At 72.4% G+C, this 56646-nt stretch carries 48 protein-coding genes (2 of these 48 only partly in view); 11 read left to right on the forward strand and 37 right to left on the reverse strand.

Annotation, left to right across the window (positions count from 1 at the left end; genetic code table 11):
* Nucleotides 1-370 carry the 5' end (the start) of a SpoIIE family protein phosphatase gene (locus QF037_RS10905; protein ID WP_307024041.1) on the reverse strand. It extends 1373 nt beyond the left edge of the window, so only the first 370 of its 1743 coding nucleotides appear in the window; its start codon is at nucleotides 368-370; the stop codon falls past the left edge of the window.
* Nucleotides 371-699: 329 nt separating this feature from the next.
* On the opposite strand from QF037_RS10905, the gene QF037_RS10910 reads away from it, so the two are divergent.
* Nucleotides 700-1236 carry a hypothetical protein gene (locus QF037_RS10910; protein WP_307024042.1) on the forward strand — a complete coding sequence of 179 codons (537 nt, stop codon included), beginning with the start codon at nucleotides 700-702 and terminating at the stop codon, nucleotides 1234-1236.
* Nucleotides 1237-1284: 48 nt separating this feature from the next.
* Here QF037_RS10910 and QF037_RS10915 read toward each other — a convergent pair whose 3' ends face one another.
* The 7 genes from QF037_RS10915 to QF037_RS10945 form a co-directional block, all read right to left on the reverse strand.
* Nucleotides 1285-1794 (reverse strand): O-acetyl-ADP-ribose deacetylase, encoded by a 510-nt coding sequence (locus QF037_RS10915; protein WP_307024044.1) that lies wholly within the window; start codon nucleotides 1792-1794, stop codon nucleotides 1285-1287.
* Complete coding sequence (locus QF037_RS10920; protein WP_307024046.1) at nucleotides 1791-3200, reverse strand: phytoene desaturase family protein; 1410 nt, start codon at nucleotides 3198-3200, stop codon at nucleotides 1791-1793. Before QF037_RS10920 ends, QF037_RS10915 begins: the two co-directional genes overlap by 4 nt.
* Nucleotides 3201-3366: 166 nt before the next feature.
* Nucleotides 3367-4212 carry an inositol monophosphatase family protein gene (locus QF037_RS10925; RefSeq protein ID WP_307024048.1) on the reverse strand — a complete coding sequence of 282 codons (846 nt, stop codon included), beginning with the start codon at nucleotides 4210-4212 and terminating at the stop codon, nucleotides 3367-3369.
* 115 nt (nucleotides 4213-4327) lie between these two features.
* On the reverse strand, nucleotides 4328-6154 hold the full coding sequence (locus QF037_RS10930) for a gamma-glutamyltransferase family protein (protein WP_307024049.1): 1827 nt from the start codon (nucleotides 6152-6154) through the stop codon (nucleotides 4328-4330).
* A gap of 52 nt (nucleotides 6155-6206) precedes the next feature.
* Nucleotides 6207-7034, reverse strand: coding sequence for a class I SAM-dependent methyltransferase (locus QF037_RS10935; protein ID WP_307024050.1), 828 nt, complete (start codon nucleotides 7032-7034; stop codon nucleotides 6207-6209).
* 42 nt (nucleotides 7035-7076) lie between these two features.
* Nucleotides 7077-7736: a response regulator gene (locus QF037_RS10940; protein ID WP_307024051.1), complete on the reverse strand. Its 660-nt coding sequence runs from the start codon at nucleotides 7734-7736 to the stop codon at nucleotides 7077-7079.
* Nucleotides 7733-8836 (reverse strand): sensor histidine kinase, encoded by a 1104-nt coding sequence (locus tag QF037_RS10945; protein WP_307024052.1) that lies wholly within the window; start codon nucleotides 8834-8836, stop codon nucleotides 7733-7735. Before QF037_RS10945 ends, QF037_RS10940 begins: the two co-directional genes overlap by 4 nt.
* 167 nt (nucleotides 8837-9003) lie before the next feature.
* Here QF037_RS10945 and QF037_RS10950 point away from each other — a divergent pair, with 167 nt between their 5' ends.
* Together QF037_RS10950 and QF037_RS10955 are read left to right on the forward strand one after the other, a co-directional pair.
* Nucleotides 9004-10008, forward strand: coding sequence for a carboxymuconolactone decarboxylase family protein (locus QF037_RS10950; protein ID WP_307024055.1), 1005 nt, complete (start codon nucleotides 9004-9006; stop codon nucleotides 10006-10008).
* Nucleotides 10009-10158: 150 nt separating this feature from the next.
* Entirely contained in the window at nucleotides 10159-10815 is a 657-nt protein-coding gene (locus QF037_RS10955) for a hypothetical protein (protein ID WP_307024057.1), read from the forward strand.
* Nucleotides 10816-10839: 24 nt separating this feature from the next.
* Here QF037_RS10955 and QF037_RS10960 read toward each other — a convergent pair whose 3' ends face one another.
* The 9 genes from QF037_RS10960 to QF037_RS11000 all read right to left on the reverse strand — a co-directional run bounded on the left by QF037_RS10960 (nucleotide 10840) and on the right by QF037_RS11000 (nucleotide 22099).
* On the reverse strand, nucleotides 10840-12396 hold the full coding sequence (locus QF037_RS10960; RefSeq protein ID WP_307024058.1) for an NCS1 family nucleobase:cation symporter-1: 1557 nt from the start codon (nucleotides 12394-12396) through the stop codon (nucleotides 10840-10842).
* A gap of 130 nt (nucleotides 12397-12526) precedes the next feature.
* Nucleotides 12527-13546 (reverse strand): TIGR03842 family LLM class F420-dependent oxidoreductase, encoded by a 1020-nt coding sequence (locus QF037_RS10965; RefSeq protein ID WP_307024062.1) that lies wholly within the window; start codon nucleotides 13544-13546, stop codon nucleotides 12527-12529.
* Between the two features lie 11 nt (nucleotides 13547-13557).
* Nucleotides 13558-14961 carry a dihydropyrimidinase gene (gene hydA, locus QF037_RS10970; RefSeq protein WP_307024063.1) on the reverse strand — a complete coding sequence of 468 codons (1404 nt, stop codon included), beginning with the start codon at nucleotides 14959-14961 and terminating at the stop codon, nucleotides 13558-13560.
* Nucleotides 14962-15282: 321 nt separating this feature from the next.
* Nucleotides 15283-16125: a nitrilase-related carbon-nitrogen hydrolase gene (locus tag QF037_RS10975; protein WP_307024065.1), complete on the reverse strand. Its 843-nt coding sequence runs from the start codon at nucleotides 16123-16125 to the stop codon at nucleotides 15283-15285.
* A gap of 155 nt (nucleotides 16126-16280) precedes the next feature.
* Nucleotides 16281-17822: a PucR family transcriptional regulator gene (locus QF037_RS10980; protein ID WP_307024067.1), complete on the reverse strand. Its 1542-nt coding sequence runs from the start codon at nucleotides 17820-17822 to the stop codon at nucleotides 16281-16283.
* A gap of 38 nt (nucleotides 17823-17860) precedes the next feature.
* A complete protein-coding gene (locus QF037_RS10985; RefSeq protein WP_307024069.1) occupies nucleotides 17861-19150 on the reverse strand; it encodes an aspartate aminotransferase family protein in 1290 nt (429 codons plus the stop codon).
* Nucleotides 19147-19989, reverse strand: coding sequence for a nitrilase-related carbon-nitrogen hydrolase (locus tag QF037_RS10990; RefSeq protein WP_307024071.1), 843 nt, complete (start codon nucleotides 19987-19989; stop codon nucleotides 19147-19149). Before QF037_RS10990 ends, QF037_RS10985 begins: the two co-directional genes overlap by 4 nt.
* A 159-nt stretch (nucleotides 19990-20148) precedes the next feature.
* The gene (locus tag QF037_RS10995; protein WP_307024073.1) at nucleotides 20149-21708 is read right to left on the reverse strand and encodes a hypothetical protein; all 1560 of its coding nucleotides are present in this window, start codon (nucleotides 21706-21708) and stop codon (nucleotides 20149-20151) included.
* Between the two features lie 139 nt (nucleotides 21709-21847).
* A complete protein-coding gene (locus tag QF037_RS11000) occupies nucleotides 21848-22099 on the reverse strand; it encodes a helix-turn-helix domain-containing protein (RefSeq protein ID WP_307024075.1) in 252 nt (83 codons plus the stop codon).
* Between the two features lie 32 nt (nucleotides 22100-22131).
* Here QF037_RS11000 and map point away from each other — a divergent pair, with 32 nt between their 5' ends.
* The 3 genes from map to QF037_RS11015 all read left to right on the forward strand — a co-directional run bounded on the left by map (nucleotide 22132) and on the right by QF037_RS11015 (nucleotide 26224).
* The gene (map, locus tag QF037_RS11005; RefSeq protein WP_307024076.1) at nucleotides 22132-22905 is read left to right on the forward strand and encodes a type I methionyl aminopeptidase; all 774 of its coding nucleotides are present in this window, start codon (nucleotides 22132-22134) and stop codon (nucleotides 22903-22905) included.
* 152 nt (nucleotides 22906-23057) lie between these two features.
* The gene (locus tag QF037_RS11010) at nucleotides 23058-23594 is read left to right on the forward strand and encodes a GNAT family N-acetyltransferase (protein WP_307024077.1); all 537 of its coding nucleotides are present in this window, start codon (nucleotides 23058-23060) and stop codon (nucleotides 23592-23594) included.
* An 86-nt stretch (nucleotides 23595-23680) separates the two neighbouring features.
* Complete coding sequence (locus tag QF037_RS11015) at nucleotides 23681-26224, forward strand: ATP-dependent Clp protease ATP-binding subunit (RefSeq protein WP_307037117.1); 2544 nt, start codon at nucleotides 23681-23683, stop codon at nucleotides 26222-26224.
* On the opposite strand, the gene ggt is transcribed toward QF037_RS11015, so the two are convergent.
* Nucleotides 26225-28042, reverse strand: a complete 1818-nt coding sequence (ggt, locus tag QF037_RS11020; protein ID WP_307024079.1) for a gamma-glutamyltransferase — start codon at nucleotides 28040-28042, stop codon at nucleotides 26225-26227.
* Nucleotides 28043-28186: 144 nt separating this feature from the next.
* On the opposite strand from ggt, the gene QF037_RS11025 reads away from it, so the two are divergent.
* Nucleotides 28187-28945, forward strand: coding sequence for a hypothetical protein (locus QF037_RS11025; RefSeq protein WP_307024080.1), 759 nt, complete (start codon nucleotides 28187-28189; stop codon nucleotides 28943-28945).
* Nucleotides 28946-29061: 116 nt separating this feature from the next.
* Nucleotides 29062-30630, forward strand: a complete 1569-nt coding sequence (locus QF037_RS11030) for a CocE/NonD family hydrolase (protein WP_307024082.1) — start codon at nucleotides 29062-29064, stop codon at nucleotides 30628-30630.
* A 47-nt stretch (nucleotides 30631-30677) separates the two neighbouring features.
* Here QF037_RS11030 and QF037_RS11035 read toward each other — a convergent pair whose 3' ends face one another.
* The 3 genes from QF037_RS11035 to QF037_RS11045 form a co-directional block, all read right to left on the reverse strand.
* A complete protein-coding gene (locus QF037_RS11035; protein ID WP_307024084.1) occupies nucleotides 30678-30845 on the reverse strand; it encodes a hypothetical protein in 168 nt (55 codons plus the stop codon).
* 19 nt (nucleotides 30846-30864) lie between these two features.
* Entirely contained in the window at nucleotides 30865-31608 is a 744-nt protein-coding gene (locus QF037_RS11040; protein WP_307024087.1) for an amino acid ABC transporter ATP-binding protein, read from the reverse strand.
* 125 nt (nucleotides 31609-31733) lie between these two features.
* Nucleotides 31734-32141: a DUF6278 family protein gene (locus tag QF037_RS11045; RefSeq protein ID WP_307024089.1), complete on the reverse strand. Its 408-nt coding sequence runs from the start codon at nucleotides 32139-32141 to the stop codon at nucleotides 31734-31736.
* A gap of 191 nt (nucleotides 32142-32332) precedes the next feature.
* Between QF037_RS11045 and QF037_RS11050 the strand changes: the two genes are divergently transcribed.
* Nucleotides 32333-34087: an SGNH/GDSL hydrolase family protein gene (locus tag QF037_RS11050; RefSeq protein WP_307024091.1), complete on the forward strand. Its 1755-nt coding sequence runs from the start codon at nucleotides 32333-32335 to the stop codon at nucleotides 34085-34087.
* On the opposite strand, the gene QF037_RS11055 is transcribed toward QF037_RS11050, so the two are convergent.
* The 9 genes from QF037_RS11055 to QF037_RS11095 form a co-directional block, all read right to left on the reverse strand.
* Complete coding sequence (locus QF037_RS11055; RefSeq protein WP_307024093.1) at nucleotides 34088-34867, reverse strand: exodeoxyribonuclease III; 780 nt, start codon at nucleotides 34865-34867, stop codon at nucleotides 34088-34090. It abuts the gene before it with no gap.
* 30 nt (nucleotides 34868-34897) lie between these two features.
* Nucleotides 34898-35533, reverse strand: a complete 636-nt coding sequence (locus tag QF037_RS11060; RefSeq protein WP_307024094.1) for an MBL fold metallo-hydrolase — start codon at nucleotides 35531-35533, stop codon at nucleotides 34898-34900.
* 73 nt (nucleotides 35534-35606) lie between these two features.
* Nucleotides 35607-36905 (reverse strand): bifunctional 3-oxoadipate enol-lactonase/4-carboxymuconolactone decarboxylase PcaDC, encoded by a 1299-nt coding sequence (gene pcaDC / locus QF037_RS11065; protein WP_307024096.1) that lies wholly within the window; start codon nucleotides 36903-36905, stop codon nucleotides 35607-35609.
* A gap of 97 nt (nucleotides 36906-37002) precedes the next feature.
* Nucleotides 37003-37995, reverse strand: coding sequence for a hypothetical protein (locus QF037_RS11070; RefSeq protein ID WP_307024098.1), 993 nt, complete (start codon nucleotides 37993-37995; stop codon nucleotides 37003-37005).
* A gap of 129 nt (nucleotides 37996-38124) precedes the next feature.
* The gene (locus QF037_RS11075; RefSeq protein WP_307024101.1) at nucleotides 38125-40227 is read right to left on the reverse strand and encodes an SWIM zinc finger family protein; all 2103 of its coding nucleotides are present in this window, start codon (nucleotides 40225-40227) and stop codon (nucleotides 38125-38127) included.
* Nucleotides 40224-43040, reverse strand: coding sequence for a DEAD/DEAH box helicase (locus QF037_RS11080; RefSeq protein WP_307024102.1), 2817 nt, complete (start codon nucleotides 43038-43040; stop codon nucleotides 40224-40226). Before QF037_RS11080 ends, QF037_RS11075 begins: the two co-directional genes overlap by 4 nt.
* 111 nt (nucleotides 43041-43151) lie before the next feature.
* A complete protein-coding gene (locus QF037_RS11085; RefSeq protein WP_307037119.1) occupies nucleotides 43152-43733 on the reverse strand; it encodes a sugar kinase in 582 nt (193 codons plus the stop codon).
* Nucleotides 43734-43741: 8 nt separating this feature from the next.
* Complete coding sequence (locus QF037_RS11090) at nucleotides 43742-44890, reverse strand: ROK family glucokinase (protein ID WP_307024104.1); 1149 nt, start codon at nucleotides 44888-44890, stop codon at nucleotides 43742-43744.
* A gap of 167 nt (nucleotides 44891-45057) precedes the next feature.
* Entirely contained in the window at nucleotides 45058-45795 is a 738-nt protein-coding gene (locus QF037_RS11095; RefSeq protein WP_307037121.1) for a GntR family transcriptional regulator, read from the reverse strand.
* Nucleotides 45796-45925: 130 nt separating this feature from the next.
* Between QF037_RS11095 and QF037_RS11100 the strand changes: the two genes are divergently transcribed.
* Nucleotides 45926-46927 carry a Gfo/Idh/MocA family protein gene (locus QF037_RS11100; protein WP_307024105.1) on the forward strand — a complete coding sequence of 334 codons (1002 nt, stop codon included), beginning with the start codon at nucleotides 45926-45928 and terminating at the stop codon, nucleotides 46925-46927.
* A gap of 49 nt (nucleotides 46928-46976) precedes the next feature.
* Here the strand turns inward: QF037_RS11100 and QF037_RS11105 are convergent, their stop codons facing one another.
* From QF037_RS11105 to QF037_RS11115, 3 genes are all read right to left on the reverse strand, one after another.
* Nucleotides 46977-48161, reverse strand: coding sequence for a cytochrome P450 family protein (locus QF037_RS11105; protein WP_307024106.1), 1185 nt, complete (start codon nucleotides 48159-48161; stop codon nucleotides 46977-46979).
* A gap of 43 nt (nucleotides 48162-48204) precedes the next feature.
* Nucleotides 48205-48912, reverse strand: a complete 708-nt coding sequence (locus tag QF037_RS11110; RefSeq protein WP_307024108.1) for a response regulator transcription factor — start codon at nucleotides 48910-48912, stop codon at nucleotides 48205-48207.
* Nucleotides 48913-48985: 73 nt separating this feature from the next.
* A complete protein-coding gene (locus tag QF037_RS11115; RefSeq protein WP_307024112.1) occupies nucleotides 48986-49978 on the reverse strand; it encodes a hypothetical protein in 993 nt (330 codons plus the stop codon).
* 171 nt (nucleotides 49979-50149) lie between these two features.
* On the opposite strand from QF037_RS11115, the gene QF037_RS11120 reads away from it, so the two are divergent.
* Nucleotides 50150-52000: a caspase family protein gene (locus QF037_RS11120; protein ID WP_307024113.1), complete on the forward strand. Its 1851-nt coding sequence runs from the start codon at nucleotides 50150-50152 to the stop codon at nucleotides 51998-52000.
* Between the two features lie 5 nt (nucleotides 52001-52005).
* Here QF037_RS11120 and QF037_RS11125 read toward each other — a convergent pair whose 3' ends face one another.
* The 4 genes in view from QF037_RS11125 to QF037_RS11140 are tightly spaced (at most 3 nt apart) and all read right to left on the reverse strand, a layout consistent with a single transcriptional unit that may run on beyond the window.
* Complete coding sequence (locus QF037_RS11125; RefSeq protein WP_307024115.1) at nucleotides 52006-54882, reverse strand: CHAT domain-containing protein; 2877 nt, start codon at nucleotides 54880-54882, stop codon at nucleotides 52006-52008.
* Between the two features lies 1 nt (nucleotide 54883).
* Complete coding sequence (locus QF037_RS11130) at nucleotides 54884-55558, reverse strand: RES family NAD+ phosphorylase (protein ID WP_307024117.1); 675 nt, start codon at nucleotides 55556-55558, stop codon at nucleotides 54884-54886.
* Nucleotides 55559-55561: 3 nt separating this feature from the next.
* Entirely contained in the window at nucleotides 55562-56218 is a 657-nt protein-coding gene (locus QF037_RS11135) for a hypothetical protein (RefSeq protein ID WP_307024119.1), read from the reverse strand.
* On the reverse strand, nucleotides 56209-56646 hold the 3' end of the coding sequence (locus QF037_RS11140) for a macro domain-containing protein (RefSeq protein WP_307024120.1). 693 nt of this gene lie beyond the right edge of the window; the window shows 438 of its 1131 coding nt (coding positions 694-1131); its start codon lies beyond the right edge, outside the window — the gene reads right to left on this strand; it ends in the stop codon at nucleotides 56209-56211. The genes QF037_RS11135 and QF037_RS11140 overlap by 10 nt, the downstream gene beginning before the upstream one ends.

A 56646-nucleotide genomic window follows, 5' to 3' on the forward strand; every position in this document is an offset into this window, starting at 1 on the left:
ACGTGCTGTGCCACTCCCGCGGCGTGCGGGAGGTCCCGGCGCCCATGTGCCCGGCGATGAGGACATCGCGCGGTCGCCCGTCCCGCAGAACGGCCTGCGGCACTTCCTCCGGTCTCTCCACTCCCGGTATGACCTCGGCGAGCGTCCGTCCCAGCTGGTCCTCGGCCGGTACGCCGACGATCCGGGCCATGTGGGGGTTGACGTACACATAGCGCAGCCGGGTGTCGAGGACCGCCACGGCCGCCGCTCCGCCCTCCACGATCTCCCGCAGCACGCGGTATTCACGCCCCAGTTCCGCGGTCGCGCCCGCCAGCAGCGTCTCGACGTCCTCGGACAGCAGGGTCCGTGGGAGGGGGAAGTCCGACCCCACAGGAACCTCCCGTTCTCCAGGGCAGTGGGTTCCATGATCCGGCGGCGGTGGCCGGGGTGCACCCGGACACGCTCCGGTCGCCGCGCGGGGTGCCGTCGCCGCTGCCGCTCGCGGTGCGCGTGCCGGTGCGGGGCCGAGCCGCACCCTCTGACGGCGGAACGTGGGGCTGACACCCGTAAGGAGCCGCGTTCTTCGGGAAAGACCCTGGTCAGTGTCGCCGATGGGCGGCGCTGCGGCCGGTGCGGGCGGTGTGATCGGTTGCGGGGTGCCGGGGTCGTTCCCACCGTGGGCGCAAGAGCAGCGGCTTTCAGTGCTTCGAAAGGAACTCCATGCGCGCCCTGGTCTCCCGCGGCCTCCTCGTGCCGCCCCTGGTCTGTGCGGCACTGGTCTTCGGGCCGGTCGGCACTGCCGCCGCCGTCGGTGACGCGGGCCGAGCGGTGCCGGGCCTGAGCATCAGCGAGGCCGCCCCGCGCGTCGGCGCCGAGACGGGCACGGTCCTCGGCCACGACGGCGCACTGGCGCCCCTCCTCGACACGGTCGCGGTCCTCGGCGAGGCGGACGGCACCCGGCTCGACCCGGAGGCGGCGGCCGCGTACGCGGAGGAACTGCGGGCCTGGAACGTGACCGTCCAGGAGCGCCTGAAGACCCTGGACCGCGCCGCCGACCGGTCCGTGGCGGCCGATCCCGTGGGGGACCTGCCGGCCTCGCTCACGTCCGCGGTCCAGGGTCTGATCAGCGCGCTGACCTCGCTCGACCTCGGCGGAGTGCTGAGCGCGGTCACCGGTCTGCTGTCCCCGGTGCTGGGGCTGGTCACCGGGCTCCTCGGCGGCGGCCTGCCGGAGGTGCCGGCGCTGCCCGTGGCATAGTGACGGCTTCGCCTGCCGCGTGTGTTCGGTCGCGTGCGGTCGCCCGCGTCAGCCGACCTCTGCGGCGAACGCCGCGTACGCGTCCTCGTCGAACAGGACGAACCTGATCTCCTCGACGTCGGTCTCCGCGGCCCGGACCGCCGCCACCGCGATGCGGGCGGCGTCCCGCATCGGCCAGCGGTAGACGCCGGTGGAGATGGCGGGGAAAGCGACGGTGCGGGCGCCGAGTTCGTCGGCGACGCGCAGGGATTCGCGGTAGCAGGAGGCCAGCAGGCCGGAGCGGTCCTCGGACCGGCTGAACACGGGCCCCACGGTGTGGATCACCCAGCGGGCGTGCAGATTGCCCGCCGTGGTCGCGACCGCGCGGCCCGTCGCAAGGCCCTTGCCGTATTGGGAGGCCCGCAGCTTGCGGCAGTCCTCGAGGATCGCCGGGCCGCCGCGGCGGTGGATGGCGCCGTCGACGCCTCCGCCGCCGAGCAGCGAGGAGTTCGCCGCGTTGACGATGGCGTCGGCGCTCTCGCCGGTGATGTCGCCCTGGACGAGCGTGAGGGCGGTCATGTCTGTCGCAGCCTTCTCCACGCCGCCTTCGCCGCGTTGTGCCCGGACATGCCGTGCACGCCCGGGCCCGGCGGGGTGGCGGAGGAGCAGATGAAGACGGCCGGGTGCGGGGTGGTGTACGGGGACAGCGACAGCTTGGGGCGCAGCAGGATCTGCAGTCCGGTGACCGCGCCGGAGCCGATGTCGCCGCCGACGTAGTTGGCGTTGCGGGCGGCCAGTTCGGGCGGGCCGGCGGTGGCGCGGGCCAGGACGAGGTCGCGGAACCCCGGGGCGAAACGCTCCAGTTGGCGCTCGATGGCGTCGGTGAGGTCGCCGGTCCAGCCGCTGGGGACATGGCCGTAGGCCCAGAAGACCTGCTTGCCCTCGGGGGCCCGGGTGGGGTCCACCACGCTGGGCTGCACGGTGATCAGGAACGGTCTGTCGGGGGCCCTGCCCTCCCGGGACGCCGCGCGCAGGGCGGTGCTGATCTCGGCGGTGTTCGCGCCGATCTGCACGGTGCCGGCGGTGCGGGGCTCCGACGCGGTCCAGGGCACCGGGCCGTCGAGGGCGTAGTCGACCTTGAAGACGCCCGGGCCGTACCGGTAGTTGTCGTAGTAGCGGCCGAAGCCGGCGATGCGGGCCAGCGCGGTGGGCGAGGTGTCGAAGATGTAGGCGCGGGCGGGCGGCAGGTCGTCGAGGCGTTTGACCTCGTAGTCGGTGTGGATGGCGCCGCCGAGGTCCTTGAGGTAGGCCGCGAGCGCGTCGGAGATGGACTGGGAGCCGCCACGGGCGACGGGCCAGCCGCGCGCGTGCGCGGCGAGCGCGAAGACCAGGCCGATGGCGCCGGTGGCGAAGCCGGAGAGCGGCGCCATGACGTGCGCGACGAGACCGGCGAACAGCGCCTTGGCGCGCTCGTCGCGGAAGCGGCGCAGCAGCCAGGTCGACGGGGGCAGTCCGGCGAGGCCGAAGCGGGCGAGGGTGACCGGGTCGCGGGGCAGCGCGGTCAGCGGCAGCGACATGAAGTCCCGGACCAGGGTGTCCCATCGGGGCAGGAACGGCTCGACCAGTCTGCGGTACGCGCCAGCGTCGCGCGGCCCGAACGAGGCGGCCGTCTCGGCGACCGAACGGGACAGCACGGCGGCGGTGCCGTCGGTGAAGGGGTGGGCCATGGGGAGGTCGGCGTGCAGCCACTCCAGGCCGTACCGCTCCAGCGGAAGGGCGCGGAACGCGGGCGAGTTGATGCCCAGGGGGTGTGCCGCGGAGCACGGGTCGTGCCGGAAGCCCGGCAGGGTGAGTTCCTCGGTGCGGGCTCCCCCGCCGACGGTGTCGCGCGCCTCGAAGAGGGCCACGGAGAAGCCGCGGCGGGCCAGCTCCACGGCAGCGGTCAGTCCGTTGGGTCCCGCACCCACCACGCATGCGTCAAGCATCGACGGCACCTTCGGACTCCTTCGTCAGCCGATGGCCACTGGATCAGGATAGGACGGGGCACCGTCGGTCCCGGGTCGCGGGGGACTGGAGCGCGGACGGTGTCCGGACGGTCACCTTCGGTGGCGGACCGCGGAACCCGGCCGCCCCTGCCCGCCGGACCGCGCCTCAGACCCCGCCCGCCAGCAGCCCCATGATCCGCCGTGCCGTCGCCGCGTCCCGTGCCGTGGTGAACGGCAGGGTGTTGCCGCCGGTGACGCGGAACGGCTCGCCGGTGATGGTCAGATGGGCGCCGCCCGCCTCCTCGACGAGGAGCAGGCCCGCCGCGTGGTCCCAGGCCGCCTCCCAGGAGAAGGCGGTGGCGTCCAGCCGGCCGCGGGCGATGGCGAGATATTCCAGGCCGGCGGAACCGCAGGCGCGGGGAGCGATGCCGTCCGTCCACAGCCCCAGCAGGGCGCGCTTCTGCTCGTCCGTCGTGTAGTCCGGGTGGGAGGTCGCCACTTCGAGGTCCCGGCCGGGCTCCGGCGGCCCGGCGAACAGCCGCTCGCCGTCGAGGAACGCGCCCTGGCCCCGTACGGCGGTGGCGAGCTGGTCACGAGCCGGCGCGTAGATCCAGGAGGCGTGCAGCACGCCGCCCCGGGCGAGCGCGACGAGGGTGCTGAAGCCGTCCTCCCCGCGCACGAACTGCCGTGTGCCGTCGACCGGGTCGACGATCCAGACCGGGGCGTCGCCCCGTATCGCCTCGTACGAGGCCGGGTTGGCGTGCACCGCTTCCTCGCCGACCACGACGGAGCCGGGCAGGAGGGCGCCGAGCGCTTCGGTGAGGTGCTGCTCGGCCAGCCGGTCGGCGTCCGTCACCAGGTCGTGCGGTCCGCTCTTCTGGTCGACCTCGTGCGCGGCGAGCTGACGGAAGCGGGGCATGATCTCGGCCGCGGCGGCCTTGCGGAGGGCCTCCTCCACGTCGGCCGAGTGGCGGGCGAGAAACTCGTCGATGGTTTCCGTGTCGTCGATCATGACTCCATAAGAGCATGCCCCACTGACAATCCCCACCCGATGGGTGGACTGTGGGTGGAATCACGCTGAATACCGGGATATGGGATCAACGGCCGGGAGCGGGCGTGGCGTGGGCTCAGCGGCCCACCGCGTACCCCTGCATCCCGCGCGGATTCGCCGCCGCCGACAGGATCCCGGTCCCCGGATCCCGGGCGACCGCGCACAGCCGTCCCTCGGACCAGGGGTCGCCGACCGTCACGTCATGCCCGCGCCGCCGCAGCTCCTCGACGACCCCGGCATCCGTCCGGGCCTCGACCGTCACGCTGGCGGGCCGCATGCCGCGCGGGTAGAAGGACCCCGGGAAGCTGTCGTTGTGCCAGTTGGGCGCGTCGATCGCGCCTTGCAGGTCGAGGCTCCCGCGCACCGCCGGGCGCAGCGCGACCGCGAGGAAGAAGTGCAGCTGCCACTGGTCCTGCTGGTCCCCGCCGGGTGTGCCGAAGGCCATGACGGGCACGCCGTCGCGCAGCGCGATCGAGGGCGTGAGGGTGGTCCGGGGGCGGCGGCCCGGCGTCAGCGAGTTCGGCAGGCCCTCCTCCAGCCAGGTCATCTGGAGCCGGGTGCCGAGCGGGAAGCCCAGTTCGGGCACGACGGGGTTGGACTGGAGCCAGCCGCCGCTGGGGGTGGCGGCGACCATGTTGCCCCAGCGGTCGACGACGTCGAGGTGGCAGGTGTCGCCGCGGGTGGTGCCGTCGGCGGCCACCTCGGGTTCGCCGGGCACCGGGGAGGCCGGGCTCTTGGCGACGGTGGGCTCCCCCGCCCCCATGGGGCTGAAGGCGGGGTCGTCCGTGGTGACCACGTGCGCGTGCGCGCTCAGCCGGGGCGCGCGCCCGCCGGGGCTGCCGGGCCGCAGTTCGTACGAGGCCTTGTCGCCGACCAGGGCCCGCCGCTGCGCGTTGTACGCGTCCGTGAGCAGCTCGTCGAGCGGTACGTCGGCCGCGTCGCCGTACCAGGCCTCGCGGTCGGCCATGGCGAGCTTGCAGCCCTCGATCAGCAGGTGGACGTAGTCGGCGGACCCGTATGCGGGCAGCTCGGCCGGGAGCAGCGCGAGTTGCTGGAGGAGCGCCGGGCCCTGGCTCCAGGGGCCGGCCTTGCAGAGCGTCCACCCCTTCCAGTCGTACGTCGCCGGGGTCTCGTAGGTCGCGGACCACCCGGCAAGGTCGTCGGCCGTCAGCGTGCCGGCGTGCCGCTCCCCGCTGGTGTCCAGGGTGGGCCGCCGCGCCTGCCGTACGAGCGCCTCGCCGATGAAGCCGGTCCGCCAGATCTCCCGCGCCGCCTCGATCTGTGCGACCCGGTCGCCCGCCGCGCCGGCCTCGGCGAGCAGCCGCTTCCAGGTGGCGGCCAGCGCGGGGTTGCGGAACAGCTCGCCGGGCCGGGGCGGCTGTCCGCCGGGCAGGTAGATCTCCGCGGACGAGGTCCACTCGGTCTCGAACAGTTCCCGGACGGTCTCGACGGTCGCTCCGACGTTGTCCACGGGCGCGTGTCCGTCCTCGGCGTACCCGATGGCGTACCGGAGCACCTCGGCGAGGGGCTTGGTCCCGTGATCGCGGAGCAGGAGCATCCAGGCGTCGAAGGCGCCGGGGACGGCGGCCGCGAGGGGTCCCGTGCCGGGGACGAGGTCCAGCCCGAGCTCCTTGTAGTGCGCGACGGAGGCTCCGGCCGGGGCGACGCCCTGTCCGCACAGCACCCGTACCTCGCCGCCCGCCGGGGCGAGCAGGATCGGCACCTCTCCGGCGGGCCCGTTGAGGTGCGGTTCGACCACGTGCAGCACGAACGCCCCCGCCACGGCCGCGTCGTAGGCGTTGCCGCCGTCCTCCAGGACGGCCATCGCCGACTGCGAGGCGAGCCAGTGGGTGGAGGACACCATGCCGAAGGTGCCCTGGAGGGTGGGGCGGGTGGTGAACACGGGCGGACTCCTCACTGCGGGGGCGGCGCTGCACATGATCGTACGAAGGAGGCTATGCGGGCCGTGTGCCCGCCGTGAGGAGATGTCCGCTGATCCCCAGGAGCGTCGGTTCCGACTCGATGCGGCGGCTCGCCGCCAGGACGGCCTCACGGCGTTCCGGGTCGTCCAGCCAGTCCTCGACGCCGCCCATCAGCCAGGCGGCGCCCTCCAGGCCGTACTGGCCGTCGACGGTGAGCCCGGCGTCGGTGAACTCGGCGGGGGCCTCGTCGGGCCGGGCGAAGTAGGCGGTGGTGAACAGGCCGCCTTCGGTGCCGTGCCGCCCGTGGTCGCCGACCGCGTCGGTACGGGCGCGCTGCGCCGGGTCGAAGTAGCGCTCCTCGCGCAGCAGGTCGTGCAGTCCCGCGAACCGGTTGATGGTCGCCGCGACCACCGGTCCACCGGGCCGGACCACCCGGCAGGCCTCCGCCAACGCCCTGACCCGGTCGGCGCGTTCGGGCAGGTGGTACAGCGGGCCGAGCAGCAGTACCACGTCGTGGGCGGCGTCGGCGGCGGGCAGTTCGCGGGCGTCACCGGCGCGCGCGGTGACGCCGGGGATCCGTGCCGCCTGCTCCACGTGGAGCGGTACGGGATCGACGAGGTCGACCTCGTACCCGTCCCGCACCAGCCACTCCGCGTGCACCCCGCTGCCGCCGCCGACGTCCAGCACCCGGGCCGGCGCCGGGGGCAGCAGCCGTCGCAGCACGTCCTGCGTACGCCAGAACTCCAGCCGCCCGGCGGGAGCCCCTCCGTCCCGCAGGCGGGCATCCTCGTTGCCGCGTGTGTAGTAGGCGAGGATCTCGTCTCGGACGGCGGGCTGCCGGGGCTGTGTCGTCTCTGTCATGGCACCAGCGTGCTGATCGGTGCCTCTGCCAGGCAACGGAATTCACTCGCGCGCCCGCACCAGCCCCGACTCGTAGGCGAACACAACCAGTTGGGCCCGGTCCCGGGCCCCCAGTTTCGTCATCGCCCGGCTGACGTGCGTCTTGACCGTGAACGGGCTGATGACCATGTGCGCGGCGATCTCCTCGTTGGTCAGCCCCCGCGCGGCCAGGGCCGTCACCTCGCGTTCGCGAGGGGTGAGGCACTCCAGGCCGGGGGCCGTGGCGCGGTCCGGGGGTCTGGAGACGAACTCGCCGATCAGGGTGCGGGTGACCGACGGCGACAGCAACGCCTCGCCGCCCGCCACCACGTCGATCGCCTGCAACAGGTCCGCCGGGTCCGTGTCCTTCAGCAGGAAGCCGCTGGCGCCGGCGCGCAGCGCCTCGAAGACATAGCTGTCGAGGCCGTAGTTGGTGAGGATCACCACGCGCACCCCGGCCAGTGCGGGGTCCGCGGCGATACGGCGTGTCGCCTCGATGCCCGTCATCACCGGCATCTGCACGTCGACCAGTGCGATGTCGGGCACCTCGGCCCGCACCAGCGCCAGGCCCTGTTCCCCGTCGGCCGCCTCACCGACCACCTCGATGCCGTCCTCGGCCTCCAGCAGGGCCCGGAACCCGGCCCGCATCAGCGCCTGGTCGTCGACGAGCGCCACCCGGATCATCCGGCCTCCCCCACCGGCAGCTCGGCCCGCACCGTGAAGCCGCCCTCCGTACGCGGGGCGGCGTACAGGGTCCCGCCGAGCGCCGTCACCCGCTCCCGCATGCCGGTCAGGCCGATGCCCGGCGCGAAGGGCCGGTCCGGGGCGGCGTTCCCGTCGTCCTCCACGGCCACCGTGACCCGGTCCTCCTCGTAGGCGAGCCGCACCCGCACCTTCGCCGGCCCTGCATGCCGTGCCGCGTTCGTCAGCGCCTCCTGCACGGTGCGGTACACCGCCTTCTCGACCGTCGCGCCCAGCTCGCACTCCTCGCCCGTCACCGTCAGGTCCACCGCGAGGCCGGCGGCCCGCGCCCGCTCCACCAGCAGTGCGGGCGTGCCGACGACCTCGTCGGTGCGCAGGACCTCCAGCGTGGACCGCAGTTCCCGCATGGCCTCGCCGCTCGCCTCCTGGATGGCCAGCAGGGCGGGCGGTATCTCCTCGCCCCGTTTACGGGCGAGGTGCACCGCGACGCCCGCCTGGAGCTTGACGATCGAGATGCTGTGGGTGAGGGAGTCGTGCAACTCACGGGCGATCCGCAGGCGTTCCTCACCGGCCCGGCGCAGCGCCGCCTCCTCACGGGTGCGTTCCGCCTCCAGGGCGCGCTGTTCGGTCTGGCGCAGATACGCCTGCCAGTTGCGGTCGGCGAGGCCGGTCACCGCCGCGAACAGGAACCAGCCCGCGAGCAGCGCCGCGTTCTCCACGATGTCCCGGGTGGCCGGGCCCGTCGCCACGTACGCCGCCAGGTACAGCCCGCTCGCCAGCAGGGCCCAGCCCCGGTGCCCCACCCGTGCCGCCGTGTGCACGGCGGCCAGGACGGGCAGGGCGGCCGGCAGTCCGGGCTGCGCGTGCAGGACGTACGCCGCGCCGGAGGCGGTCGAGACGGCCAGCACCGCCCGTGGGGCCGGCCGGTAGAAGGCCAGTGCGGCCGAACTCACCGCCACCAGGCCGTAGTCCAGCCATCCCCTGTCCCCGTCGAAGGCGACCGTGGTCATCGCCAACGCGCCGACCACGACCGCCAGCGCCGCGTCGGCCAGCCCTTTGTGTGTGACCATGTGCCCGCCCATGTCCGCACACTAGAGGGCCCCGCCGACACCCGCGTCAGCCCTGTGGACAACTCTGCGACTACTCCCGCCGTAGTACGCCGCGGGCTCGTCCCGCCCCCCGGGCGCAGCGCCGACTCCCTTCGGACGTACGACGACCGGGGGCACCCGGTCGGCGCACGCTGCTGTCCATGTCCACACCCTTCCGCTACACCGAGCCACAGCCGCCCAAGGCGGCCACCGGTCGCGTCGCCGAGGTCTACGAACAGCTCGCCCGCGAGTTCGGCATCGACGAACCGGTCACCTTCGTGGTCCTCTCCTCCGCCCCCGAACTCCTCGCCCCAGCCTGGGCGCTGATGCGCGAGTCGTTGATCGCGGGCCCCGGCAGCCGCACCGGCAAGGAGCTGGCGGCGCTCGGGGTGTCGCTCGCCAACCGGTGTCCGTTCTGCGTGGACGCGCACACCGTGCTGCTGCACGCCACCGGCGACCACGCCCTGGCCGAACGCCTCGCGCGCGGGGAGCGGCCCGAGAACGAGGAGCACGCGCGCGTGCTGGAGTGGGGAAAGCAGACCCGTGTACCGGGCGGTCTCGGCCCCGAGCCGTATCCGTTCCCGGGCGAGGACGCCCCGGGCTACCTCGGCACCGCGCTCGCCTTCCACTTCATCAACCGGATCGTCTCCGCGCTGGTGACCGAGAACCTGCTGCCGGGCAACGTCCAGCGCTTCCGCGCGGTCCGCAGTCTCGCGGGCCGCACGCTGGCCCGGACCGTACGCCGGCCGGCCCGGCCCGGCGCCGCACTCGCGCTGCTCGACCTCCCCGACCCCGGCGAGTCCCCCGCGTGGGCGGGTGGCACGGCCGTCGGTCCCGCCTACGCGGCGTTGCTCAGGGCTGCCATGGCGGGTGGCGCCCTGCTCGACGCCGACGACCAGGATCTCGTGGAGGAGGTCCTGCTGGACTGGGACGGAGCGCACCCGTCCCTCACCCCGGACCCCTTCCCCGACCGGCGCGAGCGGCCCGGGGCCCGCCTCGCGCTGCTGGCCGCCCTCGCGCCGTACCGCATCACCGACGAGGACGTCGCCGCCTGGCGCCGCCCGGAACACACCGACCACTGTCTGGTGCACCTCGTCGCGTACGGGGCGTTCCTGGCGGTCGACCGGATCGAATCGGCGTTCACCCGCAACTCCGTGCGGACATAACGGGACACACAACGCGTCAACTACGGGCCGCTGTCACCGCACATGCACGGAGCGAGTTGGCACTTTCGCCCCACAGGGAGTCGTGTGACACTGTCGTCCCGTCCGCAGTGCGGACACCTTCCGCACCGTCCCCCACGGAAAAGTGCGCCTGTGCGTTCCCTTCCTCTGCCGCTCGCCCTGACCGCGCGTCTGTCCCCGGTCGTCGTGCTCGCCGCCGCGGGCTGGTCGCTCTCCTCAGGACCGGCCCCGACCGCCGACAACGACTCCGCGTCGAAGGGCGGCGGCACGCGATCCGCGTCGGCCCCCGCGACGGCGGCGGCCTCGAAGGCCTACGCCGCGGCTCCCTCGCCCTGCGGCAGTGTCTCCACGAAGAACATCAAGTCCCTGGTCCCGGGCGCCAAGTCGGCCGGCAAGGAGATCCCGTCGACGGACACGAAGCTCCGCCGCACCTGCTCCTGGAACGCGCTCAAGGGGTACGACTACCGCTGGCTCGACGTGTCCTTCGAGATCATGGACTCGGACGAAGCGGCGCAGACCTCGTACAAGGAGCGCATCGAGGAGAAGAGCGGCGGAGGGGACGTGCCGGGCCTGGGCGACCAGGGCTACTCGGTCGTGAACCTCACCACCGAGGACAAGCAGCAGACCCGCGAGGGCACGGTCATCGTCCAGGCCTCCAACGCGCTGGTGATCATCACCTACAACGGCAGCGACTTCGAGTCGAAGAAGGCGCCCGACACGGATGTGATCAACAAGGGCGCCATCAAGGCGGCCAAGGACGCGGTGGCAGCACTGGAGGGCGGCCAGTGACGACCGCCCTCCCAGTCCCGGACATCAGACCTGGATGCCCTCCTGCGCCCGGCCCTTCGGCAGCATGAGCGCGACGTACAGCACCAGTGAGGCGCCCAGGCCCACGGCCCAGCCGTAGTCGGCCAGCGGCTTGAGGAACGGGATCAGACCGTCGGTCGGGAACGGCCCCGTCTTGACCCCGTCCGCGCCGACGGCCGAGTGCGACCCGCCGACCGCGAGGATGCCGCCGACCAGGAAGGCGGCGATCGCCCGCCAGTTCCAGCCGTTGGAGTACCAGTAGCGCCCGCCGGGCGTGTACAGGTCCGCCAGGTGCAGAACCGTCCTGCGCACGATCCAGTAGTCGGCGATGAGGATGCCCGCCACCGTGCCGAGCAGACCGCCGACCACACCGAGCCAGGTGAAGATGTAGAACTCGGGCGTCGAGATGAGCTTCCACGGGAAGATCAGGATGCCGACGACACCCGTGATCAGCGCGCCCGTACGGAAGTTGATGAGCTTCGGCGCCAGGTTCGCCAGGTCGTACGCCGGTGAGACGACGTTCGCCGCGATGTTCACGGAGATGGTCGCGACGAGGACGATGACCAGCGCGAAGAGGAGACCGAAGGCGTTGTCCGCCTTGGCGGCCAGCTCCACCGGATCCCAGATCGCCGTGCCGTAGACGACCTCGGAGCCGGAGGTGACCAGCACGGCGAGGACCGCGAAGAGCGTCATCGTCGTGGGCAGACCGAGGGACTGCCCCCAGGTCTGCGCCTTCTGGCTGGCGCCGAAGCGCGTGAAGTCGGGGATGTTGAGCGACAGCGTCGCCCAGAAGCCGATCATGCCCATGAGCGAGGGGAAGAAGACCGGCCAGAAGTCCGGACCCCAGCCCAGCTTGGACGGCTGGTCGAGCAGCGCGCCGAAGCCGTCCGCCTTGACCGCGATCCAGATGAGCAGCACGAGCGCGCCGGCGATGACGAAGGGCGCGGCCCAGTTCTCGAAGTGCCGCAGGAAGTCCATGCCGCGGTAGATGATGGCGATCTGCAGCGCCCAGAAGAGCAGGAAGCACAGCCACAGCGGCCACGGGTTACCGGCGATCTGCCCCGCGTTCTCCCAGTGCCCGCCGGTGAGCTTGGAGCCCAGCGCGAAGATGCCGCTGCCGCCGATCCAGGTCTGGATGCCGAACCAGCCGCAGGCCACGGCCGCCCGGATCAGTGCCGGGATGTTGGCGCCGCGCAGCCCGAAGGAGGCGCGGGCCAGGACCGGGAAGGGGATGCCGTACTTGGGTCCGGCGTGCCCGGTGGCCAGCATCGGCAGCAGCACGATGATGTTGGCCAGGGCGATGGTGAAGACGGCCTGCTTCCAGTCCATGCCGAGGGCGACCAGGCCGGAGGCCAGGGTCCAGCTGGGGATGCAGTGGGCCATGGAGATCCACAGGGCCGCGAAGTTGTACGTCGTCCACTTGCGCTCGGAGACCGGTACGGGACGCAGGTCCTCGTTGGCGAAGGGACTGTCGGCGGGGTAGGCCCCGGGGCTGAGTTCGATCCGGCCGTCGGGGCCGGCGGACTGGGATATCGGCGACCCCGTGGGGACTGTGTCGGTCATGGGCAGGCCAATCGGTAAGAGCGGGACGGGATAGGCCGTGCGGGGGCCCTGGACCCTTCTCCGCCCCGGGACGGCGGGGCGGAGAAGGGGGACAAGGTGTGGGGGGTCGGGGGGAACGGGGGTGCGGGGGTCAGGCGTTGACGGCGGGGATCACCTTCGAGCCGTAGGCGTCGATGACGGTCTCCTGCGCGTCGTGCATGTCGTAGACGGCGAACTGGTCGACACCCAGCTCACGCAGGGCGTTGAGCTTCTCGATGTGCTTCTCGACGGGCCCGATGACGCAGAACCGGTCGACGATTTCGTCGGGCACGAAGGCGGTGTCGGGGTTGTCGGAGCGGCCGTGGTGGGAGTAGTCGTACCCCTCGCGGGCCTTGATGTAGTCGGTGAGTTCGTCGGGGACGGCGGCGGAGTGCTCGCCGTACTTGGAGACCAGGTCGGCCACGTGGTTGCCGACCATCCCGCCGAACCAGCGGCACTGGTCGCGCGCGTGGGCGAGCGCCTCGGGCGAGTCGTCCTCGGTGACATAGGCCGGGGCGGCCACGCAGATCTTCACCTCGGAGGGGTCACGTCCGGCGGCGACGGCCGCGTCCTTGACCGCCTTCACCATGTACTCGGTGAGGTACAGGTCGGAGAGCTGGAGGATGAAGCCGTCGGCCTCCTCGCCGGTCATCTTCAGCGCCTTGGGACCGTACGCGGCCATCCAGACGGGGAGTTCGGCGTCCTCCTTGATCCACGGGAACTTGATGACCGTGCCCCCGAGGTCCGCCTCCTTGCCCGAGCCGAGCGCCTTGATGACCTTCATGGCCTCGCTGATGCGGGCGAGGGTGTTCGGGGCCCGGCCCGCGACGCGCATCGCGGAGTCGCCGCGCCCGATGCCGCAGACCGTGCGGTTGCCGAACATGTCGTTGAGGGTGGCGAACGTGGAGGCGGTGACCTCCCAGGTGCGGGTGCCCGGGTTGGTGACCATGGGGCCGACCGTCAACTTGGAGGTGTTGGCGAGGATCTGACTGTAGATCACAAACGGTTCCTGCCAGAGCACGGCGGAGTCGAAGGTCCAGCCGTAGGTGAAGCCGTTGCGCTCGGCCCGCTTCATCAGGCTGACGACCTTCGAGGCCGGCGGGTCGGTCTGCAGGACGAGTCCGAAGTCCATGTGCGCCACTCCTAGGTGAGGTACTGACAGGTGGAGCGCGGGGTGTACGTACCGTGCCCGGCGTGCCCGGTGTACTCCCGCTCGGTGATGACGAGTTCGCCGCGCGACAGGACCGTCTCGACGCGGCCGGTGAGGCGCTTGCCCTCGTACGCCGAGTAGTCGACGTTCATGTGGTGGGTCTCGGCGGAGATGATCTGCTCGGCGTGCGGGTCGTAGATGACGACGTCGGCGTCGGCGCCCGGGGCGATGGTGCCCTTCTTCGGGTACATGCCGAACATCCGGGCCGGGGTGGCGCAGGCGATCTCGATCCAGCGGCGGCGGCTGATGTGCCCGTCGACGACGGCCTGGTGGAGCAGGTCCATACGGTTCTCGACGCCCGGCAGACCGTTGGGGATCTTCGAGAAGTCGCCGCGGCCGAGCTCCTTCTGGCCCACGAAGCAGAAGGGGCAGTGGTCGGTGGAGACGACCTGGAGGTCGTTGGTCCTGAGGCCCTGCCACAGCTTGGCCTGGTGCTCCTTCGGACGAAGGGGCGTACTGCACACGTACTTCGAGCCCTCGAAGTCGGGTTCGGCGAGGTTGTCCGTCGACAGGAACAGGTACTGCGGGCAGGTCTCGCCGAAGACGTTGAGCCCCTCGTCACGCGCGCGTGCCAGCTCGGCCACTGCCTCCATGGCCGAGACGTGCACGACGTACAGGGGCGCTCCGGCGACCTGTGCGAGCTTGATGGCGCGGTGGGTGGCCTCGGCCTCGAGGAGGGCCTTGCGCACCTCCCCGTGGTAGCGCGGGTCGGTCTCACCGCGGGCCAGCGCCTGCTCCACCAGCACGTCGATCGCGATGCCGTTCTCGGCGTGCATCATGATCAGTCCGCCGTTCTCGGCGGAGCGCTGCATGGCGCGCAGGATCTGGCCGTCGTCGGAGTAGAAGACCCCGGGGTAGGCCATGAACTGCTTGAAGGAGGTGACGCCCTCCTCGACCAGCAGGTCCATCTCCTTGAGCGTCTCCTGGTTCACATCGGAGACGATCATGTGGAAGCCGTAGTCGATGGCGCAGTTGCCCTCGGCCTTGGCGTGCCAGGCGTCGAGCCCTTCGCGCAACGAGTGACCCACGCTCTGCACGGCGAAGTCGACGATGGTCGTCGTGCCGCCCCAAGCGGCGGCCCGGGTGCCGGTCTCGAAGGTGTCGGAGGCGAAGGTGCCGCCGAACGGCAGCTCCATGTGGGTGTGGGCGTCGACGCCGCCCGGGATGACGTACTTGCCGGTGGCGTCGATGGTCCGCTCGGCACTCCAGGCCTCGGCGGCCGGGGTGCCGGAGGCGGCGAGGGCGGCGATACGGCCGTCCTCGATCAGGACGTCGGCGTGGATCTCGTCGGACGCGGTGACGACGAGGCCACCACGGATGACGGTACGGCTACTCATGTTCCCTCTCCTGGTGTCGTACGAGTCGATCGATGCCGCCGGTCCGGCCCCGTGCAGGGGGTGTCTTGTGGATCTGGTCGGCTCTGAGTGACAGGGCCTTTGTAACGCGGCCGAGCGGGGTCTGGTGCGTGCAGCTGCAAGGCGGAGGAGGGCGTCGACGCGATGGGGGTCCCCCCGCTCGAGCGAAGTCGAGAGTGGGGGAGTCGGCAACCGACGACAACGCCGCTGGGGGTACCCCCTCTGGGGGAGTGCGCACCAGACCCCGCGACCCCGGCCGGATCCACAAGACACCCCCTGTGGACCGACGGCGGTCCAGGACGGTTACGGGGCGGTCAGCGGGGCGTACGCGTCGGGACGGCGGTCGCGGTAGAACTGCCAGCGGTCGCGCACTTCGCGGAGCTTGTTGAGGTCGAGGTCGCGGACGACGAGCTCGGTCTCCTTGTCGGAGGCCACCTCGCCCACGAACTGCGCCTCCGGGTCGACGAAGTAGGTCGTCCCGTAGAAGTCGTTGTCGCCGAGCTCCTCGACACCGACCCGGTTGATCGCGCCGACGAAGTACTCGTTGGCGACGGCCGCGGCCGGCTGCTCCAGCTGCCACAGATAGGCGGACAGGCCGCGTGAGGTCGCCGAGGGGTTGAAGACGATCTCGGCGCCCGCGAGGCCCAACGCCCGCCAGCCCTCCGGGAAGTGGCGGTCGTAGCAGATGTAGACGCCGATCTTGCCGACCTTGGTGTCGAAGATCGGCCAGCCGCTGTTGCCCGGGCGGAAGTAGAACTTCTCCCAGAAGCCCGGCACCTGCGGGATGTGGTGCTTGCGGTACTTGCCGAGGTACGAGCCGTCCGCGTCGATCACGGCGGCGGTGTTGTAGAGGACGCCGGGCTGCTCCTCCTCGTACATCGGCAGGACGAGGACGATGCCCAACTCCTTGGCCAGCGCCTGGAATCGCTTGACGATCGGCCCGTCCGGGATCTGCTCGGCGTACTCGTAGAACGCCTTGTCCTGGACCTGGCAGAAGTACGGCCCGTAGAACAGCTCCTGGAAGCACAGGACCTGAGCACCCTGCGCGGCCGCGTCGCGGGCCGCCTGCTCGTGTACCTGGATCATCGACTCCTTGTCGCCCGTCCACGCGGTCTGGAAAAGGGCGGCACGAATCACTCTGCTCATCGGGACCTCCGGTCGCTAGGTGTGCGAGAAGGCTAGAAAGTCCGAAAGCAGGCTTTGAGTTGCACGGTGTCACGTCTGCGGGCGCTCGGCGTGCCACGGTGTCACCTTGTCGTGGGCCCATGTTTCACCGCCGTTTTCCCAGGTCGTGGCATGTTTCAGCCCTGTTGCGCGTCGTGCGCCAGGAGCGCGATGTGCACCGAGGCGGCCTGTTCGAAGTCGTCGAGGTCCACCCCGAGCCGGGTCTGTATCGCTTCGAGGCGCCGGTACAGCGCGGGGCGCGAGACGTGGTGGAGCTGGGCGGTGCGGGACTTGTTGCGGCCGGTGGCCAGATACGTCCGCAGGACGGCGAGCAGGCCCTCACCCGCCCCGCGCAGCAGTCCGTCCAGTTCCCGCTCCGCGAAGGACTGCACCTGCGGGTCGTCGCGCAACAGCCGTATCAGACCGCGCAGATGAACGTCCTTGAGGCGCACGACGGCCGGGAGGTCGAGCACTCCGGAGGCGACGGCGTCCGCGACATGCCGGGCCTCCCGCATTCCGGCGGGTACGTCGTCCCAGTCCGTGCGGGGGTCGGCCGCCGCCACCACCGTCTCCGTCAGCCGGGCCGCGAAGTTCGCCGTCAGGACCGCGGCGTCCTGGTCCCGGGCCAGGCTCAGCAGTACGGCGGTCGCCCCGTCGGCGAGCTCGGCGACGATGCCGGGCAGCCCCAACAGCCGTAGTACGCGGTCGAGTTCGGCCGGATCACCGTCCCTGACGACCAGGGGCACGAAGGTCCGCCGGTTGACGGGCAGTCCGGCCGCCCGCGCCCGCGGCAGCAGCTGTCTCGCCGGTACGACCCCGCTGACCAGGTCGGTCAGCAGGCTCTGAGCGGACTGCTCCTCCCAGGTGTGGGCGGAGTTCCCGGCGAGCATGCGGTGCAGGACCAGGGCCTCGGCGGCCCGGTCGGCGAGCAGCCGTCCGGTGGCGGTGTCCCCGCGGTACCCGCACAGCAGGATCTGGCCCCACCGCTCTCCGCGTCCGCCCAGCTCGGCCCGGATCCAGCCGTCGCCCTCGCTGCCGCCGGCCTGGCGGGCGATGCGCTCCCAGTCCCGCAGCACGTCGTCCACGGCCGGCCGCTCCCCCGCCGTGGCGAGGACGCGGTGGGCGAGGTTGGTGACGACGACCGGACAGGCGCTGTGCTGGGCGACGTCGTCGAGGAGCCGTTGCAGCGGGGCGCCGGCGGTGATGAGCCCGGTGAGGCTGGTGCGGACGGCCTCGGAGAGGCTGACGGCGGCGAACTTCCGCCGTACCAGCCGGGACTGCACCTCCTCCGTCAGCTCGGCGAAGGGGAAGGGCCGGTGCAGGACGACCATGGGCAGCCCGCACCGCTCGGCGGCCCGCCGCATCACGTCCGGCGGGGCCGGGAACGCCCGCCCGAGGCCCAGGACGACCGCGGCGGCCTCCGCGCGGTGCAGGGACTGGATGTACTCGGCCTGGGCGCCCTCGTCACCGGCGAGCAGCACGCCGGTGGTGAGGACCATCTCCCCGCCGGTGAGCATGACGCCGACGTCGGGTGCCTCGGCGACATGCACCCAGCGCACGGCCCGGTCGAGCTGGGCCGCGCCGGCCACCACCTCGGGTTCCCCGGCGAGCACCCGTTCCAGGGTGAGGACCTGGCGTACGGACAGGGCCGGTTCCAGGTGGTCCAAGGCGGTGGTCATGGCGGGCGTTCCCTTGCTCTGTCCTGCTGTCGGTATTGCTACTGGATGCTCCTCAGAGCGTTCTCGAGGATCGCGGCGCCTTCCTCGGCCTCCGCGACGGTGAGGGACAGGGGCGGGGCGACCCGCAGGGCGCTGGTGTTGTGGCCGCCGCCCTTGCCGAGCAGCAGCCCGCCCTCGCGGGCCGCCTCCAGGACCGCGGACGCGGCGTCCGGGTCGGCCTGGTCGGTCCCGGGTCTGACGAGCTCGATGCCGATCATCAGCCCGCGCCCGCGCACTTCCCGTACGCCGGGAATCTGCGCGGTGACGGCCCGCAGCCGCTCGATGAGCAGCCCGCCGACCCGGCGGGCGTTGCCCTGGAGGTCGTGTTCCAGGAGGTACGACAGGTTGGCGAGGCCGGCCGCCATGGTGACCTGGGTGCCGCCGAAGGTGGAGATGCTGTTGGCGTCCAGGCAGTTCATGATCTCGGCGCGGGCCACGACCCCGCCGATGGACATGCCGTTGCCGATGCCCTTGGCGAAGGTGAGGATGTCGGGCGGCCCCGAGGAGGCGTGTGCCTGCCAGCCCCAGAAGTGGTCGCCGGTGCGGCCCCAGCCGGTCTGCACCTCGTCGGCGATCCACAGGATGCCGCGCTCGGCGAGCACCTCGCGGAAGGCGGCGTACAGGCCGTCCGGCGGTGAGGTGAAGCCGCCGACGCCCTGGATGGGCTCGGCGATCAGGGCGGCGGGCGGGCGGGTGTGGCCGAGCAGGTCGGTCAGGTCGTCGACGCAGGCCGCGATGAACTCGTCGTCGCCGAGGGAGGCGTAGGGGCCGCGGGTGCGTACGCCTCCGTGGACGTACAGCGTCTGGAGCGGGGAGAGCGAGGTCGGGGACCAGCCGCGGTTGCCGGTGATGCCGACCGCGCTGAAGGAACGGCCGTGGTAGCTGTTGCGCATCGCCAGGATCGTGTTGCTGCGCCGGTAGGTGGTGGCGAGCATCAGGGCGGTGTCGTTGGCCTCGGTGCCGGAGGTGGTGAAGAAGACCCGGGCGTCCGGGATGCCGGACAGCTGGCTGATCCTCTCGGCCAGTTCCACCATGGGCCGGTTGAGGTAGAGCGTGGACGAGTGGATGATCCTCCCGGCCTGTTCGCTCACCGCCTTGGTGACCTCGGGCAGTGCGTGGGCGGTCATCGTGGTCAGGATGCCGCCGAAGAAGTCGAGGTACTTGTTGCCCGCGGCGTCCCAGACGTGGCGGCCCTCGCCGTGGGTGATCTCCAGCGGGTCCCGGTAGTAGAGGGCGAGCCAGTCGGGCAGGACGGACCGGTGGCGGCCCAGCAGGTCCTTGTCGGTCACGGCTGCACCAGCCCCTCGTAGGCGTCGGGCCGTCGGTCCCGGTAGAAGGCCCACTGCTGCCGTACCTCTTCGATGAGGTCGAAGTCCAGGTCGCGGACGAGGAGTTCCTCCCCCTTGTCGCTGGCGGTGTCCCCCACGAACTGGCCGCGCGGGTCCACGAAGTACGACGTGCCGTAGAAGTCGTTGTCGCCGTACTCCTCGACGCCGACGCGGTTGATCGCGGCGATGTAGTACTCGTTGGCGACGGCCGCGGCGGGCTGTTCCAGGCGCCAGAGGTGGGAGGAGAGCCCGCGGTGGGTGGCCGACGGGTTGTAGACGAGCTGGGCGCCGTTGAGGCCGAGTTGCCGCCAGCCCTCCGGGAAGTGCCGGTCGTAGCAGATGTAGACGCCGACCTTGCCCACGGCGGTGTCGAAGACGGGCCAGCCGACGTTGCCCGGCTTGAAGTAGTACTTCTCCCAGAAGCCCTTGACCTGGGGGATGTGGTGTTTGCGGTACTTGCCGAGGAAGGTGCCGTCCGCGTCGATCACGGCCGCGGTGTTGTAGTAGAAGCCGGACTGCTCGACCTCGAAGACCGGTACGACGATCACCATGCCGGTCTCGCGGGCGAGCTCCTGCATACGAACGACGGTCGGTCCGTCGGGCACCGGCTCGGCCCAGCGGTAGTGCTCGGGTTCCTGGACCTGACAGAAGTAGGGGGCGTTGAAGACCTCCTGGAACCCGATGATCTTCGCACCCTGCCGGGCCGCCTCCCGGGCGTACTCCTCGTGTTTCGCCACCATGGACTCGGTGTCGCCGGTCCAGGTGGCCTGGACCAGGGCGGCACGTACGACGTTGGCCATGAGCTGCTCCTTCGACGGGACCTCAGAGCCTCTACGCCCGTAGACACAGGCCGTAGAGGGTCGAAAGTAAGCCTCCCCGGCAGCCTTGCCAAGACCATCGCCGTTAACCCGCTGAGTCGATCACGTTTCACACTCTCGTGGGTGATCGGCCCCGCCCGGTCAGGCGGTGAAGCCCGCGACCCTCAGGGCGTGGACGAGGTCCCAGTGGCGCTCCTCCGAGACACCCCGGGCGGCCTCCAGCAGCAGGGGTACGAGGGTCGCCGGGCCGGGTGCGGCACTGCGGGCCGCTTCCTCGGGGGTACGGACGCGGACGTAGGCGTCGAGCAGCGCCCGCACCTCGCGGCGGCGGCCCTCGGCGGTCAGGCCCAGTACGGCGGCGCCGATCTCCTCGGCGGGCCGGGCCACGCCCTGGCGCAGGATCTGCTCCCCGTCGCCGCCGCGCCCGGCCTCGACCAGCGCGTCCGCCGCGGCGACCAGCCGGTCGGCGGGCAGCGAGGCGGCCTCCCAGAGCAGGCTCGCCCAGTCGTGCCCGAGCCCGGCGCGCTGGAGTTCGCCGGCGAGCCGCGGGAAGCGGGCGGCGGGCCAGTGGGCGGCCTCGACGAGCAGCGCGTGCGCCTCACCGCTGCGTCCCTCCGCACGCAGCCGCACCAGCGTCTCGACCATCTGGACGACCTCCCGCCCGGACCCCGCGTCCACCGGCTCGGTCTGCGGCTCCGGCCGCACCTCGGGCTCGTCCGCGGCCCCGGCGAACCGGGCACCTCGCGGAGTACGGCGGGTGCGGGCCGCGGGCGGGGGCGGGGCGGGCTCGGCGGCGGGCGGTACGGCGACGGGGGCGGTCTCCTCCTCGGCGATCCCGGCGAAGCGGGCGCCGCCGCGGCGGCGTCTGCGCTGCTTGGGAGTGGGTTCGGCGGCGGGCGGCGCGTCGACGGTGTCCGTGACCGGCGTCCTGGCCCACCCGGGTCCCCCGGCGGCTTCCGGAGCGTCGTGAGCGCCGGCCGCGGAACCGGCATCCTGCCCGCCCCACCCGTCCCCCCACCCCGCGTCCTCGTGCCGGACCGCCGCCTCCGCGGCCGTACCCGCGTCGCGCTGTTGCGGCATGTCCGGGGCCCGGCCGCCCTGCCGGTCCGCGTCGTCCGGGCCGTACTCGTTCTCGATGCGGAACACACCGCCGATGCGGCCGCGGTGGATCGCCCGGGCCCGGCCCTCCGCCGATCGGTGGTCCAATTGCTGTATCCGGGACCGGAGTTCCGCGCACCGGACGGTCGCCCGTTCGTGGTCGTCGCGGGCCCAGGCGAGGTCGAGGCGGAGGGCGTCGGCCTGTTCCCGGGAGGTGGCGGCGGCCAGCGCATGACCCAACTGTGCCTGGCGTTCCGCGGCGTACCGCTGTTCGCGGAGCATGACGTCGAGCCGGTCACCGAGGGCGTCCCGGCCGCCTGGCCGGGCGTCGAACGCGGACAGCGCCGCGGCATGCAGGGCCCTGGCGTGTTCGGCCTCGGCGGTGGCGGCGCCCGGACCGTACTCGGTGGCCAGGTCCTGCAGCAGTGCCTCCACCACGTCCCAGGGCGGCACTTCACGCCCCTCGAGACAGGCCCGCATGCCGTCGGGGTCGCGCTGCCAGAACACCGCGCACCAGCCGCCGCCCTGGTCCAGGCGCGCCAGCAGACCGTTCAGGTAGTTCGCGAACTCGCGCACCCGACCCGGGAGTTGATCCACTGCCATCGCACAACTCCCGCCAGACCGGAGTACTCCGGTCCGTAGAAAACACCAGTTGTGTTACGGCGCGGCTACAGCAGCTTTGCGAACCGGGCGCAAAGATCCCCGGCCGGGCGGTCCGACGCTGTGCGCCCCGCCCCCCCCGTCAGGCGGCCACCAGCACACTCCGCACCACGAGGTCGTCCATGGACAGCCCCAGCACTCCGGCCAGGGCGGCGACCGTGAAGAACGCGGGCGTCGGCGCCCGGCCGGTCTCGATCTTCCGGAGGGTCTCCGCGGAGATGCCCGCACGTGCCGCGACATCGGCCATGCTGCGGCCGCCGCGGGCCTCGCGCAGAAACCGGCCGAGCCGCTCGCCGCGTTCACGCTCTGCCTGGGTCAGTGGGGTGCGTACCATGACACCATTCTAATACCGGTATAGTAATTGGCATGGTGGAGCTGAAGACGGACACATCGATCGACGCCATGCACGAGGCCGGTCAGGTCGTGGGGCGTGCCCTCACGGCCGTACGCAAGGCCTCCGACGTGGGCGTCTCCCTGCTGGAGCTGGACGAGGTGGCGCACGACGTGCTGCGGGAGGCGGGCGCGTCCTCGCCCTTCCTCGGCTACCGGCCCTCCTTCGCGCCGACCGCCTTCCCGGCCGTCCTCTGCGCCTCCGTGAACGACGCGATCGTGCACGGCATCCCGACCCGCTACAAGCTGCGTGACGGCGACCTGGTCTCGATGGACTTCGGCGCCGAACTGGGCGGCTGGGTCGGCGACTCGGCGCTCAGTTTCACGGTCGGCACACCGCGCCCGGCCGACGTGCGCCTGATCGAGACGGCGGAGCGGGCCCTCGCCGCCGGTATCGCGGCCGCCGTCGTCGGCAACCGCATCGGCGACATCGCGCACGCGATCGGCACGGTGTGCCGCGAGGGCGGGTACGGCATCCCGGACGGCTTCGGCGGACACGGCATCGGCCGCCGGATGCACGAGGACCCGGGGGTGCCCAACGAAGGGCGCCCCGGCCGCGGCATGAAGCTGCGCCACGGCATGGTCCTGGCGATCGAGCCGATGCTGATCGGCGGCGGCACGGACGGCTACCACGCGGACGCGGACGGCTGGACCCTGCGCACCAACGACGGCTCACGCGCGGCACACGCCGAACACACGGTGGCGATCACGGAAACGGGCCCGAGGATCCTGACGGCACGCGCGGACTGACGCCCGGCGTCCCCAGAGGCGAGGGACTGGCAGATCCGTCCCACCGCAGAACCGGAACCGCAGGTCATCTGCCAATCCCTCCCCCAGCCAGGCCGGGCCGGGGGTGGTCGACGGGCGTACGGGGCTGCCGCGGACGGGAGTTACCCTGCCCCATGCCGATCGCACCGGGGACCGCCGCCGACGCCGACCGTATCGCCGCGCTGCACACGGCCAGCTGGCGCAGTGCGTACGCCGCGCTCCTGCCCGCCTCCTATCTGCACGGCCCGGTGGCCGAGGAGCACCGCGAGCAATGGCGGGCCAGGACGGCCTCGCTCGGCCCCGGCCGGCTGCTTCTCGTCGCGTACGAGGACGGTGAGCTGCACGGTTTCATCTACCTGCGCACCGCGGCGGACGGTCGTGTCCACGTCAACAACCTGCATGTCCGCCCGGACCGCGTCGGCACCGGTCTCGGCCGGAGCCTGCTGCGCCGCGGCTTCGCCTGGGCGGCCGCCGCGCACCCGGGCCGGGACGTCTTCCTGGAGGTGCTGCGGGGCAACGATCGTGCGATCGTGTTCTACGAGGGCCAAGGCGGCCTGCGCACGGCCGAGCGCCCGCTGCGGCTGGCCCCGGACCTCGTGGTGGGCGAGGTGGAGTACACCTGGCCCGCGGCACAGGTGGGTCGTCCGGGCGAGGACGGGTCAGAGGTGTAGCCGACTGCCACGTGGGTTACCCGGCCCCGGCACGTCGATCGGCGAGGCGTCCCCGGGCCCTGCGGGGAGGCCGGATGGGAACGGCCATGACCAGCGGCTTCAATGGATCGGAAGGCTACGACCCCTTCGGCGAGTTCCTCGCCCGGTTCTTCGGCGGACCCCGGCCCGGACCCCGGCAGATCAACATCGGCCGGCTGCTGAGCCGGCCCGCCCGTGAACTGGTCCGGGGTGCCGCCCAGTACGCCGCCGAGCACGGCAGCCGGGATCTGGACACCCAGCATCTGCTGCGGGCGGCACTGTCCGCCGAGCCGACCCGGAGCCTGCTCAGCCGGGCCGGCGCGGACCCCGACGAACTCGCCGAGGAGATCGACGAACGGTCCGGCCCGGTGCAGCACCCGCCCGGCGAGGTCCCGCCGCCGACCTCGCTCTCCCTGACCCCGGCCGCCAAGCGCGCCCTGCTGGACGCGCACGACCTGGCCCGGGCCCGCGGCACCGGCTACATCGGCCCCGAGCACGTCCTCAGCGCGCTGGCCGCCAACCCCGACTCCGCGGCCGGGCACATCCTCAACTCCGCCCACTTCGCGCCCTCGCCCCTGCCGCCCGAGACGGCACCGGACGCCGGACAGCCGCGCACCGAAGCGCCCCGCGCCACCGGCACCCCGACCCTCGACAAGTACAGCCGTGACCTCACCGAGCTGGCCCGGCAGGGCCGGATCGACCCGGTGATCGGCCGCGACGAGGAGATCGAGCAGACCATCGAGGTGCTCTCCCGGCGCGGCAAGAACAACCCGGTGCTGATCGGCGACGCGGGGGTCGGCAAGACCGCCATCGTGGAGGGGCTCGCCCAGCGGATCTCCGAAAGCGATGTGCCGGACGTGCTGACCGGGCGGCGCGTGGTCGCCCTGGACCTGACCGGGGTGGTCGCGGGCACCCGCTACCGGGGCGACTTCGAGGAGCGGCTCACCAACATCGTGGGCGAGATCCGCGCCCACTCCGACGAGTTGATCGTCTTCATCGACGAACTGCACACCGTCGTCGGCGCGGGCGGCGGCGGTGAGGCCGCCTCGATGGACGCCGGCAACATCCTCAAGCCCGCCCTGGCCCGCGGCGAACTGCACATCGTCGGTGCGACCACCCTGGAGGAGTTCCGCCGGATCGAGAAGGACGCGGCACTGGCCCGCCGCTTCCAGCCGATCCTGGTGCCGGAACCGTCCGTCGCGGACGCCCTGGAGATCCTGCGCGGCCTGAGCGACCGCTACGAGGCCCACCACCAGGTCCGCTACGCCGACGAGGCGCTGGTGGCCGCCGTGGAGCTGTCCGACCGCTATCTCACCGACCGCCGGCTGCCCGACAAGGCCATCGACCTCATCGACCAGGCCGGCGCCCGGGTACGGCTGCGGGCCCGCACCAAGGGCACGGACGTCCGGGCCCTGGAGCGCGAGGTCGAGCAGCTGGCCCGGGACAAGGACCAGGCGGTCGCCGACGAGAAGTACGAGCAGGCCATGCAACTGCGCGACCGCATCACGCAGTTGAAGCAGCGTATCGGCGAGGCCACCGGGCACGACGAGGCCGACGAGGGACAGCACCTGGAGGTGACCGCGGAGGCGATCGCCGAGGTGGTGTCGCGGCAGACGGGCATCCCGGTCGCCAGCCTCACCCAGGAGGAGAAGGAACGGCTGCTCGGCCTGGAGGAGCACCTCCACCAGCGCGTGGTCGGCCAGGAGGAGGCGGTGAGCGTGGTCGCCGAGGCCGTCATGCGCTCCCGCGCCGGGCTCGCCAGCCCCGACCGCCCCATCGGCAGCTTCCTCTTCCTCGGCCCGACCGGCGTCGGCAAGACCGAGCTGGCCCGCGCCCTCGCCGAGGCCCTGTTCAGCAGCGAGGAGCGCATGGTCCGCCTGGACATGAGCGAGTACCAGGAACGCCACACCGTCAGCCGTCTGATCGGCGCCCCGCCCGGATACGTGGGCCACGAGGAAGCCGGGCAGCTCACCGAGGCCGTCCGTCGGCACCCGTACTCGCTCCTGCTGCTGGACGAGGTCGAGAAGGCGCACCCGGACGTCTTCAACATCCTCCTCCAGGTCCTCGACGACGGCCGCCTCACCGACTCCCAGGGCCGCACGGTCGACTTCACCAACACGGTCGTGGTGATGACCAGCAACCTCGGCTCCGAGGCCATCACCCGCCGCGGCGCCGGTATCGGTTTCGGCCCGGGCGGCGCCGAGGCCGACGAGGAGGCCCGGCGCGAACAGATCCTGCGGCCGCTGCGCGAGCACTTCCGCCCGGAGTTCCTCAACCGCATCGACGAGATCGTGGCCTTCCGGCAGTTGACGCAGGAGCAGCTCCGCCGGATCACGAACCTGCTCCTGGACCGGACCCGCCGCATGCTCCAGGCCCAGGGCATCACGGTCGAGTTCACGGACACGGCCGTCGACTGGCTCGCCCAGCGCGGCTACCAGCCGGAGTACGGCGCCCGTCCCCTGCGCCGCACGATCCAGCGGGAGGTGGACAACGAGCTGTCCCGACTGCTGCTGGACAGCCGTGTGAAGGAGGGCAGCCGGGTGACGGTGGACGTGGAGGGCGGGCATCTCGCGTTCCGTACGCGGGACGAGACGCCCGCCCCTGAGCTGTGACTACGGCGCCGGGTGCACCACCTGCGCCGAGCCGCCGCCTCGTCGTACCGTCTCGGCCGCCGCGAGCCACTTCCCGTCGGGCAGCCGCTGCACACCGGTCGCCGCACCGATCTCGGGGTTCAGCCTGAACGAGTGCCCGATGGCCTCCAGCCGGGACCTGAGGCTGCCGGGACTCGTGTCGTTGAAGAGCGCGGGCTCCAGCTCCGTCTGCGCGGCGTTCCGCTGGCTCGCCCGCGGCGCGGCGATCGCGTCGACGAGCGGTTCGCCCCGGTCCACGAACCGCGTCAGCGTCTGCAGCACGGTGGTGATGATGGTCGCCCCGCCGGGTGAACCGAGCGCCACGACCGGCTTGTCGTGCCGGTCGAGCACGATCGTCGGCGAGATCGAGGAGCGCGGCCGCTTGCCGGGACCCGGCAGATTCGGGTCGTGGACGGCCGGGTTGGCCGGGACGAAGGAGAAGTCCGTCAGCTCGTTGTTCAGAATGAACCCACGCCCCGGCACGGTGATCCCGCTGCCGCCGGTCTGTTCGATGGTCAGCGTGTAGGAGACGACGTTCCCCCACTTGTCGGCCACCGTCAGATGCGTGGTGTTCTCGCCTTCGTACGTCGTCGGCGCCGCCGTTCCCCCACTGGCGCAGGCCGCCGGACGGCGCGGGTCTCCCGGCGCGACCGGGCTCGTCAGCACCGCGTCGTCCTTGATGAGGCACGCGCGGGAGTCCGCGTACTTCTGCGACAGCAGTTCCTTCGTCGGTACGTCCTCGAAGGCCGGGTCGCCCACCCAGCGCCCCCGGTCCGCGAACGCGATGCGGCTGGCCTCGATGTACCGGTGCAGGTACTGGACCTCGCTCGCCTTCGAGAGGTCGGTGTTCTCCAGGATGTTGAGGGCTTCACCGACGGTCGTGCCGCCGGAGGAGGAGGGCGCGATGGAGTAGACGCCGAGTCCGCGGTAGGAGGTCTTCGTGGGCGCCTGGAGCTTCGCGCGGTAGGCCGCGAGGTCCTTCTCCGACAGCTCGCCGGGGCGGGCGTTCCAGCCGGAGGCCGGGTCCACGGGCGGGTCATTCACGGTGTCGACGATCTCGTCCCCGAGGGCGCCGCGGTAGAGGGCGTCGACGCCCTTCCTGCCCAACTCCTCGTAGGTGCGGGCGAGATCGGGGTTCTTGAAGGTGGAGCCGACGACCGGGAGCTGTCCGCCGGGCAGGAACAGCTTCGTGGTGTCCGGGAAGTAGCGGAACCGGGTCTCGTTGGCGGCGGTCTGTGTGCGGAAGGTGTCGTCGACGGTGAACCCGTCGCGGGCGATCCGCTCGGCGGGCTTCAGGACCGTACCGAGTCTCTTGCTGCCCCACTTGCCGAGCGCCGTCGCCCAGGTGGCGGGGGTGCCCGGAGTTCCGACGCTCAGCCCGCTGCTGACGGCGTCCGCGAAGGCGATCGCCTTGCCGTTCTTGACGAACAGGTCGGAGCCGGCCGTCAGCGGCGCCGTCTCCCGGCCGTCGATGGTGTGCACCTTGCGGGACTTGGCGTCGTAGTAGACGAAGTAGCCGCCCCCTCCGATGCCGGAGGAGTAGGGCTCGGTGACGCCGAGCGCGGCGGCCGTGGCGACGGCGGCGTCGACCGCGTTGCCGCCCTTCCTGAGCACCTCGATGCCGGCCGAGGAGGCGTCGAGGTCGACGCTCGCGACGGCACCGCCGTAGCCGACGGCGACGGGCACCTTCTGCGGTGCCGGAGAGGCCGGGGAGCTCCCTGGCGGAGCTGTCGCCCCGACCGACACCACGGCGGCCGAAACCGCCAGGACGAGAAGCTTCCGCGCGACAGGGCGACGCATGCGTACCTCCAGGCCGGGACCGTCCGCGCAGCGTAACCACAACACCAGGGGCCCGACAGCCCCATTCAGGGCACCTGCCACGAGAACGCCACACTTCGAACACGGGTACGTACCAGCCATGTCGGCCCGCTACCATGCGCGCCCATGAATGACGACGTGCGCAACATCGTCCTGGGCGTGGTCGCGGCCGGCATCAGCGCCGCCCTCGGCTGGGTGGCCCGCACCTATCTGTGGAAGCGCAAGCTCCGTAAGAAGCAGGCCTTCTTCGGGCTGCCGGACAACTCCGAGTCCGTCCTCGTCGTCAACCGCGACGCCGGCAGCACGGACCTCGCCGTGCACCGCTACGACGTCTTCGCCCTCCTGGAGCTCTCCGCGCTCATCAAGGACTGCGGCGCGCACGCCGAGGTGATCACCCAGGACACGGCCCGGCAGGGGTTCGGGGAACGCACGGAGTTCTGTGTCGGCGGCCCGGGATCCAACCGGCGCATGGCGGCCCATATGCACGCCATGCTGCCCGGGGTGCGGGTGAACACCGACCCGGAACCGGGCCCGGACCGGCTCGCCTTCCAGATCGGCAGCGAGCGCTACCGCATGGAGAAGGGCCTGTCCGAATACGTGCTGCTGGCCCGGCTCACCGCGGGGCAGCCCGGCCTGAACCGGCCCGTCTTCCTGTTCAGCGGCCAGACCGCGATCACCAACCAGGCCGCGACCCGCTACCTGGCCCGCAACCACGAGCGGCTGTCCCGCAAGTACGGCAACAACACGTTCGTCCTGCTGCTGAAGGTGGTCAACTCCCAGGCGTATGGCCCGGACGTCGCCGAACTGATCGCGGACGTGACCCGGGCGGCACAGGCACCGCTGCCGGCGCCCACGGCTCCCCGCAACTCCCATCGCGCCTCCTGAATTCATTCACATGACACCAATCGTTACTGCCGCGTAACTTACCGACGGGTTACCTACGGTAAGAACCCGCGGTTACCGTCGGGTCACTTTGCATTGACACGAGTGAGGAGTGACCCGTGGGACACCATCGCAAGGCCCTGCGCACCACCGCCGTGGGCGCCGTCTCCGCGACCCTGATCGCCGGTGGGGTCCTCGGCACGGCCCCCGCCGCACAGGCCGCGACGAACGACGTCCGGTTCGTCGACATCGCCGGCGAGGGCGGCACCGTCCTCAAGGCGAACGTCATCACCCCGGCCGGCGCCGACGGCAGCCGCACCTATCCGCTGCTCGTGCTGCCCACGAGCTGGGGCCTGCCCCAGGTCGAGTACGTCGCACAGGCCCAGAAACTCGCGAACTCCGGCTATGTGGTGCTCAGTTACAACGTGCGCGGCTTCTGGCAGTCCGGCGGGGAGATAGAAGTGGCGGGCCCGCCCGACATAGCCGACGCCCGCAAGGTCATCGACTGGGCCCTCGCCCACACCCCGGCCGACGCCCGGAACGTCGGGATGGCGGGCGTCTCCTACGGAGCCGGCATCAGCCTGCTCACCGCCGCACAGGACAAGCGCGTCAAGGCGGTCGCCGCCCTCAGCGGCTGGGCCGACCTGATCGACTCGATCTACTCGGGGCGCACCCAGCACGTCCAGGCCGCGGCCCTCCTCGACGGCGCGAGCCTGGTCACCGGGCGCCAGAGCGCCGAACTCCGGGAGATCTTCGACAATCTCTACGCCTCCGACCTGTCCAGGGAACAGGACATGGTCAATTGGGGGAAGAAACGTTCGGCCGCTACATATGTGGATCAGCTGAACAAGAACGGCGCGGCGGTCATGATGGCCAACGCCTGGGGCGACACGGTCTTTTCGCCCAACCAGTACGCCGACTTCTACGAGAAGCTCACCGGTCCCAAGAGACTGGAGTTCCGCCCCGGCGACCACGCGATCCCCGAGCTCACCGGTCTGCTGGGGCTGCCCAACGACGTGTGGACCGACACCGAGCGCTGGTTCGACCACTACCTCAAGGGCGAGGCCAACGGCATCGACAAGGAGCTGCCGGTCCGGCTCAAGTCCCGCTCCACGGGCGGCTACGAGGGCTACCCGGACTGGAAGTCGGTCGGCGCGACCCGCAAGAAGCTCGCCCTGTCCGGCACCACCACGATCCACACCAACGTCGACTCGGGCGCGAACGGGGGGATCGTCCTCCTGTCCAGCATCCTCGACCAGATCGCCAAGCTGCCCCCGGTCGCCTCGATCCCCCTGCTCCCCCGCGCCTGGGCGGCCGTATGGCAGTCGGAGAAGTACGCGACGGCCCAACAGGTGCGCGGCACCGCCGAGTTGCACACCACGGTCACCCCCACCAAGGAGAGCGGCACCCTCGTCGCCTATCTGTACGACGTGGGGCCGCTCGGCCTCGGCAAGCTGGTCAGCAACGCGCCGTACACCTTCCACGGGCAGACGCCCGGCAAGCCGTTCGGCGTCGACCTGGAGCTGTACTCCACGGCCTACGACGTCCCGGCAGGGCACCGTCTCGCCCTGGTCGTCGACACGGTCGACCCGCTCTACATCGAGCACAACCCGTCCGGCGCGCGGCTGACCTTCTCCTCGCCGTCGAACGACCCGTCGTACGTGTCGATTCCGCTGCGCGAGCAGTGATCTCCGGCCGGCGCCGGTCGGGTATGGCCCTGTGAGCTGCCACCCCCCTACGGTCTCGGGGCCGTGGGGGGATCCCCACCCGGCAGCGGCGTCCCCGGCGGGATCACCGTCACCACGGGGATGAACGGCACAGCGTAGTAGAGGTCCGACGCGAGGAGGTCGCCGGCATGGGGGCCGACCATCGGGTCCTTGCACACACGTGTGGTGCGGAACATGGGTCGCACTCCCGCCGGGTCAATGCGTGAGGATCTTGGAGAGGAAGTCCTTCGCTCGCTCGCTGTTCGGGTTGGTGAAGAACTCCTCGGGGGCGCGGTCCTCGACGATACGGCCGTCGGCCATGAACACGACGCGGTTGGCGGCCGAACGGGCGAAGCCCATCTCGTGGGTGACGACGACCATGGTCATGCCGTCCTTCGCGAGTTGCCGCATGACCTCCAGGACCTCGTTGATCATCTCCGGGTCGAGGGCCGAGGTCGGCTCGTCGAACAGCAGGGCCTTGGGCTCCATGGCGAGGGCGCGGGCGATGGCCACGCGCTGCTGCTGGCCGCCGGAGAGCTGCGCCGGGTACTTGTCCGCCTGGGAGGCGAGTCCCACCCGGTCGAGAAGCTGACGGGACCGCTTGTCGGCCTCGTCCTTCCTGCGCTTGCGGACTTTGGTCTGAGCCAGCGAGATGTTCTGGAGGACCGTCTTGTGGGCGAAGAGGTTGAAGGACTGGAAGACCATGCCCACCTCGGCGCGGAGCTTCGCGAGGGCCTTGCCCTCCTCCGGCAGCGACTGTCCGTCCAGCTGGATCTCACCGGAATGAATGGTCTCCAACCGGTTGATCGCCCTGCACAGGGTCGACTTTCCCGACCCTGACGGGCCGATGACCACGACCACCTCCCCCTTGCCGACAGTGAGGTTGATGTCCCGGAGGACATGCAGTTCCCCGTAGTACTTGTTGACGTCACGCAGCTCGATCAACGGATCGACGGCCATGCCCAGCCCTACCCACTCTCAGCTGTGTCGCGATTGCCGCAAACTATCCAGACAAGACTGGAGTTAATACACGACACGCACTTTTCGGGCATTAGCCGTATTTACTCCTTGCTTATACGCCTGCTCTAGGCCTCCGCCACCTCGGCGTACAACTGGGAGAGTTCGGGCACCCCACTCGCCGCCCACTCATGGCCGTCGGCGACGACATCGAACTCCCGGCCGGAGGCGAGCCGGATCACCGGCTGCCCGTCGGAGCGGATCCCCCAGCTCGCCCCCTCCACGGTCCGTACGATCACCGTCCCGAGATACAGCCCGGCGTCGTTGCCGAGCCACTCCAGGACCTCCGCGTCGTCCCGCCACCGCGGCACCAACTGGTCGAGCGCCTCCAACGAGGCGACGGTGTCGTCGAGTTGGACACCGCTGCGGTACGCCTGGTGGCGCAGCAGCTCACATTCGGAGAGGAGCTCGGCGATGCCCTCGGCGTCGTGCACCTCGGGTTCCTTGCGCCGGTTGCCCAGAAAAGGGATCTTCATATGCCCAGCGTGTCATTGCCACACGCCCCAGCACCACAGGCGCGCGCCGGCAGTCGATTCGGGGCGACTTCACGCCGAGTTCACGCATGACTCGTTGACGCGCCACCGGTGCCTCCTTAACTTCACGGAGCGTCTTTCGTCTCGTCCTGACCGGTGCTGAACGGGGGAACCAGGTGCGCCGAGGTGTACGGATGTCCGCGCTCGCCCTCGCCCTGTGCGCGGTCCTGGTGCCGGCCGGTCCGGTGCAGGCGAGTGCCCCGCGGCGAGCGGAGAGAGCCGAACCGCTGCCGCTGGAGCTGCTCTTCGACAACACGGCGGTCAGCGACGACGCCCGGCCCGGCGCGGCCGACTTCGACGGGTCGGGCGCCTCCCTGTCGGCCCAGGACCTCACGGCGGCGGGCTGGACACCCGGCCGGACGCCGACCGTGCAGGGGGCGCGGCTGTCCTGGCCGCGCCGGGAGGCGGGGGCGCCGGACAACGTACGGGCCGCCGGGCAGTCGGTGCGCGTCGGCGGCCGGGGCGACGCGCTCGCCTTCCTGGTGGCGGGCACGGGCGGCACCGACGTGACGGGTACGGGCAGGGTGTCGTACGCGAACGGCGGCAGCTCCTCCTACCGGCTCACCGCCCCCGACTGGCGCACCGGCCCGCTCGCCACGAAGGCGGTGGCGCTGCCGCACGTGAACACGCCCGGCGGTCAACTCGCCGAGAAGGCACGGCTGTACGTCGTGACCGTCCCGCTCACGCGCGGGCGCCCGGTCGCCTCGGTACGGCTGCCCGACTCGCCTCACCTGCATGTGTTCGCGGTGTCGGTGCGGGCCACCAGTGCGGGCTGGAGCGGGAGTTGGGCGGCCGCGACCGCCGGGTATCCGGCCATGGGGCCGTGGAGCGAGCGGACGCTGCGGCTGGTGGTGCACTCCTCGGTGGGCGGGCCGCGGGTGCGGCTGCGGTTCGACAACACCTTCGCGGCGGCCCCCGTGCGGATCGGGAGCGCGACGGTGGCGGTCCAGGAGGCCGGTGCGGCGGCGCGGGACGTGCCGGTGCCGGTCGCCTTCCGGGGTGCGGCGGGTGCCGAGGTGCCCGCGGGGGCGCAGGTGTTCAGCGATCCACTCGGCTTCGAGGTGCCCGCGGACGCGAATCTGCTGGTGAGCTTCCATCTGCCGGGGACGGTGACGGCGGCGCCCGTGCACCGGCTCGCGCAGCAGCGGTCGTACGTCAGCGAGGCGGGCGACCACACGGCCGACGGCTCGGGGACGGCGTACACCACCGTCCTGACGAGCTGGCCGCTGCTGGCCGGGGTGGACGTGGGCGGCGGGCCGGGGTCCGTGGTGCTGCTCGGCGACTCGATCACGGACGGGGACAAGTCGACGGTCGACGCCAACCGGCGCTGGCCCGATGTGCTGGCCACACGACTGCTGGCGCAGGACGTGGTCCCGCACTACGGGGTGCTCAACCAGGGGATCTCCGCGAACCGTGTGGTCACCGACCGCTATCCCGGTGACGGGGTCTCCACGGACACCGGCGGGGTGAGCGCCCTGCACCGGTTCGACCGGGATGTCCTCGCGCAGACGTCGGTCCGTACGGCCGTCGTCTTCCAGGGCGTCAACGACCTGCGGTGGGGCGCCACGGCGGACGTGGTGATCGCGGGCCTGCGAGCGATCGCCGACCGGGGCCGGGCGCGCGGGCTGCGGATGCTGGCCGCGACGATCCTGCCCTGCGAGGGCGAGGCACGCTGCACAGCCGCCGTGGACGGCGAGCGGGTCGCGGTGAACGCCTGGATCCGGAACGCCGGTGTGTTCGACGGCGTCCTCGACTTCGACGGCGTGGTGCGCGACCCGGACCACCCGGCACGAATGCTGCCCTCGTACGACAGCGGCGACCATCTGCACCCGGGAGACACGGGTCTCGCGGCGCTCGCCGGGTCCGTGGACCTCGGTCTGCTGCGGTGACTAGACGTCGAGATCCACGACCACCGGCGCATGGTCCGAGGCGCCCTTGCCCTTGCGCTCCTCGCGGTCCACGTAGGCGTCGCTGACGGCCTTCGCGAACGGCTCGTTGCCGTAGACGAGGTCGATGCGCATGCCGCGGTTCTTGGGGAAGCCGAGCTGGCGGTAGTCCCAGTACGTGAAGGGGTGGTCGTACTTGAGGGGGCGCGGGACCACGTCGGACAGGCCCGCCTCGCGCAGGGAGGCGAGGGCGGCGCGCTCGGCCGGGGTGACGTGGGTGAGGCCCTCGAAGGCGGCCACGTCGAAGACGTCGTCGTCGGTCGGCGCCACGTTGTAGTCGCCCAGGACCGCGAAGGGGCGGCTGCCCGCCGCGTCGCCCGCGACGGCCGCCTTGAGGGCCTCGAACCACTGGAGCTTGTAGGCGTAGTGCGGGTGGTCCACCTCGCGGCCGTTCGGCACGTAGACCGACCAGACGCGGACCGGGCCGCAGGTCGCGGAGATGGCGCGGGGCTCGGGGGCACCGTCGTAGCCGGGGTCGCCGGGCAGGCCCTTGACGACGTCCTCCAGGCCGACACGGGAGATCACCGCCACCCCGTTCCACCGGCCCGTGGCGTTGACCGCCGCCTCGTAGCCCGCCTCGCGCAGCTGGTCGAACGGGAACTGCTCCTCGGCCAGCTTGGCCTCCTGGAGGCAGAGCACGTCGGTGCCGCTGCTCTCCAGCCAGGCCAGGAGCCTCGGCAGGCGGGCGGTGATCGAGTTGACGTTCCAGGTCGCGATGCGCATGCCGGACAACCTACCGGGCGCCACTGACACTCACAGCGACGTGCTCTCCCCGGGCGCCAGCCGCAGATGCTCCGAGCCGCCGAGGGCACCGATCTGGTTGTCGTAGATGGGGCGGGCGAGGTCGGTGAGCAGGGCGTCGTGGATGTCGTACGCCCGCTGCGGCTTGACCTCGCGGACGTAGTCGATCACCTCGGAGATCTTGCTCCAGGGGGCCATGACCGGGAGCATCAGCGTCTCTACGGTGTGGCCGGGGACGGTCAGGGCGTCGCCGGGGTGGAACACGCGGCCGCCGTCGACGAGGTAGCCGACGTTGGTGATGCGCGGGATGTCCGGGTGGATGACGGCGTGGAGCTCGCCGTGGACCTGGACGTCGAAGCCGGCCGCCGTGAAGGTGTCGCCGTGGCCGACGGTGTGCACCCGGCCCGGGAAGGCACTGGAGATCTTCTCCGCGACGGACTTCAGGGTCCAGATCTCGGCGGCCGGGTTCGCCTCCAGGGCCGCGCGCAGCCGCTCCTCGTCGAAGTGGTCGGGGTGCTCGTGCGTGACGAGGATCACGTCCGCGCCGACCGCGGCGTCCGCCTCACTGAACCCGCCGGGGTCGAGGACGAGCGTGCGTCCGTCCTTCTCGAGGCGGACACAGGCGTGCGACATCTTCGTGAGCTTCATGGCTTCCATCCTGCCTCCTGGAAGGGGCGCCGGGGCGGCTCAGCCTGGTGGTTCCGCTGCCCGGCTGGGGCAGTCACTCCTCGGGAGTCGTCTCCTCCCGGATGACCTGCTGGGCCACCTTGAACGCGCTGTTGGCCGCCGGCACCCCGCAGTAGACCGCCGCCTGCAGCAGCACCTCCCTGATCTCGACCGGGGTCAGCCCATTGCGCAGGGCTGCCCGGACGTGGAAGCCGAGCTCCTCCAGATGGCCGCCCGCGACGAGGGCGGTGAGCGTGACACAGCTGCGGGAGCGGCGGTCGAGGCCGGGGCGGTCCCAGATCTCGCCCCAGGCGTAGCGGGTGACGAACTCCTGGAAGTCGCCGGAGAACTCGTCGGCCTGCGCCAGCGCCCGGTCGACGTGCGCGTCGCCGAGCACCTCGCGGCGCACCTTGATCCCGGCGTCGTACGGGTCGGGCCGTCCCCCGCCCACGAAGGGCGCCGGTACGGCGGGGGCGATCTCGGCGATCGGGGAGATCTGCGGCGGGGCGGCCAGCACCGGCTTGACCGGGGCGGCCGGGATGGCCGTCTGCCCGGTGGCGGAGTCGTAGGCGGGCTGCCAGGCCGTGGAGAAGTGCCGGACCAGGAGGTCGGTGACGGCCGCGGGCTGCTCCACCGGTACGAGGTGGGAGGCGCCCGGCACCACGGCGAGCCGTGCGTCGGGGATGCCGGCGACGAGCGTACGGGCCTCCGCCGGGCCGGTGACCTGGTCGTCGGAGCCGACGAGGACGAGGGTGGGCACGCCGACGTGGGCGAGGTCGGCCCGTACGTCGAAGGCCGCCAGGGCCTCGCAGGCGGCGATGTAGCAGCCCGGGTCGGTGGTGCGGACCATCTGCACGGCCCAGTCGGTGATCGCGGGCTGCGCGGCGGCGAACCCGCCGGTGAACCAGCGGTCGGGGGAGGTACGGGCGATGGGGTCGAGGCCGTTCGTCCGCACGATCACGCCTCGCTGCCGGAACTCGTCCGGCGTGCCGAATCTCGGCGAGGCGGCGATCAGCGCGAGCGAGGCGACCCGCTCCGGGTGGCGCAGGGCCAGCTCCAGGCCGACCGCGCCGCCGAGCGCGCAGCCCGCGTAGCCGAAGCGCTGGATGCCGAGTCGGTCGAGGGTGGCGAGCAGCCGGGCGGTGAGGTCGCCGACCGAGCCCGCCGGGTAGGCGGGGGCGCCGCCGTGCCCCGGCAGGTCGAACCGGAAGATCCGCCACTGCTTGGCCAGCTCGGGAACCTGCCGGTCCCACATGTGCCACGTGGTGCCGAGCGAGGGGCCCAGGATGAGGACCGGGGCGTCGTCCGGGCCGTCGAGGCGGTACTGGAGGGCGGGGGTCTGCGTCTCACTCACCGCTCCACGCTAACCGCCGTTCCTTGATCCCCGGTCCCTGGGCCCCCACTCCTCACACCCGGCTCCCGGACATCACCGGCGAATGCCCACACGGCCTTCACCGGAGGACGGGGACGGGGGCCGCGCCGCGGACGGTCACCCCGAACCGGGTCCGCATCCTTCGCATCTCCCACAGCGAGACGGCCGTCACCGACAGCGGGCCGCCCAGCAGCGAGCAGTACTGCACGGCCGGCGGGCCCTGGGGCATGCCGCTGTCGATCGCGTTGAAGACGGCGAGCACCCACACCAGCGCCACGGTCACCACGGGCGGCAGCATCGGATGGACGTGGGCGGTGTTGAACGCGCTGCGCGCGGAGTACAGCGACGCCAGCAGGAAGAAGGGGATGCCCCAGGCCAGCACGGCCAGCCCCGAGAGCCCCACCACAAAGCCCTGCCACCCGCTCAGGTCGTTCTTGGACGCCTGCCCGATTCCCAGGAGGGTCCCCGCGAGGACGCCCACGGTCAGCAGATACCAGCCGACCGCCTTCAACGGGGCGTGCAGCCTGGAGCGCAGATGGGGCCTCAGGTGCTGGGGCGCGTAGAAGACGAAGGCGAGGATGACCAGCGGGCCGCCGACGATCAGCAGGACCGGGGCGATGATCATGTTGGCGACGCCACCGGTCGCGGCGTCCTCCCAGCCGTCCCTCTCCGCGCCGTAGGCCATGAACAGGGCGACCGTGGCGACGGCGCCGAGCACCGTGCGGGCCACCTGGACGCGGTCCACGGTGCGGTCCTCGATCCGGCCGTCGCCCTCCTGCACGAAGAGGCGGACCGCGACGCGGTGCGCGGAGCGGAGGATGGCGGTGACGAGGTAGGGCGCGGAGAGGAACCACAGGCGGCTGCGGCGGCGCGGCGCGCGACCGGGCACGGGGGCCGGGGGCACATAGGGGTACGGGTTCTGCGGCGGGTACGGGTTGTGCGGCGGGTACGGCGCCTGTGGCGGTACGTAGGGGTTGTTGGCCGGCGCTCCGGGCGGAGGGCCCCAGCCCTGTCCGCCCGTTCCGTTGCCGCCGGGCTGTCCCGTGCCGGGACCCCATCCCCCCGTAGCCATGCCGCTCCCCCCGTTCGCTTTCGGTCAGTTGCTGTGTCGCAGAGCGACATCGCGGCATTTTAGTGGCACACGAGTCGCCACCCCTCGCAGCCACTGTGCGAACCGTGTGTGGTGGTTGTGTGAAGCGTGTCAGCCCTCGGGTGAGGCACCCAGGCCGGTCAGGGCGCCGACCGGGTCGAGGTCGGGGGTGCCGCGGGGCCACCAGTCGTCGGCGCCCGGGTCGGATTCGTAGGCGTACCACAGGCCGTCGCGGCCCAGACGGAGTTGGACATGGCCGCGGGGGTGGGTGAGGCGGTTGCGCCAGGGGCGGAAGGCCGGGAGGTCGGCGGCGAGCAGGAGCGGGCGGGCCCGGTCGAAGCGGCCGGCCGGCGGGTCCCAGGGTTCCTCCAGGACGGCGAGGCCCTCGAACCCGCCCTGCCGCCAGGCGGCGACCGCGCGCGCCAGGTCGGCCGGGGTGCGGCCGGCCGCGGCGGCGAGCGCGGCGTAGAGGGAGCGGGTGGCGGCGGTGAGGCCGGAGCCGGGGCGGGCCGCGGCGAGCCGTACCGCGTCCTGCCACAGCGTCAGTTCGGCGACCGGGTCGCGTCCGGTGCCGAGCAGCGCGTGGGCGCGACCGGCGGCGTCGGTCGCCAACTGGTCCAGTGCGAAGGGGTCCGGGCCGCCCGGGGCCGCCGGGTAGACCGGGGGCTGCTCCGGGTGCGGGGGCACCGGCAGCGGGGCGGGCAGGGGCGGGAGCCGACGAGGTGCGAGGGCTTCGGTGGCGCGTACGCCGGGCAGGGGTGCCGGGCCCTTGTCCTGGGCGGCGCGGGCCGCGCGGGCGGCGCTCAGCCGGGACAGCGCGTCGAGCAGTTCGCGCTCGCCGCGGCCGCGCAGCAGGAGCAGGACGAAGGGGTCGGCGTCGAGCAGGCGGGCGGTCTGGTAGCAGAGGGCGGCGGCGTGCTTGCAGGGGTGGCCGCGGTCGGGGCAGCTGCACTGCGGTTCGAGGTCGCCGGGCCCGGGGAGCAGCCGGACACCGCCTTCGGCGAGGGCGTGGGGCATCTCCTTGTCGAGCAGGGCGGCGATGTGCCCGGTCCGCTCCGCCGCGGCGTCCAGGAACCGGTCCCAGTCGGCATCGTCCAGCGTCCGCAGCCGCACCTGCACCCGGTACGGCCGAGGCCGGCTGCCCTGGACGTACGCGAGGACGAGCCCCGGCGTCACGGTGATGGCGTCCACGTTGCCCTGCTCCGCGTAACCACGCCCCCGCGCCAGCCGCTTGGCGTCCAGCGCACCCCTCTCGAGGGCATCCACCCACGCGTTGCCCCACCAGGTCTCGGCGAATCCACCGTCCTCACCGGAGGCGCGGGCCGTGAACGCCGGGAAGGTACGGCGCAGTTCACCGTCCCGGCCGGGGGCGCCCATGGAGCGGGGGTGGCGGGGTGCGGCGGACGGGGGCGAGTCCGAGAGGGCGGTGCCGAATGCCGCGTGGGCGTGGGCATGGAGGGGGGCGGGGCCGGTGCCGGTGCCGTACGGGTCGGGGCCCGTGTCCTGCGAGACGTCCGCGGGAACGGCGTCCGGGTCCCACTCGGCCGGACTCCCCTGGTCCGCCCCGTCGTCGGGCATACGGAAGGCGTCGGCCAGCGACTCCCGCACGGCACGGGCCCGTTCGGCGGCGGTCGAGCCGGCTGCACCGCCTCGGGCGAAGGGAGCGGGCGGTGTCGTACGGCGCGGCCGGGCCCCGCCATCGGTGCCCCCGCCCGTGACCTCCGTGCGCAGCCGCCGCTCTTCCGCGCGGGCGGCCCGCAAGGCCTCACGCGCCCGGTCCGCGGGGCGCCCTCCGTGCGGGGCTCCTCCCCCGTTCACCGCTCCCGGGGCGGGATCCGCCGTGTCGCCGAGCCGGGCGGTCTCCGCACCGGACCCGCTCGCCGACGCGTCCGGCCCGGCAGGTGCGTCCGTCACGTCCTCAGCCGTCCCGGCCTCCTGCGCCGGTCCCTCGGCTCCGGCGCCCCGCCGATCGGCGGCCGCGCGTCGCAGCGCCTCGCGGGCGGCGTCCCCCGGCCGGGCCTCGCCGGGCTCCGGCTGCCGCGCCGCGGACCCTTCGCCGACGGCTGCGGCGGATCCGGCGGATGTCCCCGGCGCAGAGCCGTCGCCCGCGGGCTCCCTCGGCTCCGTCCCGCCCTCCGCGGTCCCCTCCGCCTCCCGGCGCTCCCGCGCCTCCCGCAGTGCCCGGCGTACCTCGTCCGCCGGCCGGCCCGTCATGACGTCCTCCGCAGGGAGACGAGGTCGGACAGTTCGCGGTCGGTCAGTTCGGTCAGGGCGGCCTCGCCGGAGCCGAGGATCGCGTCGGCCAGTGCCCGCTTCGCCTCCAGCATCTCAGCGATGCGGTCCTCGACGGTGCCCTCGGTGATGAGGCGGTGGACCTGGACCGGCTGGGTCTGGCCGATGCGGTAGGCGCGGTCGGTGGCCTGCTCCTCGACGGCCGGATTCCACCAGCGGTCGAAGTGGACGACGTGGCCCGCGCGGGTGAGGTTGAGGCCCGTGCCCGCCGCCTTCAGTGACAGGACCAGGACGGGCGTCGCACCGCTCTGGAAGCGGTCCACCATGTGCTCGCGCTCCGGCACCGGCGTGCCGCCGTGCAGCAGCTCCACCGGGACCGCGCGGTCGGTCAGGTGGGCGGTGATGAGACGGGCCATGCCGACGTACTGCGTGAAGACCAGTGCCGAGCCGTCCTCGGCCAGCAAGGTGTCCAACAGCTCGTCCAGCAGGGCCAGTTTGCCGGAGCGGACGGCGAGCCGGTCGGCGGCTCCGGCTTCCTCCTTCAGATACAGCGCGGGGTGGTCGCAGATCTGCTTCAGCGCGCCCAGGAGCTTCAGCACCAGGCCCCGGCGCGCGATGCCCTGCGCCGTCTCGATGGCGAGCAGCGACTCGCGGACCACCGCCTCGTAGAGGGAGGCCTGTTCGCGGGTGAGCGGGACCGGGTGGTCCGTCTCCGTCTTGGGCGGCAGTTCGGGGACGATGCCGGGGTCGGACTTCTTGCGGCGCAGCAGGAAGGGGCGGACCAGCCGGGCCAGCCGCCGCACGGCCTCCTCGTCCTCGCCGTTCTCGACGGCGCGTGCGTGGCGGGCGCGGAAGGACTTCAGGGGGCCGAGCAGTCCGGGGGTCGTCCAGTCGAGCAGGGCCCACAGTTCGGAGAGGTTGTTCTCCACCGGGGTGCCGGACAGCGCCACGCGCGCGGGTGTCGGGATGGTGCGCAGCGCCTTCGCCGTCGCCGAGTACGGGTTCTTCACATGTTGCGCCTCGTCCGCGACGACCATGCCCCAGCGCTGCTCGGCCAGCCGCGGTGCCGCAGATCGCATGGTGCCGTACGTCGTGAGCACGAAGCCGCCGTCGAGGTCCTCCAGGGTGCGGTCGGGGCCGTGGAAGCGGCGGACGGGGACGCCGGGCGCGAACCGGGTGATCTCCCGCTGCCAGTTGCCGAGCAGCGAGGCCGGACAGATCACCAGGGTCGGCTCGCGGCGGGCGCGCTTCAGGTGCAGGGCGATCACCGTGATCGTCTTGCCGAGGCCCATGTCGTCGGCGAGGCAGCCGCCGAGGCCGAGGGAGGTCATGAGGTCCAGCCAGGCCAGGCCCCGCAGTTGGTAGTCGCGGAGGGTGGCGTGCAGACCCGGCGGCGGTTCGGCGGGCCGCACCCCGGCCGTCAGCCGGTCCCGCAGCACGGCCAGCGCGCCGACCGGCACGGCTTCCACCGTCTCGCCGTCGACCTCCGCGCTGCCGGTGAGCGCGACGGACAGCGCGTCGACCGGGTCGAGCAGGCCCAGTTCGCGCTTGCGGGCCTTGCGGACGAGCGCCGGGTCGACCAGCACCCACTGGTCGCGCAGCCGGACCACGGGCCGGTGGGCCTCGGCGAGCGCGTCCATCTCGGCCTCGCTGAGCGGGTCGCCGCCGAGCGCCAACTGCCAGCGGAACTGGAGGAGTTCCTCGCTCTCGAAGAAGCCGGTGCCGTCGGTTGCCGAACCCGGCGCGGACCGCACCACCGCGGCCGCGCTCAGGTCCTGGGCCAGGTCACGGGGCCAGTGCACGGCGACCCCGGCCGCCGCGAGCCGGGTCGCGGCGACGCCGAGCAGGTCGCCCAACTCCTCCTCCGACAAGGCCAGTACGTCGGGCACGTCCTGCTCGGCGAGCCGGTCCAGAGGCGCCCAGACCCGGGCGGCGCGCCGCACCGCGAGGGCGGCGTCCACACGGGCGCGGGGGCCGAACACCGTGTCCGCCTCGCCCGACCACAGAGCCGCCGCGTCGGCCACGAGGGTGGGGTCGGCGAGGCTGTGCACCTGGACGATCGCGGCGCCGGCGCTGCGCGCCCGGCCGCCCTCGTCGAAGAGGTCGTACGCCGACAGGTCGAGGCGGAGCGAGATCCGCACGCCCGCGTCCATGCCGGCGGCGACCTCGGCGGCCCAGTCCTGCGCGCCGGGCAGGCGCTGCGGGCGGCGGTCCGCGAAGGGCTTGCCGGAGGCGAGGGGTGCGGCCGGGGTGCGCGGGAGGGTGTCGGCGACGGCGTCCAGGAAGGAGCGCATCAGCGCTTCCGGTGCGGGCAGCCGGAGCGGGCCGGGGCCGGGCAGCGGGACCGCGTGGCCCTCGTGGGGCAGGGCGGCGGCGATCGCGCGCAGGTGCGCGATGTCGTCCGGGTCCAGGGGGCCGGCCCGCCAGGCGTCGTGGCCGGTGGCGGTGAGGCCGGGCAGCAGCCGGCCGCGGGCGGTGAGCCGCAGCGCGTGCAGGGCGGCCGCGCCCCAGCAGGCGGTGGCGGGGTGGGCGGCGGGGTCGCGCCGGGCGCGCACGAGGAGGGGCAGGGCCTCGGCCAGGGGCAGTTCCAGCGCGGGGGCGGTCCTGCGTCGCACTCCGGCGCCGTGTGGTCGTACGACGGTGAGATCCGTGTGTCCGTCGGGCAGCGGCCCGTCCTCGGGGTCCCAGAAGGCCATCCGGCCCTCGCGAGGGAGGGGTGCGGGCAGGAAGACGGCGGCGAGCCGCACGGAGACCGGGTCCGTCGCTCGCCCGGCCGTCGCGACCGTGTCACTCATACGTCCTGCCACCTCCCGTCCCGCGTGTCGGATCAGACGTCTTCGACTCTACGGGCGGGGTCTGACAATCGGCTCCGGCGACGGGCCGCCGGACGGGAGGGGCCCGTCGCTCTACGGAACGGTGCGGGAGACGACGTACACCATCGGGTTGGCCGGGTCCGCGGTGTTCACCACGATGTCCTGGGTGGGCGCCGGGTTCTTCTGCTTGTGGACGAGGCCCGACCAGGGGCCGGGGCCGGTGAACCGCCAGCCGGTGATCTTCTGGTCGCGGGTGCCGATGGTGATCTCGCCCCCCTTGAGGTCGTCGCGGTTGACGCCGACGCCGGCGAGGAAGGTGTCGAGGCCCGCGTTGCTGGTGCGGAACTGGACGTAGAGGCGGCTGGTCTTCCAGTTGTTGGTCTCGTAGTACGCGATCCGGTCCGCGGGGTGCGGGATCGGCACCTGGTAGAGGCGGCGCTGGACCTTGGACGGCCAGCCGGCGGCGAGGCCGGTCGCCGAGTACTTGGCCTCCTTGTCCTTGCCGCTGTTGCGGCTCTGGTTCGCGGAGATCACCAGGTAGCCGGCCGGGACGCCGATGAGCAGCACGATGATGAGCAGGGTGAGCGCCCGGCGGCGGTTGCGGTGGCGGCGGTCCTCGGCCGGCCGCCGCGGCTCCTCCGGGGAGTCGCCCTGACGGGGCACCGAAGGGGTCACGGACGGGTTCACGCCTGCCCCTGGGTCGTACGGCGGGACTCCGTGTACTTGGCGTAGCGCTCGTAGCGCTCGACCCGGCGCCGGTTGGCGCGCCGGAAGCGGCGGGCCACCAGGCGGGCGAGGTCGGCGGCGCCGACCATGCCGGCCTCGGGGCCGAGCTGGGCGCGGACGATACGCGCCTCGGGGCGGTAGCCGCGGCCGGTGAGCTGGCGCTTGAAGGCGTCCCGCGCGGGGCCGATCAGCAGCTCGTCGGCGGCCGAGACACCGCCGCCGATCACGAAGCAGGACGGGTCGAGGGCGGCCGCGAGGTTGGCGATGCCGACGCCGAGCCACTGGCCGATGTCCTGGAGCAGCTCGATGCACATGGCGTCGCCCTGACGGGCCAGCTCGGTGATCATCGGGCCGGTGATGTCGCCGATCTGCCCCTTGACGTGCTCGATGATCCCGTAGGCCACCGGGGAGTCGGCCGCGGCCAGCTCCTTGGCCTCCCTGACCAGCGCGTTGCCGGAGCTGTACTGCTCCCAGCAGCCGCGGTTGCCGCACGGGCAGCGGTGGCCGCCGGGCACGACCTGCATATGGCCGAACTCGCCCGCGACACCGAACTTTCCGCGCTTGACCTGGCCGTCCTCGAGGATCGCGCCGCCGATGCCGGTGCCGAGCGTGATCATGACCAGGTGGTCCTCGTCGCGGCCCGCGCCGAAGCGCCACTCGGCCCAGGCGGCGGAGTTGGCGTCGTTGTCGACCAGGACGGGCACGGCGAGCCTGCCCGCGAGGCGGTCGCGCAGCGGCTCGTTGCGCCAGGACAGGTGCGGGGCGAACAGGATGCGGTTGCGGTCGGCGTCGACCCAGCCGGCCGCGCCGATGCCGACGGCGTGCACGTCGTGGCGGTCGGACAGGTCCAGGACCAGTTCGCAGATGGTGTCCTCGACGACCTTGGGACTCTTGGACTTGTCCGGGGTCTCCGCGCGGAGCTTCTCCAGGATGTTGCCGTCGGCATCGACGACACCCGCCATCACCTTGGTGCCGCCGATGTCGATCCCGACCGTCGGCACGCGGGGTGCGGTCAGGTGTGAGCGGCGTTCCCTGGTACCGACCGTGCGGAGGACGGGGGCACGCCGGGAGCCGATCGGGGCCGTGAAATTGCCGTAGGTGCTCATCAGGCCCGATTGTGCCTCACCGTGAGTAAGGGTGCTGTGCGGGGGAGCAAAGGGGCGGTTCCTGTGCTTTGCCGGGTGCGGGTGCATTGCGGTCCGCCGTACGTCGGTCGCATTGTCCGGACATTGGAACCAATGCGGCGACACTCGAGCGGATCCCGGGGCCGCCTTCAGGGCCTCACGAGCAGTTGGAACTCGAAGGAGTAGCGGGTGGGCCGGTAGGTGTGGGTGCCGAACTCGACCGCGCGCCCGGTGTCGTCGAAGGTGACGCGCTGCATGGTGAGCAGCGGTGCGCCCTCCTCCTCCGCGAGCCGTTCGGCCTCGACGGCGATGGCGCCGCGCGCGCCGATGGACTGGCGGGCGCTGTGCAGGGTGATCCCGGCGGAGCGCATCATCCGGTACAGGCCGGTGGCCTCCAGCTGGCCGGTCTCCAGCTCGAGCAGGTCGGTCGGCAGGTAGTTGCAGAGGTACGCCATCGGCTCGCCGTGCGCGAGGCGCAGCCGCTCGATGCGGTGCACGTCGCTGTCCTCGGCCACCCCGAGCGCGGCCGCGACCTCGGCGGAGGCCGGGACGAGGGTGTTGACGATGACCTTGGTGGCGGGGCGCTGACCTGCCGCTTCCAGGTCGTCGTAGAGGCTGCTGAGCTCGAGCGGTCGCTTGACCTGGCTGTGCACGACCTGCGTGCCGACGCCGCGGCGGCGTACGAGCAGGCCCTTGTCGACGAGCGACTGGATGGCCTGGCGGACGGTGGGCCGGGACAGGCCGAGGCGCGCGGCGAGCTCGATCTCGTTGCCCAGCAGGCTGCCGGGGGTGAGCGCTCCGTGCTCGATCGCGGCCTCCAGCTGCTGGGACAGCTGGAAGTACAACGGCACCGGGCTGCTGCGGTCCACACTGAGTTCGAGCGACACGGTCGGGTCCCCATCTGGTTTCGGCACGGGCCCGAGCGTAGCTCCGCGCGCTGTTGACGGGAAGTTGTGTAGTTCGATTGTCAGGACATACGCATTGACAGGGTGGGGTCTCCGGCCACATTTTGTTCACATGCGCATCGGCGTCATCGGTACGGGCCGGATCGGCACCATTCACGCGAACACGCTCAGTCGTCATCGCGATGTCGGCTCCCTGATCCTCACGGACGCGGACGGCGCGCGGGCCCAGGAGCTCGCGAACCGGCTGGGGGAGACGGCCGCGCCGGGGGTGGACGAGATCTTCAGATGGGGCGTGGACGCGGTGGTGATCACCACCGCCACCTCGGCGCACGCCGAACTGATCGGCCGCGCGGCACGCTCGGCGCTGCCGGTGTTCTGCGAGAAACCGATCGCCCTCGATCTGCCGGGCACGCTCCAGGCGATCGGCGAGGTCGAGTCGGCCGGGACCGTTCTCCAGATGGGGTTCCAGCGCCGCTTCGACGCCGGGTACACGGGCGCCCGGGAGGCGGTGCGGTCGGGGCGGCTCGGGCGGCTGCACACGGTGCGGGCGCTGACCTCGGACCAGGCGCCGCCGCCGGCCGCGTGGCTGCCGCTGTCCGGCGGGCTGTACCGGGACGCGCTCATCCACGACTTCGACGTCCTGCGCTGGGTGACCGGGCGGGAGGTCGTGGACGTGTACGCGGCCGGCTCCGACGCCGGACCCGCGATGTTCCGTGACGCGGGCGACATCGACACGGCCGCGGCGGTCCTCACCCTCGACGACGGCACCCTCGCCACGGCGACGGCGACCCGGGTGAACGGCGCGGGCTACGACGTCCGGATGGAGCTGGCCGGGGAACTGGACCAGATCGTCGTCGGCCTGGACGACCGCACGCCGATCGCGTCCACCGAACCGACGGGGCCGCCGGCCGCGACCAAGCCGTGGTCGGGGTTCCTGGAACGGTTCGGGCCGGCCTACGAGGCCGAGCTGAACACGTTCGTCGAGGTGGTCCGGGGCGAGCGGCCCAACCCCTGCGACGGGCGCGAGGCGTTGCAGGCGCTGCGGATCGCGGAGGCGTGCGAGGTGTCGCGGCAGGAGCGGCGGCCGGTACGGATGACGGAGCTGCCGGGCTGAGCGGTCCTCCGGCCCCGTAACAGCCCTGCCCCCGCACCCGGCCTACGGCCTACCAGCGCACCGGCAGGCTCCGCAGCCCCCGTATCAGCATCCCCGGCAGCCACTCCCCCGGCGGTCCGTCCAGGGCCAGGTCCGGGGCGCGGTCCAGCAGGCTCCGGATCGCCGTACGCGCTTCCAGGCGGGCCAGGGGAGCGCCCAGGCAGTAGTGGATGCCGTGGCCGAAGGCGAGGTGGCCCCGGGGGTCGCGGCGGATGTCGAAGGTGTCCGGGGCCGGGTAGCGGGCGCCGTCGCGGTCGGCCGCGGTGAGGCCGACCATGACGTGGTCGCCCTCGGCGATGGCGGTGCCCGCGATCTCCAGCGGCTCGGCGGCGTAGCGGAACGTCGCGTTCTCCACCGGCCCCTCGTAGCGCAGGGTCTCCTCGACCGCGCCGTCGATCAGGCTCATGTCGGCGCGCAGGGCGGCGAGTTGGTCGGGGTGGGTGAGCAGGGCGTGGACGCCGTTGGTGATGAGGTTGACCGTCGTCTCGTGGCCGGCGATCAGCAGGAGGAAGGCCATGCCCAGCAGTTCCTGGGGGGAGAGCCGGTCGCCGTCCTCGGCGGTGGTGCGGATGAGGTCGCTCAGCAGGTCGTCGCCCGGTCCGGCGCACCGCTTGTCCTCGATCAGCTCGCGCAGGTACGCGTCGAGCCGGACGACGGCGTCGTAGGCGCTCTCGGGGCTGGTGGGCGCGACCACCTCCGTCGAGACCTTCCGGAACTCCGTGCGGTCCATCTCAGGCACGCCGAGGAGCTCGCAGATCACGGTGATCGGCAGCGGGTAGGCGAGGGACTGCACCAGGTCGCCGCGGCCGTACGGCAGCATCGTGTCGAGGAGGTCGTCGGTGATCTCCTGGACCCTGGGCCGCAGTTCCTCCACGCGGCGCATCGTGAAGGCGCGGGAGACGAGGCCGCGCAGCCGGGTGTGCTCGGGCTGGTCGGCGCCCAGCAGATGGCGGCCGATCAGCTCCTCCTCGTGGAACGTCACACCGATCCGGCGGCCGTCCTTGGACAGCCGGGGGTCGGCGAGCGCCGCCCGCGCCTCCTCGTGCCCGACGACGAGCCAGGCCCAGTAGCCGGGATCGGAGCCCGGCGGCCGGATCCGGTGCACCGGACCCCGCTCACGCAGTCGCGCGTACACGGGATGCGGGTCCGTGCGGAAGGCCTCGCCGAACTCGCCCAGGTCGACCACTTCTGGCATGAAGATCCCTTCCCCTCACTCCGAGAACGGACAGCGCGACCCGCTAGTGCCCGCCCTCCCCCGATTCCCCGGATTCGGCGGCGTCGGCCGCTTCCTCCAACAGCCCCCCGTCATACGCGAGCAGCGCGATCTGCACCCGGTTGTTGAGGCCGAGCTTGGCCAGGACGCGGGAGACGTGGGTCTTGACGGTGGCCACGCTCATGAAGAGTTCCGCGGCGATCTCGGCGTTGGACAGGCCCCGGCCGACCGCGACGGCCACCTCGCGTTCGCGGTCGTTGACGGCGGCGATCCGTGCGCGTGCGCGTGCCCGGCGGGTGTCGGCGGCGGTGCCGGCCGCGTGGTGCATCAACTGCCGGGTGACGGTGGGCGACAGGACCGGATCGCCGGCCGCGACCCGGCGCACCGCGTCGACGATCTCCGCGGGCGGGGTGTCCTTGAGGACGAACCCGGCGGCGCCCGCGCGCAGGGCGCGCAGGACCTGTTCGTCGGCGTGGAAGGTGGTGAGGACCACGACCTGGGGCGCGTCGGGCCGGGTGCGCAGCCGTTCGGTGGCGGTGATGCCGTCCATGGACGGCATCCGGATGTCCATGAGGACGACGTCCGGGCGGGTGCGGTCGACGAGCGCGTCGACGTCCTTGCCGTCGGCGGCCTCCCCGACGATCTCGATGCCGTCGGCACCGCCGATCATCAGGGACAGGCCTGCCCGAACCAGCGGATCGTCGTCGACGAGGAGCAGTCTGATCGCGGTCATGGGCCTTACGTAATCACGGTTTCAGGGTCGTACACGCGCTCGCGAGCGGCTACCTGGAGTAGACCGCGGGTCATCAGCCACGCAGGAGCACTCCGTGTCGGGTGCGCAGGCGCCGGATCTCCCACCAGGCCACCGCGGACACCGAGGCCGGACCGCACAGGAACGCGAGGACCTGGATGAGCGGTGGGCCGGGTGGCAGTCCGCCCGCGGCCAGGCTGATGAGCGCGAACTCCCACACCAGGGTGCCGGTCAGGAGGGCGGGTAGCGCAGCGTGCACCTCGGCGGCGTTGAAGCCGCTGCGCACGGCGGGTCCGGTGGCGAACACCAGGAAGAACAGCAGCCACAACAGGGGCACCATGAGCGGGACAGTGGCCCACGGGGCGTCGGCGCTCGCCGACTCCCGTTCGAGCAGGAAGACTCCGCCCGCGATCAGGGGAATCGCCGTCACCGCGCCGACGTACCAGAGGGCGGCCTTCCCTGCCGCGCGCACCCGCTGCCCGATGTGCGGCCTCGCGTGCGACGGCGCCCAGCGGATCAGGACCGCGATCACCACCGGCGCGCTCAGGAGCAGCAGCGGCGGGGTCACCACGAGCCGCATCATGTACTGCTCCTGGGCCTGCCCGAAGTCCTCCGGCTTGCCATAGGCGATCAGCAGCACAAGGGTCATGAGGGCCGCGCTCATGGCCCTTGTCTTCTGAAGACGTCTCACATACGGGTCGTCGTAGAGACGGTGAGCGCGTGGCGGGAAGAGGCGGTGCGCCCGGACGCGGGCAGAGCGGGCGAACACGTACCCCACCATCAGGGCCGGCACCACGAACCAGGTGCACGGCAGCAGCAGGAACGCCCATACGCAGCCGTGGACACGAGAGCGTCCGCCCCGCAACAGGTCGCGCAAGGGCGGCCATTCGGCACCGCGGAGGCCGCTCACCGTTCCCCACAGGGAGGCGGGGGGCTGCGGTCGGGGCTGAGGGATGTACGGATACGGCTGGGGCGGGATGTACGGCCCGGTGTTCGGCGGCGGCGGACAGGGCGGCTGGTACGGGTTGTTGGGTCCCCCGAAGCTCACGCTGGTGTTCCTTCCGGTGCTCGTGCGGCTGCGGGCCGCATATGTACGGCCCGTACGCTCACACAAGTCAACTCGCTTCACGGCCGAAGGACATGGGTTCGGTCGTAGACGCCCGGCGAACGCCCCGGGTATGCCCTGTCCACGCCCTGCCGATGCTGGCAAGATCGCCCCATGCGCACCGTGTACGCCCTGTTCGTAGGCATCGACGACTACCCCGGCGGCCGCCGGCTGCGTGGCTGCGTCAACGACGCGCGGGATGCGGAGAGTTGGCTGCGACAACAGAGCGGCACCCTTGCGCCCGTCGTCCGGTCCCTGCACGACGGGCAGGCCTCCAGGGCGGCCGTGCTGGCAGGCGTCCGGCAGCATCTCGGGCAGGGCGGGCCGCAGGACACCGCGCTGTTCTGGTTCAGCGGCCACGGCAGCGAGTACCGCACCGACGATCCGCGCGAGGCGACCGGCCACGCGCAGGCGCTGGTGTGCCACGACAGTCTGGGGCCGACCGGACAGCCGCTGCTCCAGGACAGCGAACTCGGCGCGCTGCTCGACGAGATCGCGGCGCGGGGCACCCACGTCGTAGCGATCCTGGACTGCTGCCACGCGGGCGGCGCGACCCGCGACTCCGGCTTCGCGCCGCCCGGCGCGACGAGCCGCGGCGTGGACTGGCAGCCCTGGTGGCAGGTCACGGCCGCTCCCCGCGAAGGCGGTGGCGAAAGCGGCCCCGACAGCGCCCGGCACGTCCTGCTCGCCGCCTGCCGCCCGCACGAGCGCGCGCACGAGAACCTCATCGACGGCCGGATCCGCGGCTACTTCAGCCACGCGCTGCTGGGCGCACTCGACCGGCTGGGGTCCGGCGCCCCGTACGGCGCGGTGCACACGCTGGCAGAGGAGCGGGTGCGCACCCGGACCCCGTTCCAGCATCCCGAACTGCGCGGCCCGGAGGACGGCGGCTTCCTGTCCGGCGCCGCGGTCACGACCGGGCCCTTCCTGCTCCGGCACACGGCGCACGGCTGGGAGGTCAACTGCGGTCAGGCGCACGGGCTGCGGGCGGCCGGCGCGGAGTTCACGCTGCTCGGCGGACCCACCTCACGCAAGGCCGTCGTACGTCAAGTGCACCCGGAGTCCTGTCTGGTGGAGCCCGATGGCTGGCAACCCGGGGCGACGGACCGGTACTTGGCGCATCCGGTGGCTCCGACAGCAGTGGCGTTCACACCCGCCGCCGTGACGCTCGCCGGGGACCCCGGACCGGTGCAGCTGCTCTCGGCGGCGATGGCGCACGTGCCGGTGCTCGCCCACGGCGGGGACGGACTGCCGCTGCGCGTCGACGCCGCGGGCGGATGGGCGCGGGTATCGGGCGGGGCCGGGCATCCGGTGCCCGAGCTGCCGCTGCGCTCACGCGCGGACGCGGACCGGGTCGTCGACTGCCTTGCGCACCTGGCCCGTTGGCATCACATCCTGGATCTGCACAATCCCGATCCCTGGCTGTCATCACTGGTCCGGGTCACCGTCGAGGAGACGTCGGTGGGGCGGGTGACGCACTCCGCCGACGGCGAGATCGTCTGCGGGTACACCCTGACCGGCCGGGAGCCTCAGGTGATGGTCCGCATCCACAACCAGTCGCACCGCCGACTGTGGTGTGTACTACTGGACCTGACGGACCGTTACGCCTGTTCTCCGCACCTGTACGAGGGTGACTTCGTCGGGCCCGGCAGGGCGGGTCTGGCGCGCCGCGGGGAGCCGGTGTGGCTGCGGCTGCCGCCGGGGCGGGCGCTGGTGCGGGGTGCCTTCGCCCGGGACTGGTTGAAGGTGATCGTGACCGAGAACGAGCTGAACCTCGCGCCCTTCCGGCTGCCCGCCTGGCCCCCCGAGACCCCCGAAGAGGGCGAGCGCGCGTACCGGGAACCGGCCGTCGGCGGCCTGCTGCGGCTCACCACGCCGTCGCAGCGGCGGGACGCGGGCGGCCCGGCGCACGACGTGGGCCGCTGGGGTACGGCCCAGGTCGTGGTGCGTACGGAGGTCACCTGACCGGCTCACCGGCCCAGGTGGGTGAAGCCCGCCCAGGACGTCAGGTCGGCGCCGCTGATACGGCGCACGCGGTCCTGGAGGCGGGCCGGCATCCCGGGCGGCGGCCGGCGACGGTCGTCCAGCATCCACAACTGCGCGCTGCGCAGGGCCGGTCCGGGCGGCATACCGTCGCGGCTCATGAAGTGGTGGGTCATGTACATCAGCAGGGACGTCGCCTCGTCGGGCACCGGCCACAGGGAGCCGATCACCGAGCGGGCGCCGGCCACGAGGAACGCCGTTGACAGGCTGTACGCCTCGTCGTAGCCGCGCCCCGACACATTGGTACGGCAGGCGGCGAGGACGACCAGTTCCAGGTCCGGGAAGCGACGGGCCCCCTCGGTCAGGTCCTCGGCCGCCAACTGCCCCCCGGACAGGGCGAGATAGGCACTGTGCCGCTCGCCCTGGCGCACCACGCCGTGGCAGGCGAGGTGCAGCAGTCCGCCTCGCTGTCGGTGCAGCCAGTCGGTGACGGCGGCGGGCGTGGCGGTGCCGGGGCCGAGGATGTCGCCGTCCGGGTGGAAGGCGCGGTGGATGGCTTCCGCCTCCTCGCCCGCGTGATGGAGGTCGCGGGTGGGGTTGCCGACGACGAGGGCCTGCCGGGTCCGGGCGGCGGGCCGGGCGGCGACCTCGCACAGCAGCCGGGCAGACGGGAGGTAGGAGACGTCCGCCTCCTGGCAGGCGTGGCGGCGGCCTCGGCCGGGCAGACGGGCCGCGTGCCAGGGCACAGCGCCGAGCTCCGCCATCGGCACCAGCACGACGGAGGGCACCCGGCCGTAACCGCGCGGGAGGTGCTTCAGCAGAGGCTCCATCACCGCCGTACCGGCCCAGTCGCACAGTCGTTCCAGCGCAGCCCGGCTCACATCCGCGCGGGGCGGTGGGGCGGGGCTGGGCTCGGTGGGCGGGCCGCCGGCGTCCCGGCCAGGGGTGCCGGTGGCGCGGTAGGACGCCAACTCGGTGGCCTCGACGAGCAGTCGGGGCATGGGCAGCGCCTGTGTCCGGCCGTCGGCGGAGACGATGAGCGCCTGGCCCTCGTCGGCTCGCCGGCCGAAGAACACCCGGTCCGTCAGGCTCGGCTCCTCCGCGTTGCCGGGAACGAGATAGACCAGGGCCGTCGCGCCCATGGTGCGCAGGGCCGCGCCGATCTCCTCGGGCGAAGGGGCGTACAGCAGCCGCTGCCGCAGCGGAGACGCGGACAGTACCTCCAGGACACGGCGGCGCAGCCGGCTGGACGGGCCGGAGACGGGGATCTGTCCCGTGAGCGTCAGTCCGGCCTCGGGTTGCGGTACGGCGGCCACGACGCCGGCCCGCCGCCATTCGTCCGCGAGTTCGGGCCGGCCCGCGGCGGCCAGCAGATCGGGCACAGTGGTCGCCACGGTCGCCGCGTGCAGGGCCAGCCCGCGTCCGGCGTCGAGGGCGCGGACGGCGTCCGCGTGGGCGCCGTCCTCGATGCACCAGCGGGCCACGTCGAGCGCGTTCTCGCCCGCGCGCCGGGCGGTCTCGGCGGCGTGGGAGGTACCGGACTGGAGGATGACCTGCCAGGCCGCCGCCCGCAGGGAGTCGAGGCCGACGCGCCGGGACTCCTCGTGGTTGCGGCGCTTGGCGTGCCGGTCGCGTGGATGCAGATAGTCGCCACGGAACCGGTAGGCCATGGCGAGGCACATCCCGGTGTTCCCCCACTGCGGATGCTCCGGGCCGCCGGACAGCTTGAGGGTGTGCCGCAGCCAGGAGATGCCCTGGTCCAGGTGGTGGGGGCAGTCGGCACGGGGGGCGATGCTGTTGACGGCGAGCATGCAGTGGGCCATGCCGAGCGTGCCGGCGTTGCGGAGCCACCGTTCGTCGTCGGGCTCCAGCAGGTCCATGGCCTCTTCGAGGAGACCGAACGCCTCGACGGTGACCGCGTAGTCGCCGGCGAGCATGGCGCGCGTCGCCCGGGCGAGACCGACGTCGCTGAGCCGGTCGGTCCGCGCGTTCTGCGGGACGCCGGCGAGTTGTCGTCGTATCTCGTCCAGTGGCGTCGCGGGCGGGAAGTCCGCCGCGGTGAGGTCCTCGCCGGTGCGGCGGGCGCGGAGGACCGCCAGGTTCCCGCGGGCGGCGTCGAGGTAGGCCTCGAGGTTGGGCCGGTCCATCTGGTCGGGCGACATCCGCGCCAGGGCGGACTCCATCTCCCTGATCCGTAGGGCGAGGTCGGCCTCGTCCTCGCGCCGGGTGGCCTGGTGGGAGCGGTACACGGCCAGCTGTACGGCCATGGCCAGGCGCTGCTGTTCGTCGAACACCGGCGAGTCGGCGAGCCGGGCCAGGTCCTCGACCGCGGAGTCGAAGTCGTCCTCGCCGCCACCGAGTTGGGCCAGGTGAATACGGACTCCGGCGTGCGACACGTCGATGGCGTCCCGCTGCGGGCTGCCAGGGGGCAGCATGGCGCGGGCTTCCTCCAGTCGCCCGAGTGCAGCCTCCAACTCCGCCGGGTCACCCAGCTGTTGGAGTGCCTGCATACTGCTCACGCCCAGGATGCCGGCCTGCCAGGACTGGTCCTGCGGCCCGTACTGCCGCGCCTCGCCCAGGAGTTCCCGCTGCCGCCGCTCGTCGGCGACCGGGCGGTCGAACATCAGGTGCGTAAGAATGCTGAGGATCTGCCCCGCGCGCAGTCCGGACATCATGGTGCCCCGGGGCAGCGCCTTCCAGTCCTCGTACAGCATGTCGTACGCCTCGCGGCCCGTGGCGCAGCCCAGATGGCCGAGCACGAGGGAGGTGAGCCGGGTCATGTCCTGGGCGTCGTTCATCCCTTGGCGTGCGCTCTGCTGGATCTCGTAGATCAGCGCGTGCAAGTCGTACGGCTGCTGCGGCACTTCAGATCATCCGTTCCGGCCGTCGTGGCGCGGCCTGTGTCCGGTACGGCGCGAGTACGCCGTCCAGCCAGCGCTCGCCTTCCTCGGTCCCGAAGTCGACGGACGGCGCGCCCGTGGGTTCGAGGACCTGCGCCCCGCCCCGGTCCTCGAAGAGGACGGCGACCCGGTCGGCGGGTTCGCGTTTCGACGGCCAGACGAAGCCCTGCGCCCAGGGTTTCGTCTGCCGCCGGATCCAGTGCCCCCAGTCACGGGTCTGCGGGTAGTCGGCGCCCTCGGTGTGCACCAGCCAGGTGTCCTGTGCCACCGCCGCGAGGTCCGCGCCGGACATCAGCGACACGACCTCGACATCCGCGGCCAGCCGGAGGAACGACAGACTGCGCCGCTCGAACGCGACGCGCGGCAGCAGTCGCGGGCCGCCGTCGCCGTCGAAGGGCAGTGAGCGCAGCAGCACCTCGCTCACTGCCGCGCCGACGCCGAAGCCGACGTAGAGGTAGCCGTAGGGGTCGTAGAGGGTGCTGTCGAACCGGCCACCGTAGTAGAAGGGGTGCGAGAGGCGGGAGTTGTACGCCGTCGGCGCGCGGTGCGTGGAGTGGACCCGGTAGACGGGTGTGCCGGCGCGCAGGACGGCACGGGTGGGCTCACCGGGCGGCACCTCGGGGGGCGGGTACTTGCCCATCGGCTACTCCCCCGCCCCGTCGACGGCCGCCAACGCCTGCGCGGCGCCCAGTAGTTCGGCGTCGCGGTCGCGGCCCAGCAGCCCGGCCGGGGTGCCGTCCCACCATGTCGTGCGGGAAAGCCACCAGTCGGCGGCTCCCCAGGGGTCGATGTCGGCGCGCAGCACGGTGTTGACCTCCAGCACGATCCGCCAGGGCATGGTCCCGGCCTCGAACTGGAACAGCGGGAGCCGTCTGCGGCCGTCCTCGCCGGACAGCGCGATCAGCCGTGGATCGGCGTCCCGCCACCACTGCGACGCGGGCTGCGCGAGCAGGCGTTCGCGTACGGGGCCCAGGACGGGGCCGACCATCGGGTTGCCGTCGAGCACGAGCATGCACAGGTCGGCGGCGGCGAACCCCTCGTACTGCGCGGAGTCGGACCCGCCCACGAACCGCCCCTGGCCGCCGTCCTGGCGGCGCAGTCGCGCGGCCTCCTCGGCCGGGAGGGCGTCGAGCAGGGTCCGGGCCGCTCGGTCGGCGGCCGGTTCCTGGTCGGGGCCCGCCGCCCGCAGTTCGGCGAGCCGATCGCCCAGGGACTGCCGTACGCCCGGGTCGAGCAGCGGCGACAACCTGCCGAAGTCGGCGGCGAACGCGGCGAGCACCATGAAGGGGTTCACCCGCACCCGGCCTCCCTCTCTCCACTTCCGGTCGAATGCGTTGGTTGCAGGGGCTGTTGGGTCGCCCCGAGCACATCCGCGATCAACTCGGCGAGCAGCGGCCTGCGCGCGACGAGATGCAGCCTGCGGTCCGGAGCGGAGTCGGCTGCCAGCGCGGACCACAGGGCGCTCAGGCTGGTCTGCGCCGGCAGTCCGCCGCGACCGGCGCCCAGCAGGGGGAAGCAGATCGAGCGCAACGGCGGGGTGTGGGCGTCGCGTTCCTCGTCCATCAGGGCCAGAGCGCGGGCCGCGGCCGCGGCGATGTCCTGCGGGGTGACGTCGTAGTCGTTGGTGCCGGGCCTGGGGATGGTGACAGCCGCGTGGTAGATACGGCGGATTCCGCGCGCGGCGAGGGCGCCGGGGCCGGTCGGCGCGACGGTTCCGGGGAGTACGGG

The organism is Streptomyces canus, assembly GCF_030815415.1.
Lineage (GTDB): Bacteria > Actinomycetota > Actinomycetes > Streptomycetales > Streptomycetaceae > Streptomyces > Streptomyces canus_F.

What these genes read in the sequence shown, in the direction of transcription:
- QF037_RS10910 (WP_307024042.1), top strand. Translation starts at nt 700, where the DNA reads ATGCGCGCCCTGGTCTCCCGCGGCCTCCTCGTGCCGCCCCTGGTCTGT.
- QF037_RS10915 (WP_307024044.1), bottom strand. Translation starts at nt 1,794, where the DNA reads ATGACCGCCCTCACGCTCGTCCAGGGCGACATCACCGGCGAGAGCGCC.
- QF037_RS10920 (WP_307024046.1), bottom strand. Translation starts at nt 3,200, where the DNA reads ATGCTTGACGCATGCGTGGTGGGTGCGGGACCCAACGGACTGACCGCT.
- QF037_RS10925 (WP_307024048.1), bottom strand. Translation starts at nt 4,212, where the DNA reads ATGATCGACGACACGGAAACCATCGACGAGTTTCTCGCCCGCCACTCG.
- QF037_RS10935 (WP_307024050.1), bottom strand. Translation starts at nt 7,034, where the DNA reads ATGACAGAGACGACACAGCCCCGGCAGCCCGCCGTCCGAGACGAGATC.
- QF037_RS10940 (WP_307024051.1), bottom strand. Translation starts at nt 7,736, where the DNA reads ATGATCCGGGTGGCGCTCGTCGACGACCAGGCGCTGATGCGGGCCGGG.
- QF037_RS10945 (WP_307024052.1), bottom strand. Translation starts at nt 8,836, where the DNA reads ATGGGCGGGCACATGGTCACACACAAAGGGCTGGCCGACGCGGCGCTG.
- QF037_RS10950 (WP_307024055.1), top strand. Translation starts at nt 9,004, where the DNA reads ATGTCCACACCCTTCCGCTACACCGAGCCACAGCCGCCCAAGGCGGCC.
- QF037_RS10960 (WP_307024058.1), bottom strand. Translation starts at nt 12,396, where the DNA reads ATGACCGACACAGTCCCCACGGGGTCGCCGATATCCCAGTCCGCCGGC.
- QF037_RS10965 (WP_307024062.1), bottom strand. Translation starts at nt 13,546, where the DNA reads ATGGACTTCGGACTCGTCCTGCAGACCGACCCGCCGGCCTCGAAGGTC.
- hydA (WP_307024063.1), bottom strand. Translation starts at nt 14,961, where the DNA reads ATGAGTAGCCGTACCGTCATCCGTGGTGGCCTCGTCGTCACCGCGTCC.
- QF037_RS10975 (WP_307024065.1), bottom strand. Translation starts at nt 16,125, where the DNA reads ATGAGCAGAGTGATTCGTGCCGCCCTTTTCCAGACCGCGTGGACGGGC.
- QF037_RS10980 (WP_307024067.1), bottom strand. Translation starts at nt 17,822, where the DNA reads ATGACCACCGCCTTGGACCACCTGGAACCGGCCCTGTCCGTACGCCAG.
- QF037_RS10990 (WP_307024071.1), bottom strand. Translation starts at nt 19,989, where the DNA reads ATGGCCAACGTCGTACGTGCCGCCCTGGTCCAGGCCACCTGGACCGGC.
- QF037_RS10995 (WP_307024073.1), bottom strand. Translation starts at nt 21,708, where the DNA reads ATGGCAGTGGATCAACTCCCGGGTCGGGTGCGCGAGTTCGCGAACTAC.
- QF037_RS11000 (WP_307024075.1), bottom strand. Translation starts at nt 22,099, where the DNA reads ATGGTACGCACCCCACTGACCCAGGCAGAGCGTGAACGCGGCGAGCGG.
- map (WP_307024076.1), top strand. Translation starts at nt 22,132, where the DNA reads ATGGTGGAGCTGAAGACGGACACATCGATCGACGCCATGCACGAGGCC.
- QF037_RS11010 (WP_307024077.1), top strand. Translation starts at nt 23,058, where the DNA reads ATGCCGATCGCACCGGGGACCGCCGCCGACGCCGACCGTATCGCCGCG.
- QF037_RS11015 (WP_307037117.1), top strand. Translation starts at nt 23,681, where the DNA reads ATGACCAGCGGCTTCAATGGATCGGAAGGCTACGACCCCTTCGGCGAG.
- ggt (WP_307024079.1), bottom strand. Translation starts at nt 28,042, where the DNA reads ATGCGTCGCCCTGTCGCGCGGAAGCTTCTCGTCCTGGCGGTTTCGGCC.
- QF037_RS11025 (WP_307024080.1), top strand. Translation starts at nt 28,187, where the DNA reads ATGAATGACGACGTGCGCAACATCGTCCTGGGCGTGGTCGCGGCCGGC.
- QF037_RS11035 (WP_307024084.1), bottom strand. Translation starts at nt 30,845, where the DNA reads ATGTTCCGCACCACACGTGTGTGCAAGGACCCGATGGTCGGCCCCCAT.
- QF037_RS11040 (WP_307024087.1), bottom strand. Translation starts at nt 31,608, where the DNA reads ATGGCCGTCGATCCGTTGATCGAGCTGCGTGACGTCAACAAGTACTAC.
- QF037_RS11045 (WP_307024089.1), bottom strand. Translation starts at nt 32,141, where the DNA reads ATGAAGATCCCTTTTCTGGGCAACCGGCGCAAGGAACCCGAGGTGCAC.
- QF037_RS11050 (WP_307024091.1), top strand. Translation starts at nt 32,333, where the DNA reads ATGTCCGCGCTCGCCCTCGCCCTGTGCGCGGTCCTGGTGCCGGCCGGT.
- QF037_RS11055 (WP_307024093.1), bottom strand. Translation starts at nt 34,867, where the DNA reads ATGCGCATCGCGACCTGGAACGTCAACTCGATCACCGCCCGCCTGCCG.
- QF037_RS11060 (WP_307024094.1), bottom strand. Translation starts at nt 35,533, where the DNA reads ATGAAGCTCACGAAGATGTCGCACGCCTGTGTCCGCCTCGAGAAGGAC.
- QF037_RS11070 (WP_307024098.1), bottom strand. Translation starts at nt 37,995, where the DNA reads ATGGCTACGGGGGGATGGGGTCCCGGCACGGGACAGCCCGGCGGCAAC.
- QF037_RS11075 (WP_307024101.1), bottom strand. Translation starts at nt 40,227, where the DNA reads ATGACGGGCCGGCCGGCGGACGAGGTACGCCGGGCACTGCGGGAGGCG.
- QF037_RS11080 (WP_307024102.1), bottom strand. Translation starts at nt 43,040, where the DNA reads ATGAGTGACACGGTCGCGACGGCCGGGCGAGCGACGGACCCGGTCTCC.
- QF037_RS11090 (WP_307024104.1), bottom strand. Translation starts at nt 44,890, where the DNA reads ATGAGCACCTACGGCAATTTCACGGCCCCGATCGGCTCCCGGCGTGCC.
- QF037_RS11100 (WP_307024105.1), top strand. Translation starts at nt 45,926, where the DNA reads ATGCGCATCGGCGTCATCGGTACGGGCCGGATCGGCACCATTCACGCG.
- QF037_RS11105 (WP_307024106.1), bottom strand. Translation starts at nt 48,161, where the DNA reads ATGCCAGAAGTGGTCGACCTGGGCGAGTTCGGCGAGGCCTTCCGCACG.
- QF037_RS11110 (WP_307024108.1), bottom strand. Translation starts at nt 48,912, where the DNA reads ATGACCGCGATCAGACTGCTCCTCGTCGACGACGATCCGCTGGTTCGG.
- QF037_RS11120 (WP_307024113.1), top strand. Translation starts at nt 50,150, where the DNA reads ATGCGCACCGTGTACGCCCTGTTCGTAGGCATCGACGACTACCCCGGC.
- QF037_RS11130 (WP_307024117.1), bottom strand. Translation starts at nt 55,558, where the DNA reads ATGGGCAAGTACCCGCCCCCCGAGGTGCCGCCCGGTGAGCCCACCCGT.